61 protein-coding genes and 2 pseudogenes (1 of these 63 cut by a window edge) are annotated in these 56,020 nt (G+C 56.3%); 53 read left to right on the top strand and 10 right to left on the bottom strand.

What is annotated here, in order from left to right:
• The 35 genes from rpoC to F753_RS38060 form a co-directional block, all read left to right on the top strand.
• Positions 1-1,399: the end of a DNA-directed RNA polymerase subunit beta' gene (gene rpoC, locus F753_RS38230; protein WP_014821635.1), read on the top strand. The gene continues 2,801 nt to the left of window position 1, outside the view; 1,399 of the gene's 4,200 nt are visible here — the last part of the coding sequence; its start codon lies beyond the left edge, outside the window; the stop codon is at positions 1,397-1,399.
• A gap of 140 nt (positions 1,400-1,539) precedes the next feature.
• Positions 1,540-1,911 (top strand): 30S ribosomal protein S12, encoded by a 372-nt coding sequence (rpsL, locus tag F753_RS38225; protein WP_003280832.1) that lies wholly within the window; start codon positions 1,540-1,542, stop codon positions 1,909-1,911.
• Positions 1,912-2,009: 98 nt separating this feature from the next.
• Entirely contained in the window at positions 2,010-2,480 is a 471-nt protein-coding gene (gene rpsG / locus F753_RS38220; RefSeq protein ID WP_003280834.1) for a 30S ribosomal protein S7, read from the top strand.
• Positions 2,481-2,510: 30 nt separating this feature from the next.
• A complete protein-coding gene (fusA, locus tag F753_RS38215) occupies positions 2,511-4,631 on the top strand; it encodes an elongation factor G (protein WP_014821634.1) in 2,121 nt (706 codons plus the stop codon).
• Between the two features lie 30 nt (positions 4,632-4,661).
• Positions 4,662-5,855, top strand: coding sequence for an elongation factor Tu (gene tuf, locus F753_RS38210; protein ID WP_014821633.1), 1,194 nt, complete (start codon positions 4,662-4,664; stop codon positions 5,853-5,855).
• Positions 5,856-6,005: 150 nt separating this feature from the next.
• Positions 6,006-6,317: a 30S ribosomal protein S10 gene (rpsJ, locus tag F753_RS38205; protein ID WP_003186070.1), complete on the top strand. Its 312-nt coding sequence runs from the start codon at positions 6,006-6,008 to the stop codon at positions 6,315-6,317.
• An 82-nt stretch (positions 6,318-6,399) separates the two neighbouring features.
• Positions 6,400-7,035: a 50S ribosomal protein L3 gene (gene rplC / locus F753_RS38200; RefSeq protein WP_023445633.1), complete on the top strand. Its 636-nt coding sequence runs from the start codon at positions 6,400-6,402 to the stop codon at positions 7,033-7,035.
• Positions 7,036-7,047: 12 nt separating this feature from the next.
• Entirely contained in the window at positions 7,048-7,650 is a 603-nt protein-coding gene (gene rplD, locus F753_RS38195) for a 50S ribosomal protein L4 (RefSeq protein WP_014821631.1), read from the top strand.
• Positions 7,647-7,946, top strand: a complete 300-nt coding sequence (gene rplW, locus F753_RS38190) for a 50S ribosomal protein L23 (protein ID WP_003281842.1) — start codon at positions 7,647-7,649, stop codon at positions 7,944-7,946. The genes rplD and rplW overlap by 4 nt, the downstream gene beginning before the upstream one ends.
• A gap of 14 nt (positions 7,947-7,960) precedes the next feature.
• Entirely contained in the window at positions 7,961-8,782 is an 822-nt protein-coding gene (gene rplB / locus F753_RS38185; RefSeq protein ID WP_003281841.1) for a 50S ribosomal protein L2, read from the top strand.
• A 16-nt stretch (positions 8,783-8,798) separates the two neighbouring features.
• Entirely contained in the window at positions 8,799-9,074 is a 276-nt protein-coding gene (rpsS, locus tag F753_RS38180; RefSeq protein WP_014821630.1) for a 30S ribosomal protein S19, read from the top strand.
• Positions 9,075-9,087: 13 nt separating this feature from the next.
• Complete coding sequence (rplV, locus tag F753_RS38175) at positions 9,088-9,420, top strand: 50S ribosomal protein L22 (protein ID WP_003103908.1); 333 nt, start codon at positions 9,088-9,090, stop codon at positions 9,418-9,420.
• Between the two features lie 13 nt (positions 9,421-9,433).
• Positions 9,434-10,120 (top strand): 30S ribosomal protein S3, encoded by a 687-nt coding sequence (rpsC, locus tag F753_RS38170; protein ID WP_003289210.1) that lies wholly within the window; start codon positions 9,434-9,436, stop codon positions 10,118-10,120.
• Between the two features lie 12 nt (positions 10,121-10,132).
• Positions 10,133-10,546, top strand: a complete 414-nt coding sequence (rplP, locus tag F753_RS38165; protein ID WP_003281836.1) for a 50S ribosomal protein L16 — start codon at positions 10,133-10,135, stop codon at positions 10,544-10,546.
• A complete protein-coding gene (rpmC, locus tag F753_RS38160; RefSeq protein ID WP_003281834.1) occupies positions 10,546-10,737 on the top strand; it encodes a 50S ribosomal protein L29 in 192 nt (63 codons plus the stop codon). Before rplP ends, rpmC begins: the two co-directional genes overlap by 1 nt.
• Before the next feature lie 2 nt (positions 10,738-10,739).
• Entirely contained in the window at positions 10,740-11,006 is a 267-nt protein-coding gene (rpsQ, locus tag F753_RS38155; RefSeq protein WP_003293030.1) for a 30S ribosomal protein S17, read from the top strand.
• Positions 11,007-11,029: 23 nt separating this feature from the next.
• Positions 11,030-11,398 carry a 50S ribosomal protein L14 gene (gene rplN / locus F753_RS38150; RefSeq protein WP_003281831.1) on the top strand — a complete coding sequence of 123 codons (369 nt, stop codon included), beginning with the start codon at positions 11,030-11,032 and terminating at the stop codon, positions 11,396-11,398.
• An 11-nt stretch (positions 11,399-11,409) separates the two neighbouring features.
• A complete protein-coding gene (rplX, locus tag F753_RS38145; RefSeq protein ID WP_003304067.1) occupies positions 11,410-11,724 on the top strand; it encodes a 50S ribosomal protein L24 in 315 nt (104 codons plus the stop codon).
• Positions 11,725-11,743: 19 nt separating this feature from the next.
• Complete coding sequence (rplE, locus tag F753_RS38140; RefSeq protein WP_003304066.1) at positions 11,744-12,283, top strand: 50S ribosomal protein L5; 540 nt, start codon at positions 11,744-11,746, stop codon at positions 12,281-12,283.
• 13 nt (positions 12,284-12,296) lie between these two features.
• Positions 12,297-12,602, top strand: coding sequence for a 30S ribosomal protein S14 (rpsN, locus tag F753_RS38135; protein WP_014821629.1), 306 nt, complete (start codon positions 12,297-12,299; stop codon positions 12,600-12,602).
• 184 nt (positions 12,603-12,786) lie between these two features.
• Entirely contained in the window at positions 12,787-13,179 is a 393-nt protein-coding gene (gene rpsH, locus F753_RS38130) for a 30S ribosomal protein S8 (RefSeq protein WP_003293036.1), read from the top strand.
• Positions 13,180-13,191: 12 nt separating this feature from the next.
• A complete protein-coding gene (gene rplF, locus F753_RS38125) occupies positions 13,192-13,725 on the top strand; it encodes a 50S ribosomal protein L6 (protein ID WP_014821628.1) in 534 nt (177 codons plus the stop codon).
• A gap of 10 nt (positions 13,726-13,735) precedes the next feature.
• Complete coding sequence (rplR, locus tag F753_RS38120; RefSeq protein ID WP_003304061.1) at positions 13,736-14,086, top strand: 50S ribosomal protein L18; 351 nt, start codon at positions 13,736-13,738, stop codon at positions 14,084-14,086.
• A 3-nt stretch (positions 14,087-14,089) separates the two neighbouring features.
• Positions 14,090-14,590 (top strand): 30S ribosomal protein S5, encoded by a 501-nt coding sequence (rpsE, locus tag F753_RS38115; protein ID WP_003304059.1) that lies wholly within the window; start codon positions 14,090-14,092, stop codon positions 14,588-14,590.
• Positions 14,591-14,592: 2 nt separating this feature from the next.
• Complete coding sequence (gene rpmD / locus F753_RS38110) at positions 14,593-14,772, top strand: 50S ribosomal protein L30 (protein ID WP_003281818.1); 180 nt, start codon at positions 14,593-14,595, stop codon at positions 14,770-14,772.
• A gap of 3 nt (positions 14,773-14,775) precedes the next feature.
• Positions 14,776-15,210, top strand: a complete 435-nt coding sequence (rplO, locus tag F753_RS38105; protein WP_014821627.1) for a 50S ribosomal protein L15 — start codon at positions 14,776-14,778, stop codon at positions 15,208-15,210.
• A complete protein-coding gene (gene secY / locus F753_RS38100) occupies positions 15,211-16,539 on the top strand; it encodes a preprotein translocase subunit SecY (RefSeq protein ID WP_003304058.1) in 1,329 nt (442 codons plus the stop codon).
• 29 nt (positions 16,540-16,568) lie between these two features.
• Complete coding sequence (gene rpmJ / locus F753_RS38095; protein WP_003281814.1) at positions 16,569-16,685, top strand: 50S ribosomal protein L36; 117 nt, start codon at positions 16,569-16,571, stop codon at positions 16,683-16,685.
• 129 nt (positions 16,686-16,814) lie between these two features.
• Positions 16,815-17,171: a 30S ribosomal protein S13 gene (gene rpsM / locus F753_RS38090; RefSeq protein ID WP_003289190.1), complete on the top strand. Its 357-nt coding sequence runs from the start codon at positions 16,815-16,817 to the stop codon at positions 17,169-17,171.
• Between the two features lie 30 nt (positions 17,172-17,201).
• Positions 17,202-17,591 carry a 30S ribosomal protein S11 gene (gene rpsK, locus F753_RS38085; RefSeq protein WP_003281811.1) on the top strand — a complete coding sequence of 130 codons (390 nt, stop codon included), beginning with the start codon at positions 17,202-17,204 and terminating at the stop codon, positions 17,589-17,591.
• Positions 17,592-17,608: 17 nt separating this feature from the next.
• Positions 17,609-18,229 (top strand): 30S ribosomal protein S4, encoded by a 621-nt coding sequence (rpsD, locus tag F753_RS38080; protein WP_003293044.1) that lies wholly within the window; start codon positions 17,609-17,611, stop codon positions 18,227-18,229.
• 22 nt (positions 18,230-18,251) lie between these two features.
• Entirely contained in the window at positions 18,252-19,253 is a 1,002-nt protein-coding gene (locus F753_RS38075) for a DNA-directed RNA polymerase subunit alpha (protein ID WP_023445631.1), read from the top strand.
• A 45-nt stretch (positions 19,254-19,298) separates the two neighbouring features.
• The gene (rplQ, locus tag F753_RS38070) at positions 19,299-19,685 is read left to right on the top strand and encodes a 50S ribosomal protein L17 (RefSeq protein WP_003304056.1); all 387 of its coding nucleotides are present in this window, start codon (positions 19,299-19,301) and stop codon (positions 19,683-19,685) included.
• Positions 19,686-20,165: 480 nt separating this feature from the next.
• Positions 20,166-21,587, top strand: a complete 1,422-nt coding sequence (gene ltrA / locus F753_RS38065; RefSeq protein WP_017517123.1) for a group II intron reverse transcriptase/maturase — start codon at positions 20,166-20,168, stop codon at positions 21,585-21,587.
• 215 nt (positions 21,588-21,802) lie between these two features.
• Entirely contained in the window at positions 21,803-23,263 is a 1,461-nt protein-coding gene (locus tag F753_RS38060) for a catalase (protein WP_023445630.1), read from the top strand.
• 69 nt (positions 23,264-23,332) lie between these two features.
• Here the strand turns inward: F753_RS38060 and F753_RS38055 are convergent, their stop codons facing one another.
• The 3 genes from F753_RS38055 to uvrA form a co-directional block, all read right to left on the bottom strand.
• Positions 23,333-24,205: a hypothetical protein gene (locus F753_RS38055; RefSeq protein WP_280806671.1), complete on the bottom strand. Its 873-nt coding sequence runs from the start codon at positions 24,203-24,205 to the stop codon at positions 23,333-23,335.
• The gene (locus tag F753_RS50190; protein WP_280806670.1) at positions 24,126-24,476 is read right to left on the bottom strand and encodes a M14 family zinc carboxypeptidase; all 351 of its coding nucleotides are present in this window, start codon (positions 24,474-24,476) and stop codon (positions 24,126-24,128) included. The genes F753_RS38055 and F753_RS50190 overlap by 80 nt, the downstream gene beginning before the upstream one ends.
• A gap of 230 nt (positions 24,477-24,706) precedes the next feature.
• Positions 24,707-27,550: an excinuclease ABC subunit UvrA gene (gene uvrA / locus F753_RS38050; protein ID WP_023445627.1), complete on the bottom strand. Its 2,844-nt coding sequence runs from the start codon at positions 27,548-27,550 to the stop codon at positions 24,707-24,709.
• Positions 27,551-27,681: 131 nt separating this feature from the next.
• Here uvrA and F753_RS38045 point away from each other — a divergent pair, with 131 nt between their 5' ends.
• The 7 genes from F753_RS38045 (at position 27,682) to F753_RS38015 (ending at position 35,335) form a co-directional block, all read left to right on the top strand.
• The gene (locus tag F753_RS38045; RefSeq protein ID WP_023445626.1) at positions 27,682-29,049 is read left to right on the top strand and encodes an MFS transporter; all 1,368 of its coding nucleotides are present in this window, start codon (positions 27,682-27,684) and stop codon (positions 29,047-29,049) included.
• 157 nt (positions 29,050-29,206) lie between these two features.
• The gene (locus F753_RS38040) at positions 29,207-29,701 is read left to right on the top strand and encodes a single-stranded DNA-binding protein (RefSeq protein WP_023445625.1); all 495 of its coding nucleotides are present in this window, start codon (positions 29,207-29,209) and stop codon (positions 29,699-29,701) included.
• 142 nt (positions 29,702-29,843) lie between these two features.
• Positions 29,844-31,058: a tyrosine-type recombinase/integrase gene (locus F753_RS38035; protein WP_014821621.1), complete on the top strand. Its 1,215-nt coding sequence runs from the start codon at positions 29,844-29,846 to the stop codon at positions 31,056-31,058.
• Positions 31,051-32,601, top strand: coding sequence for a site-specific integrase (locus tag F753_RS38030; RefSeq protein WP_014821620.1), 1,551 nt, complete (start codon positions 31,051-31,053; stop codon positions 32,599-32,601). The genes F753_RS38035 and F753_RS38030 overlap by 8 nt, the downstream gene beginning before the upstream one ends.
• Positions 32,594-34,588: an integrase gene (locus tag F753_RS38025; RefSeq protein WP_014821619.1), complete on the top strand. Its 1,995-nt coding sequence runs from the start codon at positions 32,594-32,596 to the stop codon at positions 34,586-34,588. The genes F753_RS38030 and F753_RS38025 overlap by 8 nt, the downstream gene beginning before the upstream one ends.
• Positions 34,589-34,590: 2 nt before the next feature.
• Complete coding sequence (locus F753_RS38020) at positions 34,591-35,004, top strand: hypothetical protein (RefSeq protein ID WP_031297795.1); 414 nt, start codon at positions 34,591-34,593, stop codon at positions 35,002-35,004.
• 112 nt (positions 35,005-35,116) lie between these two features.
• Positions 35,117-35,335, top strand: a complete 219-nt coding sequence (locus tag F753_RS38015; RefSeq protein ID WP_014821617.1) for a BPSL0761 family protein — start codon at positions 35,117-35,119, stop codon at positions 35,333-35,335.
• Here F753_RS38015 and F753_RS38010 read toward each other — a convergent pair.
• Entirely contained in the window at positions 35,332-35,559 is a 228-nt protein-coding gene (locus F753_RS38010) for a helix-turn-helix domain-containing protein (RefSeq protein WP_014821616.1), read from the bottom strand. The two genes, F753_RS38015 and F753_RS38010, sit on opposite strands and share 4 nt — an antisense overlap.
• 104 nt (positions 35,560-35,663) lie before the next feature.
• On the opposite strand from F753_RS38010, the gene F753_RS38005 reads away from it, so the two are divergent.
• Positions 35,664-36,071, top strand: coding sequence for a hypothetical protein (locus F753_RS38005; protein WP_023445624.1), 408 nt, complete (start codon positions 35,664-35,666; stop codon positions 36,069-36,071).
• A gap of 15 nt (positions 36,072-36,086) precedes the next feature.
• Here the strand turns inward: F753_RS38005 and F753_RS38000 are convergent.
• Positions 36,087-37,237, bottom strand: a protein-coding gene (locus F753_RS38000; protein WP_085989417.1) for an IS3 family transposase whose coding sequence is annotated in 2 segments (ribosomal slippage) — positions 36,087-36,994 and positions 36,994-37,237 — 1,152 coding nt in all. Because the reading frame shifts where the segments join, the coding sequence is not laid out codon by codon here.
• Between the two features lie 322 nt (positions 37,238-37,559).
• Between F753_RS38000 and F753_RS37990 the strand changes: the two are divergent.
• The 4 genes and pseudogenes from F753_RS37990 to F753_RS49135 all read left to right on the top strand — a co-directional run bounded on the left by F753_RS37990 (position 37,560) and on the right by F753_RS49135 (position 41,910).
• A pseudogene (locus F753_RS37990) lies at positions 37,560-38,989 on the top strand (IS1182 family transposase).
• Positions 38,990-39,677: 688 nt separating this feature from the next.
• On the top strand, positions 39,678-40,157 hold the full coding sequence (locus tag F753_RS37985) for a YqhA family protein (RefSeq protein ID WP_015278137.1): 480 nt from the start codon (positions 39,678-39,680) through the stop codon (positions 40,155-40,157).
• 100 nt (positions 40,158-40,257) lie between these two features.
• The gene (locus F753_RS37980; protein ID WP_015278138.1) at positions 40,258-40,905 is read left to right on the top strand and encodes a GNAT family N-acetyltransferase; all 648 of its coding nucleotides are present in this window, start codon (positions 40,258-40,260) and stop codon (positions 40,903-40,905) included.
• Positions 40,906-41,349: 444 nt separating this feature from the next.
• Positions 41,350-41,910: a hypothetical protein gene (locus tag F753_RS49135; protein ID WP_003245852.1), complete on the top strand. Its 561-nt coding sequence runs from the start codon at positions 41,350-41,352 to the stop codon at positions 41,908-41,910.
• Between the two features lie 355 nt (positions 41,911-42,265).
• Here F753_RS49135 and istB read toward each other — a convergent pair whose 3' ends face one another.
• Together istB and istA are read right to left on the bottom strand one after the other, a co-directional pair.
• Entirely contained in the window at positions 42,266-43,069 is an 804-nt protein-coding gene (istB, locus tag F753_RS37975; RefSeq protein ID WP_013983804.1) for an IS21-like element ISPst3 family helper ATPase IstB, read from the bottom strand.
• The gene (gene istA, locus F753_RS37970) at positions 43,062-44,561 is read right to left on the bottom strand and encodes an IS21-like element ISPst3 family transposase (RefSeq protein WP_023444720.1); all 1,500 of its coding nucleotides are present in this window, start codon (positions 44,559-44,561) and stop codon (positions 43,062-43,064) included. Before istA ends, istB begins: the two co-directional genes overlap by 8 nt.
• A gap of 260 nt (positions 44,562-44,821) precedes the next feature.
• Between istA and F753_RS37965 the strand changes: the two genes are divergently transcribed.
• The 3 genes from F753_RS37965 to F753_RS37955 all read left to right on the top strand — a co-directional run bounded on the left by F753_RS37965 (position 44,822) and on the right by F753_RS37955 (position 48,564).
• Positions 44,822-45,865, top strand: coding sequence for a hypothetical protein (locus tag F753_RS37965; protein WP_084799384.1), 1,044 nt, complete (start codon positions 44,822-44,824; stop codon positions 45,863-45,865).
• 892 nt (positions 45,866-46,757) lie between these two features.
• The gene (locus tag F753_RS37960; RefSeq protein ID WP_023445622.1) at positions 46,758-47,642 is read left to right on the top strand and encodes a sugar nucleotide-binding protein; all 885 of its coding nucleotides are present in this window, start codon (positions 46,758-46,760) and stop codon (positions 47,640-47,642) included.
• Positions 47,635-48,564 (top strand): NAD-dependent epimerase/dehydratase family protein, encoded by a 930-nt coding sequence (locus F753_RS37955; RefSeq protein ID WP_023445621.1) that lies wholly within the window; start codon positions 47,635-47,637, stop codon positions 48,562-48,564. The genes F753_RS37960 and F753_RS37955 overlap by 8 nt, the downstream gene beginning before the upstream one ends.
• A 74-nt stretch (positions 48,565-48,638) precedes the next feature.
• Here F753_RS37955 and F753_RS0125000 read toward each other — a convergent pair.
• The 3 genes and pseudogenes from F753_RS0125000 to F753_RS37945 form a co-directional block, all read right to left on the bottom strand.
• Positions 48,639-48,968: pseudogene (locus tag F753_RS0125000) on the bottom strand (OmpW/AlkL family protein); the annotation flags it as partial.
• Between the two features lie 206 nt (positions 48,969-49,174).
• On the bottom strand, positions 49,175-50,023 hold the full coding sequence (locus F753_RS37950; RefSeq protein WP_023445619.1) for a chlorite dismutase family protein: 849 nt from the start codon (positions 50,021-50,023) through the stop codon (positions 49,175-49,177).
• Positions 50,024-50,260: 237 nt separating this feature from the next.
• The gene (locus F753_RS37945) at positions 50,261-50,587 is read right to left on the bottom strand and encodes a c-type cytochrome (protein ID WP_023445618.1); all 327 of its coding nucleotides are present in this window, start codon (positions 50,585-50,587) and stop codon (positions 50,261-50,263) included.
• Between the two features lie 265 nt (positions 50,588-50,852).
• Here F753_RS37945 and F753_RS37940 point away from each other — a divergent pair, with 265 nt between their 5' ends.
• The 3 genes from F753_RS37940 (at position 50,853) to clrB (ending at position 56,008) form a co-directional block, all read left to right on the top strand.
• A complete protein-coding gene (locus F753_RS37940) occupies positions 50,853-51,833 on the top strand; it encodes an IS5-like element ISPa16 family transposase (RefSeq protein WP_023445617.1) in 981 nt (326 codons plus the stop codon).
• Between the two features lie 407 nt (positions 51,834-52,240).
• Positions 52,241-55,015, top strand: coding sequence for a chlorate reductase subunit alpha (gene clrA / locus F753_RS37935; RefSeq protein WP_209320149.1), 2,775 nt, complete (start codon positions 52,241-52,243; stop codon positions 55,013-55,015).
• Between the two features lie 12 nt (positions 55,016-55,027).
• Positions 55,028-56,008: a chlorate reductase subunit beta gene (clrB, locus tag F753_RS37930; RefSeq protein ID WP_031297398.1), complete on the top strand. Its 981-nt coding sequence runs from the start codon at positions 55,028-55,030 to the stop codon at positions 56,006-56,008.
• Positions 56,009-56,020 lie beyond the last annotated feature (12 nt).

Genomic DNA, 56,020 nt, shown 5'->3' with positions numbered 1-56,020 from the left:
GTTCCACATTGGTGGTGCGGCCAGCCGTACTTCTGCTGTCGACAACGTCATGGTTAAGAACGGCGGCACCATTCGTCTGCATAACCTGAAACACGTAGAACGTGCCGATGGTGCGCTGGTGGCGGTATCCCGCTCCGGTGAGCTGGCGGTGGCCGACGACTTCGGTCGTGAGCGCGAGCGCTACAAGCTGCCGTACGGCGCGGTGATTTCCGTCAAGGAAGGCGACAAGGTCGATGCGGGTGCTGTGGTCGCCAAGTGGGACCCGCACACTCACCCGATCGTCACCGAGATGAAGGGTGTCGTGACCTTCGTCGGCATGGAAGAGAACATCACCATCAAGCGCCAGACCGACGAGTTGACCGGTCTGACCAACATCGAAGTGATGGATCCGAAGGACCGTCCGGCATCGGGCAAAGATATTCGCCCAGCGATCAAGATGGTCGACGCCAATGGCAAGGAGCTGCTGCTGCCGGGTACCGACGTGCCTGCTCAGTACTTCCTGCCGGCTAACGCCCTGGTGGGTGTGGCTGACGGTGCCGAGATCAACGTGGGCGACGTCATCGCACGTATCCCGCAGGAAACCTCGAAGACCCGCGATATCACCGGTGGTCTGCCGCGCGTTGCTGACCTGTTCGAAGCACGTCGTCCGAAGGAGCCGTCCATCCTGGCGGAAATCAGCGGTACGATTTCCTTCGGCAAGGAAACCAAGGGCAAGCGCCGCCTGGTGATCACGCCTACAGACGGTAGCGATCCGTACGAGGAACTGATTCCGAAGTGGCGTCACCTGAACGTCTTCGAAGGCGAGCAGGTGAACAAGGGCGAGGTCATCTCTGATGGCCCGAGCAACCCGCATGACATCCTTCGTCTCTTGGGTGTCAGTGCGCTGGCCAAGTACATCGTCAATGAAATTCAGGACGTGTACCGTCTGCAAGGCGTGAAGATCAACGATAAGCACATCGAGACCATCCTGCGGCAAATGCTGCGCAAGGTTGAGATCAGTGAGTCGGGTGATTCCAGCTTCATCAAGGGTGACCAGATGGAGCTGACCCAGGTATTGGAAGAAAACGAGCGTTTGAGCGACGACGACAAGTTCGTCTCCAAGTACGTCCGCGTTCTGCTGGGTATCACCAAGGCGTCGTTGTCGACCGAGTCGTTCATTTCTGCGGCGTCGTTCCAGGAAACAACGCGTGTTCTGACCGAGGCTGCCGTTACTGGCAAGCGCGATTATCTGCGCGGTCTCAAGGAAAACGTAGTCGTGGGTCGCCTGATTCCAGCTGGTACGGGCCTGCAGTATCACAGCGAGCGTAAGCGCAAGCGTGAAGCCGACAAGCCCGTTCGCGTGAGCGCCGATGAGGTCGAAGCAGCTCTGACTGAGGCGTTGAACTCCAGCGGTAACTAAAGTGCTTGGCCTCGGTTACAAGCCGGGGCCTGCCTTGACGGTGGGCGAGAAGCTCTTTAGACTCTCGTACCCCTAATTTGGCGGGGCTTCGTGCCCTGCCATTTTTCGTTTGTGTCGAAAGACAACAGTGGAGCTAGTAGATGGCAACTATCAACCAGCTGGTACGTCAGCCGCGTAAGCGGGTCGTCGAGAAAAGCGACGTCCCTGCGCTGCAAAACTGCCCGCAACGTCGTGGCGTGTGCACTCGTGTGTACACCACCACGCCGAAGAAACCGAACTCTGCACTTCGTAAGGTTTGCCGTGTTCGTCTGACCAATGGCTATGAAGTCGCCTCGTACATCGGCGGTGAAGGTCACAACCTGCAAGAGCACAGCGTAGTGCTGATCCGTGGCGGTCGTGTAAAAGACCTTCCGGGTGTGCGTTACCACACCGTGCGCGGCTCGCTGGATACTTCCGGCGTGAAAGACCGTAAGCAGGGTCGTTCCAAGTACGGCGCCAAGCGTCCGAAGTAAGCAGCATTTCTATTTATTTGAGTCGATAAGAGTAAGGTCGGGCGTAGCCTGTGCGTTACCGTTCCGAGCTAACCTGAAGACCGTTTGAGGGCTTATCAATGCCAAGACGTCGTGTAGCAGCCAAGCGCGAGATCCTTGACGATCCGAAATACGGAAGTCTGATCCTGGCCAAGTTCATGAACCACGTGATGGAAAGCGGCAAGAAAGCCGTTGCCGAGCGTATTGTTTATGGTGCCTTGGACAAGGTGAAGGAGCGCAAGAACAGCGATCCCCTGGAAATCTTCGAAAAAGCACTCGATGCCATCGCTCCGCTGGTCGAAGTCAAATCCCGCCGTGTTGGCGGTGCTACCTACCAGGTTCCGGTCGAAGTTCGTCCTTCCCGTCGCAATGCCCTGGCCATGCGCTGGCTGGTAGACGCTGCGCGCAAGCGTGGCGAGAAATCCATGGCGCTGCGCCTTGCTGGCGAGCTTATGGATGCTTTTGAAGGTAAAGGCGCTGCAGTCAAGAAGCGTGAAGACGTGCACCGTATGGCTGAAGCCAACAAGGCCTTCTCGCACTACCGCTTCTAAATCAAGCGCAACTTTTACGAGGACCTTATTGTGGCCCGTACTACCCCTATCAACCGCTACCGTAACATCGGTATCTGTGCCCACGTCGACGCGGGCAAGACCACCACGACGGAGCGGATTCTGTTCTACACTGGCCTCAGCCATAAGATGGGTGAAGTGCACGACGGTGCAGCGACTACCGACTGGATGGTTCAGGAGCAGGAGCGTGGTATTACCATTACCTCTGCTGCTGTAACGACCTTCTGGCAGGGTTCGCGCGGTCAGTACGACAACTATCGCGTCAACGTCATCGATACTCCCGGTCACGTTGACTTCACCATTGAAGTGGAGCGCTCGCTCCGCGTTCTCGATGGTGCTGTGGTTGTATTCTGCGGTACTTCCGGCGTTGAGCCGCAGTCCGAGACTGTATGGCGTCAGGCCAACAAGTACGGTGTTCCGCGTATCGTCTACGTGAACAAGATGGACCGCCAGGGAGCCAACTTCCTGCGCGTAGTTGGTCAGATCAAGCAGCGACTGGGTCACACCCCGGTGCCGGTCCAGCTTGCTATCGGCTCCGAAGAGAACTTCGAAGGTCAGATCGATCTGATCAAGATGAAGGCCATCTACTGGAACGATGAAGACAAGGGCACCAGCTATCGCGAGGAAGAGATTCCGGCAGAGCTGATGGATCTGGCTGAAGAGTATCGCTCCAACATGATCGAGGCTGCGGCCGAGGCCAACGAAGAGCTGATGAACAAGTATCTCGAGGGTGGTGAGCTCACCGTTGACGAGATCAAGGCTGGTCTGCGTCAGCGCACGATTGCCTGTGAAATCGTTCCGGCTGTCTGTGGCTCGTCCTTCAAGAACAAGGGCGTGCCTCTGGTTCTCGATGCCGTTATCGACTTCCTGCCTGCGCCGACTGAAATTCCCGCAATCCAGGGCGTAAATCCGGATAACGAAGAGCTGACCGATGAGCGTTACGCCAACGATGAAGAGCCTTTCTCCGCTCTGGCGTTCAAGATCGCTACCGACCCCTTCGTCGGTACCTTGACCTTCGCTCGCGTCTACTCCGGCGTTCTCTCTTCCGGTGACTCGGTGATGAACTCGGTCAAGGGCAAGAAGGAGCGCGTGGGTCGGATGGTGCAGATGCACGCCAACCAGCGTGAAGAGATCAAGGAGTGTCGCGCGGGTGATATCGCTGCTCTGATCGGCATGAAGGATGTCACCACTGGTGACACGCTCTGCTCGATCGACAAGCCGATCATTCTCGAGCGCATGGACTTCCCTGAGCCGGTAATTTCGGTAGCCGTTGAGCCGAAGACTAAGGCTGACCAGGAGAAGATGGGTATCGCGCTGGGCAAGCTGGCTCAGGAAGATCCATCGTTCCGTGTTCAGACCGACGAAGAAACCGGTCAGACCATCATCTCGGGTATGGGTGAGCTTCACCTCGACATCCTTGTCGATCGTATGCGTCGCGAGTTCAACGTCGAAGCCAACATCGGCAAGCCGCAGGTGTCTTACCGCGAAACTATCACCAAGGACAATGTCGAGATCGAAGGTAAGTTCGTTCGTCAGTCCGGTGGTCGCGGCCAGTTCGGTCATTGCTGGATCCGTTTCTCCACTCCGGACGTGGATGAAAAGGGCAATATCACTGAAGGCTTGGTGTTCACCAACGAAGTGGTAGGTGGTGTAGTTCCGAAGGAATACATCCCGGCGATCCAGAAGGGAATCGAAGAGCAGATGAAGAACGGCGTTGTCGCCGGCTATCCGCTGATCGGCCTGAAGGCTACCGTGTTCGATGGTTCCTACCATGACGTCGACTCTAACGAGATGGCGTTCAAGGTTGCAGCTTCCATGGCGACCAAGCAGCTGGCCGGTAAGGGCGGCGGTAAAGTGCTTGAGCCGATCATGAAGGTTGAAGTGGTGACCCCTGAAGACTACATGGGCGATGTAATGGGTGACCTGAACCGTCGTCGTGGTCTGATCCAGGGTATGGAAGACTCGGTCTCCGGCAAGGTTATCCGTGCCGAGGTTCCGCTTGGGGAAATGTTCGGTTATGCAACCGACGTTCGTTCCATGTCTCAGGGTCGCGCGAGCTACTCCATGGAATTCTCCAAATACGCTGAGGCGCCGGCGAATATCGTCGAGACGCTCGTCAAAAAACAAGGTTGATTCAGCCCTTTAAGTAAGAGGTTTACTGTCGTGGCTAAGGAAAAGTTCGAACGTAACAAACCGCACGTCAACGTCGGCACCATTGGTCACGTCGACCATGGCAAGACCACTCTGACTGCTGCTCTGACTCGCGTGTGCTCCGAAGTTTTCGGCTCCGCTCGTGTCGACTTCGACAAGATCGATAGCGCGCCCGAAGAGAAGGCTCGCGGTATCACCATCAACACCGCTCACGTAGAGTACGACTCCAATGTCCGTCACTACGCGCATGTTGACTGCCCGGGTCACGCTGACTATGTGAAGAACATGATCACCGGTGCTGCCCAGATGGATGGTGCGATCCTGGTTTGCTCCGCTGCTGACGGCCCCATGCCGCAGACTCGCGAGCACATCCTACTGTCTCGTCAGGTGGGTGTTCCGTACATCGTCGTGTTCCTGAACAAGGCCGACATGGTCGACGATGCCGAGCTGCTCGAGCTGGTCGAAATGGAAGTTCGTGATCTGCTGTCGACCTATGATTTCCCGGGTGACGACACGCCGATCATCATCGGTTCCGCGCTGATGGCGCTGAATGGCGAAGATGACAACGAGCTGGGCACTACTGCGGTCAAGAAGCTGGTCGAGACTCTGGATACCTACATCCCTGAGCCGGTTCGCGCCATCGACAAGCCGTTCCTGATGCCGATCGAAGACGTGTTCTCCATTTCCGGTCGCGGTACCGTTGTGACTGGTCGTGTTGAGCGCGGCATCGTCAAGGTTCAGGAAGAGATCGAGATCGTTGGTCTGCGTGATACCACCAAGACCACCTGTACCGGTGTCGAAATGTTCCGCAAGCTGCTCGACGAAGGTCGTGCCGGTGAGAACTGCGGCGTTCTGCTGCGTGGTACCAAGCGTGATGACGTCGAGCGTGGCCAGGTTCTGGCCAAGCCGGGCACCATCAAGCCGCACACCAAGTTCGAAGCCGAAGTGTACGTTCTGTCCAAGGAAGAGGGTGGTCGTCACACCCCGTTCTTCAAGGGCTATCGTCCGCAGTTCTACTTCCGTACCACCGACGTGACCGGTTCGTGCGAACTGCCGGAAGGCGTTGAGATGGTAATGCCGGGCGACAACGTAAAAATGGTTGTCACCCTGATCAAGCCGATCGCCATGGAAGACGGCCTGCGCTTCGCAATTCGCGAGGGTGGTCGTACCGTTGGTGCTGGCGTGGTTGCCAAGATCGTCGAGTAATAATTGACGATGATGAAAAAGGCCCCCTCGGGGGCCTTTTTCTATTATTGATCATTTATTGACACCCTATGGGCGCATCCGTACAATTGCGCCTCCTTTTACCGGGGGTATTGCGCCTGGTAGGGTGGCTACTTGGAGTCTGAGGTCAAAATGCAAAACCAACAAATCCGTATTCGGTTGAAGGCTTTTGACCATCGCCTGATCGATCAATCAACCCAGGAAATCGTGGAAACCGCGAAACGTACTGGTGCTCAGGTGCGTGGTCCGATTCCGCTGCCAACCCGCAAAGAGCGGTTCACTGTGCTGGTCTCTCCGCACGTCAATAAAGACGCGCGCGATCAGTATGAAATTCGAACCCACAAGCGTGTGCTGGACATTGTTCAGCCGACCGACAAAACCGTCGATGCGCTGATGAAGCTCGATCTTGCGGCTGGTGTGGAAGTGCAGATCAGCCTCGGCTAAAACCTGAGAGTTTTAGTCGTGTAACGCTCTGAAATGGGCGGCCATAGCGGGTGAAAGCCCCGTACACTCAAGAGGTTTCAAAATGACTATTGGTGTAGTCGGTCGCAAATGCGGTATGACCCGCGTTTTCACCGAGGATGGTGTCTCTATTCCGGTTACGGTCATCGAGATCGAGCCGAATCGCGTCACTCAGTTCAAGAATGAAGAGAGCGATGGCTATCGTGCAGTGCAGGTCACTGTCGGCGAGCGTCGCGCGTCCCGTGTTACCAAGGCTCAGGCCGGTCACTTCGCTAAAGCGAATGTTGCTGCTGGTCGTGGCGTCTGGGAATTCCGTCTCGATAGCGAGGAGTTCCAGGCTGGTGACCAGATCAACGCTGAGATTTTCCAGGCTGGGCAGATGGTGGATGTCACCGGTCAGTCCAAGGGTAAAGGCTTCGCCGGTACCATCAAGCGTTGGAACTTCCGTGGTCAGGACAATACCCACGGTAACTCCGTATCCCACCGCGTCCCGGGCTCTATCGGTCAGTGCCAGACCCCAGGTCGTGTATTCAAGGGCAAGAAGATGTCCGGGCACATGGGCGCCGAGCGCGTAACCGTGCAGTCTCTGGAAATCGTGCGTGTCGATGCTGAGCGGAATCTGCTTTTGGTGAAGGGCGCAGTGCCCGGTGCCACTGGTGGTGACGTGCTCGTGCGTCCGGCCGCCAAGGCTCGCGGTTAAGGGGGAGTTCACATGCAATTGAATGTAAATGGCGCACAGGCCATCGAAGTCTCCGATCGCACCTTTGGTGGTGAGTTCAACGAGACGCTGGTGCACCAGGCAGTCGTCGCCTACATGGCCGGCGGTCGTCAGGGTAGCAAGCAGCAGAAAACCCGCTCCGATGTGTCCGGTGGTGGCAAGCGTCCGTGGCGCCAGAAGGGCACAGGTCGTGCTCGTGCTGGTACCAGTCGTGGCCCGATCTGGCGTGGCGGTGGCGTAACATTCGCCGCGCGTCCTCAGAACCATGATCAGAAGCTGAACAAGAAGATGTATCGCGCTGCGCTGCGTTCCATTCTTGCTGAGCTGGTCCGCTCCGAGCGTCTGGTTGTCGTAGAAGATTTCGCCGTCGACGCGCCGAAAACCAAGGTGCTTGCTAGCAAGCTCAATGGTATGGGCCTGAGCGATGTGCTGATCGTTTCCGATGCTGTCGATCAGAACCTGTACCTGGCTGCGCGCAACCTGCCGCATGTCGATGTGCGTGATGTCCAGGGTTCCGATCCGGTCAGCCTGATCGCCTATGACAAGGTGTTGATCACCGTGTCGGCTGTGAAGAAATTCGAGGAGCTGCTGGGATGAACCAGGAACGCGTATTCAAAGTCCTGCTTGGTCCGCACGTCTCTGAGAAGGCTACCGTGCTGGCTGACAGCAAGAAGCAATTCGTTTTCAAGGTTGCGACCGACGCAACCAAGCTGGAAATCAAGAAGGCTGTTGAGAGCCTGTTCGACGTGAAGGTCGCCGCCGTCAACACCCTGAACGTTCAGGGCAAGACCAAGCGTACCGCTCGCGGTCTGGGCAAGCGCAACGACTGGAAGAAGGCATATATCGCGCTTCAGCCGGGCCAGGATCTCGATTTCTCCGGCAGTGCTGAGTAAGGAAGGGGTGCATCATGGCAATCGTTAAATGCAAACCGACTTCCGCGGGCCGCCGTTTTGTGGTCAAGGTGGTCAATCAGGAGCTGCACAAAGGCGCTCCTTACGCACCGCTGCTCGAGAAGAAGTCGAAGACTGGCGGCCGTAACAACAACGGTCGTATCACCACTCGCCACATTGGTGGTGGTCACAAGCAGCATTACCGTCTGGTTGATTTTCGTCGCAACAAGGATGGTATTCCTGCCATCGTCGAGCGTATCGAATATGACCCGAACCGTACTGCGCACATTGCGCTGCTGAAGTATGCCGATGGTGAGCGTCGCTACATCATCGCGCCGAAGGGTGTAAGCGCTGGCGATCAACTGGTCTCGGGCATCAATGCTCCGATCAAGGCTGGCAACAGCCTGCCGCTGCGCAACATCCCGCTGGGTTCTACCGTTCACGGTGTCGAGCTCAAGCCGGGTAAGGGTGCTCAGATCGCTCGCTCCGCTGGCGCTTCTGCTCAGCTGGTTGCTCGCGAGGGTTCCTACGTGACGCTGCGTCTGCGCTCCGGCGAGATGCGCAAGGTGCTGGCCGAGTGCCGTGCGACCCTGGGCGAGGTCTCGAACTCCGAGCACAGCCTGCGTTCGCTGGGCAAGGCAGGGGCTAAGCGCTGGAAGGGCATTCGTCCTACCGTTCGTGGTGTCGCGATGAACCCGGTCGATCACCCGCACGGTGGTGGTGAAGGTCGTACCTCCGGTGGTCGTCATCCGGTGTCGCCATGGGGCTTCCCGACTAAGGGCGCGAAGACCCGCACTAACAAGCGCACCGATAACATGATTGTCCGTCGTCGCAAGTAACTAGAGGGATACGACAGTGCCGCGTTCTCTGAAAAAAGGTCCTTTTATCGATCTTCACCTACTGAAGAAGGTCGAAGCGGCGGTGGAAAAGAGCGATCGTAAGCCAGTTAAAACCTGGTCGCGTCGTTCGATGATCCTGCCGCAAATGGTCGGTCTGACCATCGCTGTACATAACGGTCGTCAACATGTACCGGTCCTCGTGTCCGAAGACATGGTCGGCCACAAACTCGGCGAGTTCGCTGCAACCCGTACATATCGCGGGCATGTGGCGGACAAGAAAGGCAAGCGCTAAGGGGTAAGGAAAGATGGAAGTAGCCGCTAAGTTGTCGGGCGCTCGCATCTCCGCCCAGAAAGCCCGCCTGGTCGCCGACCAGATCCGCGGGAAGAAGGTGGGCGAAGCGCTCAACCTCCTGGCTTTCAGTAGCAAGAAAGCCGCCGAGATCATGAAGAAAGTGCTGGAGTCGGCCGTTGCCAACGCCGAGCACAACGAAGGCGCAGATGTGGATGACTTGAAAGTCTCCACGGTCTTCGTCAACGAGGGGCGTTCGCTTAAGCGCATCATGCCGCGTGCCAAAGGCCGCGCTGATCGCATCGTCAAGCGGTCTTGCCATATCACTGTCAAGGTTGCGGACAAGTAACGGAGTCGATCAGATGGGTCAGAAAGTACATCCCACTGGCATTCGCCTGGGAATCGTCAAGGAGCACACCTCCGTCTGGTACGCAGACGGCCGCACGTATGCAGACTATCTGCTTGCAGATCTGAACGTGCGTGAGTACCTCCAAGACAAATTAAAAAGCGCGTCCGTAAGCCGTATCGATATCCATCGCCCGGCTCAAACCGCACGCATCACCATCCACACCGCTCGTCCCGGCATTGTGATCGGCAAGAAGGGTGAGGATGTTGAGAAGCTGCGTCAGGACCTGACCAAGCAAATGGGTGTGCCGGTGCACATCAATATCGAAGAGATCCGCAAGCCGGAGCTCGACGCAATGCTGGTTGCACAGAGCGTAGCTCAGCAGCTGGAGCGTCGCGTGATGTTCCGTCGCGCCATGAAGCGCGCCGTACAGAACGCCATGCGCATTGGTGCCAAAGGCATCAAGATCCAGGTCAGTGGTCGTCTGGGTGGGGCTGAAATTGCCCGTACCGAGTGGTATCGCGAAGGTCGTGTGCCTCTGCACACCCTGCGTGCCGATATCGATTACAACACTTACGAAGCGCACACCACTTACGGTGTGATCGGCGTGAAGGTGTGGATCTTCAAGGGCGAAGTAATTGGTGGTCGCCATGAAGAGCTCAAGCCTCAAGCGCCTGCTCCTCGTAAAAAAGCTGCTAAGTAAGGGGTACGCCAAATGTTGCAACCCAAGCGTACAAAATTCCGCAAGCAGATGACCGGCCACAACCGTGGTCTGGCTCAGCGCGGTAGCAAGGTCAGCTTCGGCGAATTCGCGCTGAAGTCTGTTTCCCGTGGTCGTCTGACCGCGCGTCAGATCGAGGCTGCACGTCGTGCGCTCACCCGTCACGTAAAGCGTGGCGGAAAGATCTGGATCCGCGTGTTCCCCGACAAGCCTGTAACCAAGAAGCCTCTGGAAGTCCGGATGGGTAAAGGTAAGGGTAGCGTCGAGTACTGGGTAGCCCAGATTCAGCCGGGCAAGGTGCTCTACGAGATCGAGGGTGTTTCCGAAGAGCTGGCGCGTGAGGCTTTCGCCCTGGCCGCTGCAAAGCTGCCGCTCGCCACCTCCTTTGTTAAGCGGACGGTGATGTGATGAAAGCGAATGAACTTCGTGAAAAATCCGTTGAGCAGCTGAACGAGCAACTGCTCGAGCTGCTGCGGGACCAGTTCAATCTGCGTATGCAGAAAGCGACTGGCCAGTTGGGGCAGTCTCACCTGCTCTCGCAAGTCAAGCGCGACATCGCTCGTGTCAAGACTGTGCTCAACCAGCAGGCAGGTAAGTGATCATGGCTGAAGCTCAGAAAACCGTCCGCACGCTGACCGGCCGCGTCGTCAGCGACAAGATGGACAAGACCATCACCGTTCTGATCGAGCGTCGCGTCAAGCACCCGATCTACGGTAAATACGTGAAGCGTTCGACCAAACTGCACGCCCACGACGAAACCAACCAGTGCCGTATCGGCGACAAGGTCACCATCCGCGAGACTCGTCCGCTGGCAAAGACCAAGTCCTGGATGCTGGTTGATGTCGTTGAACGCGCCGTCGAAGTCTAAGGGCTAGGGGTCGGAGAAATTATATGATTCAGACTCAATCCATGCTCGATGTGGCTGATAACAGTGGCGCTCGTCGCGTCATGTGTATCAAGGTGCTCGGCGGTTCTCACCGTCGTTACGCCGGCATCGGCGACATTATCAAAGTAACCGTCAAGGAAGCGATTCCTCGTGGCAAGGTCAAGAAAGGCCAGGTGATGACCGCTGTTGTGGTTCGCACTCGTCACGGTGTTCGTCGTCCCGATGGCTCCATCATTCGCTTCGATGGCAATGCTGCTGTTCTGCTGAACAACAAGCAGGAGCCTATCGGCACCCGTATCTTTGGGCCGGTGACGCGTGAACTTCGTACCGAGAAGTTCATGAAGATCGTCTCGCTCGCCCCTGAAGTGCTGTAAGGAGTAGCCGCATGCAAAAGATTCGTCGCAACGACGAGATCATCGTCATCGCCGGCAAAGACAAGGGCAAGCGCGGTAAGGTGCTGAAGGTCCTCGCGGACGACCGTCTGGTCGTTGGCGGGATCAATCTCGTAAAGCGCCATACCAAGCCTAACCCGATGTCCGGCGTTCAGGGCGGTATCGTCGAGAAGGAGGCGCCTTTGCACGTCTCTAACGTCGCCATTTTCAACGGTGAGACCAACAAGGCAGACCGCGTTGGCTTCAAGGTTGAAGAAGGCAAGAAAATTCGTGTCTTCAAGTCGACCCAGAAGCCGGTTGACGCTTGAGACTGCTAGGTAGATAACCATGGCACGACTAAAAGAAGTTTATCGGAAGGAAATCGCGCCCAAGCTGAAGGAAGAACTGAAGCTTGGCAACGTGATGGAAGTTCCGCGTATCACCAAGATCACCCTCAACATGGGTATCGGCGAAGCGATCGGTGACAAGAAGATCATCGACAATGCTGTTGCTGACCTGGAAAAGATCACCGGCCAGAAGGTTGTAGTGACTCACGCTCGCAAGTCCATCGCAGGCTTCAAAGTCCGCGAAGGCTGGCCGATCGGCGTCAAGGTCACGCTGCGCAGTGATCGTATGTATGAATTCCTGGATCGCCTGCTTTCGATCTCCCTGCCGCGCGTGCGTGACTTCCGCGGCCTGAATGCCAAGTCCTTCGATGGCCGCGGCAACTACAGTATGGGCGTCAAAGAGCAGATCATCTTCCCGGAAATCGATTACGACAAGATCGATGCCCTGCGTGGTCTGGACATCACTCTGACCACTACTGCTCGGACGGATGAAGAAGGTCGCGCTCTGCTGCGCGCTTTCAACTTCCCGTTCCGTAACTGATTGGAGTAGGCACATGGCTAAGCAAAGCATGAAGAACCGTGAGCTGAAGCGTCAGCAAACGGTCGCCAAGTTCGCCCAGAAGCGTGCTGCACTGAAAGCAATCATCGCAAGCCCGGAGTCCTCTCCGGAAGCGCGCTGGGAAGCTCAGGTCGCACTGCAGAAGCAGCCTCGTGACGCAAGCGCTTCGCGCCTGCGCAACCGCTGCCGTCTGACTGGTCGTCCGCACGGCGTTTACCGCAAGTTCGGCCTCGCGCGCAACATGCTGCGTCAGGCGGCAATGCGTGGTGACGTGCCGGGTCTGGTTAAGGCCAGCTGGTAATAGAAGCATCCAGGGCCCTGCGGGTCCTGTTTGTTTTTCGTTCAAGCCCCTCATGGGGCTTGATTCGTTTCTGGCAACTCTCTAGAATGCCCGGCTCGCCTGAGCCTTGCATTTTTGTGGGGTTTGCCTGTTGGCGACACGAGCCGTCCAAGGCTTATTTTTTTGTATTAGGAGCTAAGAGCCCATGAGTATGCAGGACCCGTTAGCGGACATGCTAACTCGTATCCGTAATGCCCAGATGGCCGAAAAGTCCGTCGTAAGCATGCCGTCTTCCACTCTGAAGGTGGCTGTTGCCAACGTTCTTCAAGGTGAAGGCTATATCGCGGGATACCAGGTCAGTGGCGACGCCAAGCCGCAACTGTCCATCGAGCTGAAGTATTTCGAAGGCCGTCCGGTCATCGAGGAGCTCAAGCGCGTAAGTCGTCCTGGCCTGCGCCAGTACAAATCCGTTGACCAGTTGCCGAAAGTACGTGGCGGTTTGGGTGTGTCGATTGTCTCCACCAACAAGGGTGTGATGACTGATCGGGCTGCTCGGGCTGCTGGTGTTGGCGGCGAAGTGCTCTGCACTGTGTTCTAAGGGGGGATAAGCATGTCTCGCGTTGCTAAGAACCCCGTCAAGCTGCCTGCTGGCGTCGAAATCAAGATGTCTGGTCAGCAGCTTTCGGTGAAGGGCGCAAAAGGCGCTCTCGAACTGAATGTTCATCCGTCCGTGGAGGTCATCCAGGAGTCTGGTGAGCTGCGTTTTGCTGGCCGTAATGGTGATCAGCAAACTCGCGCCATGGCCGGCACTACCCGTGCGCTGGTCAACAACATGGTGATCGGCGTCAGCCAAGGCTTCGAGCGCAAGCTTCAGCTGGTTGGTGTTGGTTACAAGGCGCAAGCCAAAGGTCAAGTGCTGTCCCTGGCTCTCGGTTTCTCGCATCCGGTGGATTACGAACTGCCGCAAGGCGTTACCGCTGAGACCCCCAGCCAGACCGATATCCTGATCAAGGGTGTCGACAAGCAACTGGTCGGTCAGGTGGCTGCTGAAATCCGCGACTTCCGTCGCCCTGAGCCCTACAAGGGCAAAGGCGTGCGGTACTCGGATGAAGTAGTCCGTCGCAAAGAAGCTAAGAAGAAGTAGGGCATAGCAAATGAGCGTAAAGAAAGAAACTCGTCTGCGTCGCGCTCGCAAGGCACGCCTGAAGATGCGCGAGCTGGAAACCGTACGCCTCTGCGTGTACCGCTCTTCCCAGCACATCTACGCCCAGGTCCTTTCGGCCGACGGCGGCAAGGTCCTGGCCAGCGCCTCGACTCTGGACAAAGAACTGCGTGACGCCGCCACCGGCAACGTCGACGCTGCCAAGAAAGTCGGTCAGCTGGTCGCTGAGCGCGCGAAAGCCGCAGGTGTCACTCAGGTGGCGTTCGACCGTTCTGGCTTCAAGTACCACGGTCGTGTCAAGGCACTGGCTGAAGCTGCTCGTGAAGGCGGGCTGGAGTTCTAAGTTATGGCAAATAACGAGCAAAAGCGCGACGAAGGCTACATCGAGAAGCTGGTTCAAGTTAACCGCGTCGCAAAAACTGTAAAAGGTGGTCGTATCTTCACCTTCACCGCGCTGACTGTGGTCGGTGATGGCAAGGGTCGTGTCGGCTTCGGTCGTGGCAAGTCCCGTGAAGTACCGGCTGCTATTCAAAAGGCTATGGAGGCGGCTCGCCGCAACATGATCCAGGTCGACCTGAATGGCACTACTCTGCAGTACGCCACCAAGGCCGCGCATGGCGCGTCCAAGGTCTACATGCAGCCTGCCTCCGAGGGTACCGGCGTGATTGCCGGTGGTGCCATGCGCGCCATTCTGGAAGTTGCTGGCGTTCAGAACGTACTGGCCAAGTGCTACGGCTCTACCAACCCGGTCAACGTGGTTCACGCCACCTTTAAGGGTCTGAAGGCGATGCAGTCGCCTGAGTCGATTGCTGCCAAGCGTGGCAAGAGCGTCGAGGAGATTTCCTGATCATGGCTAACACCGTCAAGGTCACGCTGATCAAGAGTGTCAGCGGTCGTATCCCCAATCACAAGCTGTGCGTCAAGGGTCTTGGCCTGCGTCGCATTGGTCACACCGTCGAGGTTCAGGATACTCCTGAAAATCGCGGCATGATCAACAAGGCTTATTACATGCTCCGTGTGGAGGGCTAAGCCATGCAACTGAACGATCTGCGTTCTGCGCCGGGTGCCCGTCGCGAAAAGCTGCGTCCCGGTCGTGGTATCGGTAGTGGCCTGGGCAAGACCTGTGGCCGTGGTCACAAGGGTCAGACCTCTCGTTCCGGCGGCAAGATCGCTCCCGGTTTCGAGGGTGGTCAGCAGCCTCTGCATCGTCGTCTGCCGAAGTTCGGTTTCGTTTCGCTGAAAGCCATGGACCGCGCTGAGGTTCGTACCTCTGAGTTGGCCAAGGTGGAAGGTGATGTCGTTACCGTGCAAAGCCTGAAAGACGCCAACGTAATCAACCAGAACGTACAGCGCGTGAAGATCATGCTGTCGGGCGAGGTTGGTCGTGCGGTTACTCTCAAGGGTATCGCAGCCACCAAAGGTGCGCGTGCGGCTATCGAAGCAGCTGGCGGCAAGTTCGAGGAATAAATGGCTAAGCAAGGTGCTCTCTCCGCGCTGAGTAATGGTGGTCTGTCCGAACTCTGGGCTCGTCTGCGCTTTCTGTTCATGGCGATCATCGTCTATCGGATTGGCGCACACATCCCTGTTCCCGGGATAAATCCCGATCGGCTGGCCGAGCTGTTCCGTCAGAACGAGGGGACCATCCTTAGCTTGTTCAACATGTTTTCCGGTGGTGCGCTGGAGCGCATGAGTATTTTTGCTTTGGGGATCATGCCGTACATTTCGGCATCGATCATCATGCAGCTCATGACCGCTGTCAGCCCACAGCTGGAGCAGTTGAAGAAAGAAGGTGAGGCCGGTCGTCGCAAGATCAGTCAGTACACGCGTTACGGTACGCTCGTGCTGGCCATCGTTCAGGCGATCGGTATGTCGGTCGGGTTGGCGGGGCAAGGTGTCGCGTTCAGCAACGATTTCGGCTTCTACTTCGTGGCCATCACGACGTTCGTGTCTGGTGCGATGTTCATGATGTGGCTGGGTGAGCAGATCACCGAGCGTGGCGTTGGCAACGGTATCTCGATGTTGATCTTCGCAGGTATCGTCGCCGGCTTGCCGGGTGCGCTCGGTCAGTCGTTCGAATCTGCTCGCCAGGGCGATATCAATATCATCGCGCTGCTTGCTGTTGGCCTGCTCGCTGTAGCGATCATCGGTTTCGTGGTGTTTATCGAGCGTGGTCAGCGCCGTATCGCGGTTCACTACGCGAAGCGTCAGCAGGGCCGTAAGGTCTTTGCCGCGCAGACCAGTCACTTGCCGTTGAAGGTGAATATGGCGGGGGTCATCCCGGCTATCTTTGCCAGCAGCATTCTGCTGTTCCCGGCTTCGCTGGGGCAGTGGTTCGGTCAGTCAGAGAGCATGGGCTGGTTGGCTGACATTTCGCAGGCGATCGCGCCCGGGCAGCCGTTGAACATTCTGCTGTTCAGTGCCGGGATCATCTTCTTCTGCTTCTTCTATACGGCATTGATGTTCAATCCGAAAGACGTAGCAGAGAACCTGAAGAAGTCTGGCGCGTTTATTCCCGGGATTCGTCCTGGTGAGCAGTCGGCTCGCTACATTGATGGCGTGTTGACTCGTTTGACCATGTTCGGCGCCCTGTACATGACGGCTGTCTGCCTGCTGCCACAGTTTCTTGTGGTTGCAGCCAACGTGCCGTTCTACCTTGGTGGGACCTCGTTGCTGATCGTGGTCGTGGTTGTAATGGACTTCATGTCCCAAGTGCAGTCACACCTCATGTCGCACCAGTACGATTCCCTCATGAAGAAAGCCAACCTGAAGGGCTACGGCAGTGGAATGCTCCGCTGAGGTGGCTCGTAAGGTTCTAGGAGTTGGTGATGAAAGTTCGTGCATCGGTTAAAAAGCTGTGCCGTAACTGCAAGATCATCCGTCGCGACGGTGTCGTGCGCGTGATCTGTAGCGCAGAACCGCGTCACAAGCAGCGCCAAGGCTGATTGTGTAAGGCGTTATAACCCGGCAGCTAGTGCGCTGCCGGGTTGAATATTTGTTATTACAGCGTTAATATCTCGCGCCCTTTTCTTGGCTTCCGGGGCGTAGGTAGCTGTCAATTGGAGTTTCACTGAATGGCCCGTATTGCAGGCGTCAACATTCCGGATAACAAGCACACTGTTATCTCGCTGACCTACATCTACGGTGTTGGTCGCACCCGTGCACAGGAAATCTGTGCTGCTACCGGTGTGAATCCGGCAGCGAAGATCAAGGATCTTTCCGACGAGCAGGTCGAACTGCTGCGTGGCGAAGTCGGCAAGTTCATCGTTGAAGGCGACCTGCGTCGCGAAGTCAACATGAAAATCAAGCGCTTGATGGACCTGGGTTGCTATCGCGGCCTGCGTCATCGTCGTGGTCTGCCGGTTCGCGGTCAGCGTACCAAGACCAACGCACGTACCCGTAAGGGCCCGCGCAAGCCGATCCGCAAGTAATCGCGTTAGCGAATCGACAGGAATTTAGTCATGGCAAAACCTGCTGCTCGTCCTCGTAAAAAAGTCAAAAAGACAGTGGTTGATGGCATCGCCCACATCCACGCGTCTTTCAACAACACCATCGTGACCATCACCGATCGTCAGGGCAATGCGTTGTCCTGGGCTACTTCGGGTGGTTCCGGTTTCCGCGGCTCGCGTAAGAGCACTCCGTTCGCTGCCCAGATCGCTGCAGAGCGCGCTGGTCAGGCTGCGCTGGAGTACGGCCTGAAGAACCTCGACGTCAACGTCAAGGGCCCAGGTCCGGGTCGGGAGTCCGCCGTGCGTGCTTTGAACGCATGTGGTTATAAAATCGCCAGCATCACCGACGTGACGCCTATCCCGCATAACGGGTGCCGTCCGCCGAAGAAGCGCCGCGTGTAATCAGGAGACAGTGAAGAATGGCTCGTTATATTGGTCCCAAGTGCAAACTGTCTCGTCGTGAAGGCACCGATCTCTTCCTGAAGAGTGGTGCGCGCGCGCTCGAATCCAAGTGCAATATCGAAACCCCGCCGGGTGTTCACGGTCAGCGTCGCGGACGTCTGTCCGATTACGGCACCCAGCTGCGTGAAAAGCAGAAGGTACGCCGCATCTACGGTGTGCTGGAGCGTCAGTTCAGTGGTTATTACAAGGAAGCAGCCAGCCGTAAGGGCGCTACCGGTGAGAATCTGCTGCAGCTGCTCGAGTGCCGTCTGGACAACGTCGTGTACCGCATGGGCTTCGGCTCTACTCGTGCCGAATCGCGTCAGCTGGTCTCGCACAAGTCAATCAGTGTCAACGGTCAGACCGTGAACATTCCGTCTTACCAGGTCAAGGCCGGTGACGTAGTGGCTGTTCGTGAGAAGTGCCGTAACCAGCTGCGTATCGCCCAGGCCCTCGAACTGTGCGCTCAGCGCGGTCGCGTTGAATGGGTCGAAGTAGATGCCGACAAGAAATCCGGTGTTTTCAAGAATGTTCCGGCTCGCAGCGATCTGTCCGCCGACATCAACGAAAACCTGATTGTCGAGCTCTACTCCAAGTAAGGGCTAGAAAATAGGTGTATCCATGCAGAGTTCGGTAAATGAGTTCCTGCCCCCCCGCCATATCGATGTGCAGGTGGTCAGTCCGACCCGTGCCAAGATCACTCTCGAGCCCCTCGAGCGTGGTTTTGGCCACACCCTTGGCAACGCGCTGCGTCGTATTCTGTTGTCCTCCATGCCCGGCTGCGCTGTGGTCGAGGCGGAGATCGACGGTGTGCTCCACGAGTACAGCGCCATCGAGGGCGTGCAGGAAGATGTCATCGAAATCCTGCTCAACCTCAAAGGTATCGCCATCAAGCTGCACGGCCGTGATGAAGTGACCTTGAGCCTGGTGAAGAAGGGCGCGGGCGCTGTTACCGCTGCCGATATCCAGCTGGATCACGATGTCGAAATCGTCAATGGCGATCACCTGATCGCCAATCTGGCGGCCAACGGCTCGCTCAACATGAAGCTCAAGGTCGCTCGCGGCCGCGGTTACGAGCCTGCTGATGCGCGTCAGAGCGATGAAGACGAAAGCCGTAGCATCGGTCGTCTGCAGCTCGACGCCACTTTCAGCCCGGTTCGTCGCGTGGCTTACGTGGTCGAAAATGCTCGTGTCGAGCAGCGCACCAACCTGGACAAACTGGTCATTGACCTGGAAACCAACGGCACCCTGGATCCCGAAGAGGCGATCCGTCGTGCAGCGACCATCCTGCAGCAACAGCTGGCTGCGTTCGTCGACCTCAAGGGCGACAGCGAGCCGGTTGTAATCGAGCAGGAAGACGAGATCGATCCGATCCTGTTGCGTCCGGTTGATGACCTGGAGCTGACCGTACGTTCGGCCAACTGCCTGAAGGCGGAAAACATCTACTACATTGGTGATCTGATTCAGCGCACCGAAGTAGAGCTGTTGAAGACGCCGAATCTGGGCAAGAAGTCCCTGACTGAGATCAAGGACGTTCTGGCTTCGCGTGGTTTGTCCCTCGGTATGCGTCTGGATAACTGGCCGCCGGCAAGTCTCAAGAAGGACGATAAGGCCACTGCCTGATCGCCCCCAGTAACCGAACTGAACGTTTGGTAAGGAATTTCAATCATGCGTCATCGTAAAAGTGGCCGTCACCTGAGCCGCACCAGCGCCCACCGCAAGGCCATGTTTCAAAACATGGCGGTGTCGCTGTTCGAGCACGAACTGATCAAGACCACCCTGCCCAAGGCCAAGGAGCTGCGTCGCGTTGCCGAGCCGCTGATCACCCTGGCTAAGGAAGATAGCGTCGCTAACCGTCGTCTGGCTTTCGACCGTACTCGTTCGAAGGCTGCCGTAGGCAAGCTGTTCAACGATCTGGGCAAGCGTTACGCCACCCGTCAGGGCGGCTATCTGCGTATCCTCAAGTGCGGCTTCCGCGCTGGTGACAACGCACCTATGGCTTACGTCGAGCTGGTTGACCGTCCGGTCACTGGTGAAGTGGAAGCCGCCGAGTAAGATCGGTAGCGGCAATTAAAAACCGAGCCTTTTGGCTCGGTTTTTTTATGGTGCGCCAGGCATGGCGCGTAGCGCCGTGACTGGCGCTGTCGGGTTCACTGTGGTGGTGAGCCTGGCGACTTGGAGGTGAAAGTCCTCTACACACCCGGCAAGGGGAAGTGTTAGCTGAAGGCAAGGGTGTCGCGGGCGACTGCGAATCTGAAGGAAGCCCGAGGCAAAATGCTGGCCTGACGAACAGGAAGCGGATGAGGCGGCGCAGCGGGGTGAGGTGGCCATAATCGCCAAAGCCCGATACTTGCACGGAACGCTGCGACGTAGATCCGACAGGCATAAGCAGGAAGGTCGCGCGAATTACCCTGGGAGATCTGTACGCTTGCCATTGTGCTACCGATTGTCGAGAGGCGACGGGATGGGCGTGCAGAAGTCAGCCGAGGCCGTAGTAAGTGGCGGTCAACCACGCCATCAAGGGCCGAACAGGTCATGCCGCCAGTAGGCGTCAGCGTCTCGTCGATAACCGAAATGCAGAAATTTCTCCAAGAGAAGACTGTCACCCCGAGTCCCGGCCAGAGGCCGAGGATGACGCCTGACAGCGCAGAGGTATCGGCGGCGTCGGTGACGTGGATGAACGCGGAGCCGGACACGCTGATGGAGCGGGTGCTTGCACCGGCGAATCTCAAGCGTGCGTATCAGCGCGTGGTCAGCAACAAGGGGGCGCCGGGTGCCGATGGCATGACGGTCGCCGACTTGGCAGGCTACGTGAAACAGTATTGGCCCATCCTGAAGGTCAGGCTGCTGGCAGGTGAATACCATCCCCAGGCAGTGCGGGCGGTCGAAATTCCCAAACCGCAGGGCGGTATGCGGCAACTGGGCATTCCCAGTGTCGTGGATCGCCTGATCCAGCAAGCCCTGCTGCAACAGCTCACGCCGATCTTCGATCCGCTGTTCTCGGACTATAGCTACGGCTTCCGTCCGGGCAGAAGCGCTCACCAGGCTGTCGAGATGGCCCGCACCCATGTGGCGGCGGGTCATAGGTGTTGCGTGGAACTCGATCTGGAGAAGTTCTTTGATCGGGTCAACCACGACATCCTGATGTTCTGTGTTGAGCGCCATGTCGAAGACAAACAGGTGCTCAGACTCATCCGCCGTTACCTCGAAGCGGGCGTCATGTCGGACGGGGTTGTCAGCCATCGGCAGGAGGGGGCGCCGCAAGGCGGCCCGCTTTCGCCGCTGCTGTCGAACATCCTGCTCGATGAACTCGACCGTGAGTTGGAGCGGCGAGGCCATCGCTTCGTGCGCTATGCCGATGACGCGAACATTTATGTCCGTAGTCCGCGTGCTGGCGAACGAGTGCTGGCCAGTGTCGAGCGGTTCCTGAATCACCGTCTGAAACTGAGACTGAATCGGGACAAGAGTCGCGTGGCTGGGTCGTGGAAATGCGACTACCTGGGGTATGGGATGAGTTGGCACTCGCTGCCTAGACTGCGAGTGGCAACCATGAGCCTGCGCCGTGTGCGCGACCGTCTCAGGGAACTGCTGCGAGGGGTGCGGGGCCACAAGATGGCGAATGTCATCGAGCGGGTAAACCCGGTGCTGCGAGGCTGGGCAGGCTACTTCAAGCTCAGCCAGAGCAAGCGTCCACTGGAAGAGCTGGATGGCTGGGTCAGGCACAAACTTCGCTGTGTCATCTGGCGGCAATGGAAGCAGCCCTCTACGAGGGCGCGCAACCTGATGCGCCTGGGATTGAGCGAGGAGCGTGCCTGCAAGTCGGCCTTCAATGGCCGAGGCCCGTGGTGGAACTCAGGAGCGCCGCATATGAATCAGGCGCTGCCGAAGAAGCTATGGGACAGACTTGGACTGGTCTCGATACTGGATACGATCAATCGGCTTAACCGCATGGCCTGAACCGCCGTGTACGGAACCGTACGCACGGTGGTGTGGGAGGACGGCGGCCGTGAGGCCGCCTCCTACCCGATCCCAAAGGATTCTGAGAGACTGGCTCTATAAGGGGCGTTGATCTTCATCATTAGTCGGCGTTGCGCTTGCTTCCTATGATGGCATTCAACCAGCAGGTACTTACCAAGACCCTGGAAGCTATTGAATACCAAGGAGCTGCAACCATGACTGACAAGCAGAAGCTCACAACCGTTGCCGGTGCGCCGGTATCCGAAAACCAGAACTCCATGACTGCGGGCCGCCGTGGTCCCATGCTGCTTCAGGACGTATGGTTTCTAGAGAAGCTCGCTCATTTCGACCGGGAGGTGATTCCGGAGCGGCGCATGCATGCGAAGGGCTCGGGGGCGTTCGGAGAATTCGTCGTCACCCATGACATCACCCGCTACACCAAAGCCAAGCTGTTTTCCGAGATCGGCAAGCGCACTCCGCTGTTCGCGCGCTTTTCGACCGTCGCAGGCGAGCGTGGTGCCGCCGATGCCGAGCGTGACATTCGTGGTTACGCACTGAAGTTCTACACCGAGCAAGGCAACTGGGACATGGTGGGCAATAACACCCCGGTGTTCTTTTTCCGCGATCCGCTGAAGTTTCCGGACCTCAACCACGCAGTAAAACGCGATCCGCGCACCAACATGCGCAGCGCGAACAACAACTGGGACTTCTGGACCGGGCTGCCTGAAGCCTTGCACCAGATCACCTATGTCATGGGCGATCGGGGCATTCCGGCGTCGTACCGCCATATGCACGGTTTCGGTTCGCACACCTACAGCTTCATCAGTCCGAACAACGAGCGTTTCTGGGTGAAGTTTCACTTTCGGACCCAGCAGGGCATCAAGAATCTCACCGACGCCGAGGCGGCAGCCATCGTTGCCAATGACCGGGAGAGTTCGCAGCGCGATCTGTTCGAGGCCATCGAGCGTGGCGAATATCCACGTTGGACGATGTATGTGCAGGTAATGGCGGAAGCCGACGCCGCCAAGGTGCCGTACCATCCGTTCGACCTCACCAAGGTCTGGCCGCATGCCGACTACCCGCTGATCGAGGTCGGCTATTACGAGCTCAACCGCAATCCCGACAACTACTTCCAGGATGTCGAGCAGGCGGCATTCACACCGGCGAATGTCGTTCCGGGCATCAGCTTCTCTCCAGACCGTATGTTGCAGGGCCGTCTTTTCTCCTACGGGGATGCGCAACGCTACCGGCTGGGGGTGAATCACCATCAGATTCGGGTCAACGCTCCGCGTTGCCCGGTCCACAGCTACCATCGCGATGGTGCCATGCGCGTAGATGGCAATCAGGGTGGTCGTCTGCATTACGAGCCGAATACGTATGGCGAGTGGCAGGAACAGCCTGACTTCAGCGAGCCACCGCTGGCTCTCGAGGGGGCGGCGGATCGTTACGACTACCGTGCCGACGACGCCGATTACTTCACTCAGCCGGGCAACCTGTTCCGCTTGATGAAGGCCGATGAACAGCAGCGGTTGTTCGAAAATACCGCACGGTCGATGCAGGGAGTGGCGCGTCATATCAAGATTCGCCACATCAGTCACTGCCTGAGGGCTGATCCGGCCTATGGAGCAGGTATTGCCGCCGCCCTGGATATTCCGCTGTCGGAAGTGCCGGCATAAGCGATTCGCGGTATCCGCAGGATCGAGAAGCCCGCAGCGAGTGCTGCGGGCTTTCTTGTTTCTTCAGCGCTATTCGTGGGGATTGTTGAGCGGCTTATCGCTCTCCCGTCCGGGTGGCAAAAGGCGATCGGCCTCTGCCGGATCGATCGCCGTCAGGCTGCCGTCGGCAGTTGCGACAAGCACGGCCTCAAGCATTTCACGCACATTGTTGCGGAGCATGCCGACAGACTTCTGGCCGCGACTGTTCAATCCGCCGATTTCCATGAGCACGCTGCCGCCCAATGGGCCTGTTTCGCCGGCGGCCAGTCGCTCGGTCCCCAGCAGGCCGTAGGCGTTTCGGGCAATGCCTGGATCGCCGCCGCCGCGGCGGACATCGCCGTTGGGGTGCTCATAGTAGTAGTTGGTGATTTCCATGAAGCCAAGCTGCGTGAAGCGCTGCTTCATCACGATTGCCAGCTGCTTCGACAGTGCTACCGCTTCCGGGGCGCCATCCGGGTGAGTTGGCCAGGTGATAGAACCGGTCACCTGGCGTCCCGGGCGGTTCACTTCAGGATCCACATCCTTGATTACCACGGCAGGGTTCTGATTGTGCACATCTACCAGCCAGATGGGACGGTAACGGTCATAGATGCGGCGTACCGCAACCGCTTCGGGCACCGGGTTCTGCCCCGGGTTGAAGTGCTGCTCACTGGCTAGGCCTGGATTGCAGCGTATCTGCGTGCTATTGCTCCAGTCTGTCCAGTGGTAGCGGTTGATGTCGTAGCTAAATTGGCGTTGGCCGTCGGCATTGAAAGCGGTCACGTTGGCGCCGAGGTGCTGATCCAACTTGGCAGGATTCAGGGTGCCATCGGCGCGCAGGCAGTCAGCGCTGGTTTGCGGGGCGCTGAAATCCATGTTGCCGCGACTGAAACGCTCGGCGCCGTCCGGGTTGACCCTCGGCACGATCAGCCACCTGCAGATTATCCAACACCTGACGGGACAAGGCCCCGCCCGAGGCAAGGCGTTTTATCAGATTGACCGCCGCTTCGGTGCCGTGAGGTTCGTTGCCGTGCTGTTGGGTTGTGATCATTACGGCTGGTTTGTCTGAATTACTCAGCCTGGCCAGCCAGATCGGCCGGCCTTCGTTGCTGCTGCCGGCCTGTTCTAGTCGCAGGGCATCCGGGAAACGTCGTGAAAGTGCGTTGAGCTGATCGTACAGCTGGTTGTTGCTCATGAACGCCTCCAGCGAGACGTTCTGCTCATTGGTGATCCAAGGGCCGTTGGGTTGGGCGGCAGCGGCGAGACCGGGGAGCAGGCCGGCGCCAAGCAGGCAGGCAGCAAGCGCAATTCGCATCAGGATTTCTCCTTATCGGGCTGAGAGTGTCCCGCCCAACTGCCCGGCGGGATCCGTAGTGGACCCCGCTGCGCTTGCGCTTGTTGCCGAAACGGCTGCCGACGCGATGATCAACCCGCCGAGCCGTCGCGCTCAAGTAACGGTTTGAGGAAATGACCGGTATGAGACTGGGCCATACCTGCCACCTCTTCCGGCGTACCGCAGGCGATGATCTGGCCACCCTTCGAGCCACCTTCCGGGCCGAGATCCACCAGCCAGTCGGCCGTCTTGATGACGTCAAGGTTGTGCTCGATCACTACGACCGTATTGCCGTGGTCGCGCAAACGGTGCAGTACGTCGAGCAGCTGCTGGATATCGGCGAAATGCAGGCCGGTGGTGGGTTCGTCGAGGATGTACAGGGTCTTGCCGGTGTCACGCTTGGACAGCTCACGGGACAGCTTGACGCGCTGCGCCTCGCCGCCAGACAGCGTCGTCGCACTCTGCCCCAGCTTGATATACGACAGCCCCACATCCATCAGCGTCTGCAGTTTTCGCGCGACGGCCGGTACCGGGTCGAAGAATTCACGGGCTTCCTCGATGGTCATGTCGAGCACTTCGGTAATGCTCTTGCCCTTGTACTTCACCTCCAGCGTTTCGCGGTTGTAGCGCTTGCCCTTGCACACGTCGCAGGGCACGTAGATGTCGGGCAGGAAGTGCATTTCCACCTTGATCACGCCGTCGCCCTGGCAGGCTTCACAGCGTCCGCCCTTGACGTTGAAAGAGAAGCGGCCCGGGCCGTAGCCGCGTGAGCGCGCTTCCGGCACGCTGGCAAACAGCTCGCGAATCGGCGTGAACAGCCCCGTGTAGGTCGCCGGGTTGGAGCGCGGGGTGCGGCCGATCGGGCTCTGATCGATGTCCACTACCTTGTCCAGATGCTGCAGCCCGTCGAAGCTGTCGTGCGGGGCTACTTCCAGCGTGGTCGCGCCATTGAGTGCAGTCGCCGTGATCGGGAACAGCGTGTTGTTGATCAGCGTTGATTTGCCCGAGCCCGACACACCGGTGATGCAGGTGAGCAGGCCGACCGGAATCTCCAGGTCGACGTTGCGCAGGTTGTTGCCACGCGCGCCCTTGAGCTTGAGCAGCATCTTCGGATCACGGCGGGTGCGCTCAGGCCGATAGTTGATCTTCACCCGGCCAGAGAGGTACTTGCCGGTCAGCGAATCCGGGTGCGCCATCACCTCGTCAGGTGTGCCTTCAGCGACGATGCGGCCGCCATGTATGCCGGCACCTGGACCGATGTCTACGACGTAGTCGGCGAGACGGATCGCATCCTCGTCATGCTCCACGACGATCACCGTATTGCCGATGTCGCGCAGGTGGCGAAGGGTGCCCAGCAAGCGTTCGTTGTCGCGCTGATGCAGGCCGATCGAAGGTTCGTCGAGGATGTACATCACCCCAACCAGGCCGGCGCCGATCTGACTGGCCAGGCGAATACGCTGGGCTTCGCCGCCGGACAGGGTGTCGGCGCTGCGATCCAGGGTCAGATAATCCAGGCCGACGTTGACCAGGAACTGCAGGCGTTCGCGGATCTCCTTGAGAATCTTGTCGGCGATCTCGCCGCGTCGTCCGCTGAGCGAGAGGACGCCGAAGTAGTCGGTGGCGTCGCCGATGGGCATGGCCGTGACCGCAGGCAGGGTCTTGTCGCCAACCCACACGTGGCGTGCTTCGCGGCGCAGACGCGTGCCGCGACAGTCCGGGCAGGGCTGGGTGCTGAGGTATTTGGCGAGCTCTTCGCGAACCGAATTGGATTCGGTTTCGCGGTAGCGGCGTTCCAGGTTGGGAACGATGCCTTCGAACGGGTGCGAACGCTTGACGATATCGCCGCGGTCGTTGAGGTAGCGGAACTCGACATTCTCACGGCCGCTGCCGCGCAGGATGGACTTCTGATGATCGGCGGCCAGTGAGTCGAAAGGCTCATCGAGGCTGAAGCCATAATGCGAGGCCAGTGAGCCGAGCATCTGGAAATAGTAAACGTTGCGCCGGTCCCAGCCGCGTATGGCGCCTTCGGCCAAGGTCAACTCCCCATTGACCAGGCGCTTGGCGTCGAAGAACTGCTTCACGCCCAGGCCGTCACAGGTGGGGCAGGCGCCGGCTGGGTTGTTGAAGGAGAACAGCTTGGGTTCAAGCTCGCTGATCGAGTGGCCGCAGATCGGGCAGGCGAAGCGTGCGGAGAAGATCATTTCCTCGCTGTCGTCGTCCTCTTCCATGGAGGCGACCAGGGCGATGCCATCGGCCAGCTTGAGCGCCGTTTCGAAGGATTCGGCCAGGCGCTGCTGCAGGTCGCCGCGAACCTTGAAGCGATCCACCACCACGTCGATCGAGTGCTTCTTCTGCTTGTCCAGCTTGGGTAGCTCGTCGAGTTCGTACAGCCGCCCGTTGACGCGGGCGCGCACGAAACCCTGAGCACGCAGTTCGTCGAACACGGCCAGGTGCTCCCCCTTGCGTTCGCGGATGACCGGGGCCAGCAGCATCAGCTTGCGGCCTTCGGGCAGTGCCAGCACCTGGTCGACCATCTGACTGACCGTCTGCGCTTCCAACGGGGCATCGTGATCTGGACAGCGCGGCGTGCCGACCCGCGCATAGAGCAGACGCAGGTAGTCGTAGATCTCGGTGATGGTGCCCACGGTGGAGCGCGGGTTGTGCGAGGTCGATTTCTGCTCGATGGAGATCGCCGGGGAGAGCCCTTCGATGGTGTCGACGTCGGGCTTTTCCATCATCGAGAGGAACTGGCGCGCATACGCCGAAAGCGATTCGACGTAACGGCGCTGGCCTTCTGCGTAGAGAGTGTCGAATGCCAACGATGATTTGCCAGAACCGGACAAGCCGGTGATGACGATCAGCTTGTCGCGCGGCAGGGTGAGGTCGATGTTCTTCAGGTTGTGGGTGCGGGCCCCACGAATCAGAATCTTGTCCAAAACAGCCTCGCGTGGCGGGCGGAAACCCGAAAGTATACGGCCGGGGTGATAGTCGCGGCAAAACCGCGCGCCTGTGCCGAACAGGGTAGGGCTGCTAGAATCGCCGCCGGTTCATACAAGCGAGACCCTCCATGCAGGACCCCTACAGCGAGCGCATGAGCGCCAGCGAAAAACGCGCAGCTTCCGGGCTGGCCCTGGTTTTCGCTTTTCGCATGCTCGGCATGTTCATGGTTTTGCCCGTGCTGGCAACCTACGGCATGGACCTGGAAGGCGCTACGCCGACCCTGATCGGTCTTGCGATAGGTGCCTATGGTTTGACCCAGGCGCTGCTGCAAATTCCCTTCGGTATCCTTTCCGATCGTATTGGTCGCCTGCCGATCATCTATTTCGGCCTGCTGATCTTTGCTGCCGGAGCCGCACTGGCGGCGATGTCGGACAGTATCTGGGGCGTTATCGCCGGGCGCATCCTGCAAGGGGCGGGCGCGATTTCCGCTGCAGTGATGGCGCTGCTTTCGGACCTGACCCGCGAACAGCACCGGACCAAGGCGATGGCGCTGATCGGCGTGAGCATCGGTTTGTCCTTCGCTGTCGCGATGATCGTCGGGCCGTTGCTGACCCGTGCCTTCGGTCTCTCCGGGCTGTTCTGGGTAACCGCCGGCATGGCGTTGCTTGGCGGAGTCATCGTCGCGTTGCTGCCCAAGGCCCAGGCGCATGTGCGCCATCGCGAATCGGGCGTCGCCAAGCAGGCACTCGGCCTGACGCTGCGCCATCCTGATCTGCTGCGTCTGGATTTCAGTATTCTGGCGCTGCACTCGATCCTGATGGCCAGCTTCGTCGCGCTGCCGCTGGCATTGGTCGAGCAGGGCGCATTGCCCAAGGAGGAGCATTGGTGGGTCTACCTTACGGCACTGCTGGTCGGCTTCTTCGGCATGATTCCCTTCATTATTTATGGCGAGAAGAAGCGCCAGATGCGCCGCGTGCTGTTGGGCGCGGTCTCCGCGCTGCTGCTCTGCGAGCTGTTCTTCTGGTGGTTCGGAAATGGCTTGTGGATGCTGGTCGTCGGCATGGTGGGCTTCTTCATCGCGTTCAATCTGCTGGAAGCGTCGCTGCCTTCGTTGATCAGCAAAGTCGCGCCGGCCGGCGGCAAGGGCACCGCGATGGGCGTCTACTCCACCAGTCAGTTTCTCGGTGCCGGTCTCGGTGGCGTGCTGGGCGGCATGCTCTATCAGCAGGGTGGCCTGGCGCTGGTGTTCGCCGGTTGCGCTGCACTTTGCGCGTTGTGGTTCGTGGTGGCCTTCAGCATGCGCGAACCTCCTTATGTCACCAGCCTGCGCTTGCCGCTGTCGGCCGGAGCGCTGGCCAACGCAGGACTTGGGCGTGACCTGCTACAAGTCGCCGGTGTTAGCGACGTGCTCATCGTTGCCGACGAGGCAGCGGCCTATATCAAGGTCGATACGCAGCAACTGGATCGTGAAGCTCTTGATCGCCTGGTTGCCTGAGGCGCCTGTTCGCGGCTGCATAGTGCCGCGCAACATGAAAGTGCGTCGGTTGGCCGTCAGGGGTGGCTGAGGTAAGATTCGCGGTCATCGGCTTTGCTGGCGGTACAACCGCCATCGGTGAATCCATCCAATTCAACGTTCCAATGAGGAGTTACCCATGGCGAGAGGGGTGAATAAAGTCATCTTGATCGGCAATGTCGGCGGCGACCCGGAAACCCGCTACATGCCCAATGGCAATGCGGTGACCAACATCACGCTGGCAACCACCGATAGCTGGAAGGACAAGCAGACCGGTCAGCTTCAGGAGCGTACCGAGTGGCATCGCGTGGTGTTGTTCGGCAAGGTTGCCGAGATCGCCGGCGAATACCTGCGCAAGGGTTCGCAATGCTACATCGAGGGACGCCTGCAGACCCGCGAGTGGGAGAAGGACGGCGTCAAGCGCTACACAACCGAAATCGTCGTCGACATGAACGGCACCATGCAGCTGCTCGGTGGCCGTGGCGGCAGTTCCGACGATGCGCCGCGTCAGGCTCGCCCGCAGCAGCGTGAGCCGCAGCAGGCGCCGCGTCCGCAGGCCCAGCCGCAGCAGCCCGCTGCGCGGCAGCAGCCGGCACCGGACTACGACAGCTTCGACGACGACATCCCCTTCTAGAGGCCACCTTAGATAATTCTGTAAGGTTTAGGACTGAAGCCCCTGCTATGCGGGGGTTTTGTCTTTTTAGGGCTGTCAAATTTACCTTGATAGAATTCTGCTGTTGCCACACCATCCTAAAACGTAAAGTTTTGGATGTTATATGAAGAATTCGATTCGAAGCTTCAAAAGCCCAGATGGCGAGCGGTTCTCCGTTCTGGTGGATGAGCAGGGGATGCCGCTTTACTACCCCACTCTATTCGCGACGTGGACGTTGCGAGCACGCTCGGTTGCGGCCAACACGATCACCAATGCGTTGAATGCCCTTAAAGCGCTCTTTGCTTGGGAAGCGCACCTTGGCTTCGATCTCGAAAGCGCTTTCGGACAGGGAACATTTCTGGATGAGAACCAGGTCAGAGATCTGACGGACTTTCTTCAACGCTCGCTCATAAATAAGAAAAGTAACGATCTCGTCTCGTTTAATAGAAGGCCGAAAGTAGTCAGCCCAAGTGTCCACTATTACCGTCTGAGTGTGGCGGCTAACTATGTAGAGTTTCTGGCGCGTCAGGTTTCCCCATCTAGCGCTGATGTTCGTCAAATTGAAAGAATGGCTAATATGATCAAGGCGAATCGCCCGGCTCGGTCGAGCAAGTCGGTTCCTGATAGGGATGAAATTCACCTCAGCGTTGCAGTGATAGAAACATTAGAAGAAGCCTTGAAGCCAGGATCGCCAAATAATCCTGCCAAAGAGTATGGGGTGCAGCTTCGTAATGCTTTGATGTTCTTGATTCTTCGGCTAACAGGAATACGGAGAGGTGAGCTACTAAACCTGCGTATAGAGGATATCGACTTTGGGATTAATACATTGACTATTTCGAGGCGTCCAGATGCTAAGGGAGATACTCGAAAATTTCAGCCAGTTGTTAAGACCCGTCCGCGAGCTATACGTATCGAGCCTGCCTTAGTTGCTCGGATCCAAGAATATGTGCTCAACCAGCGCAGCAAATTACCTCGCGCGAAGAAACATGGTTATCTGTTTGTGACACATAAATCGGGTCCTTCCGAGGGTGCTCCCTTGTCCATCACGGCGTTTCAAAAATGGATGAGAGAAATCTCAAGTCTTGTTGGTGACGCCGGCTTCCACGCTCATGCATTGCGCCATAACTGGAACTATGAATTTTCCCGTAGGGCAGATGCGCGAAAAATGGGTCATGAGGAGGAGGCTAAAATTCGCTCATACTTCATGGGGTGGAGTCCGACATCGGGCACTGCTAACACTTACAACCGTCGTCACATAAAAGAAAAGGCTCAAGAGATAAGCCTTGAACTTCAAAGAGGCTATATGAATAAGCCTAATAGGGCAGTCCGTGATGAGTAGTCTTCCAGAGCAGTTGGAGCAACATGATCTGCTTAGCTTGCCGAAGGTGATGTCAGGCCATGCGTTTTATTCAAGCGATGGGTACTTGGTTGACTTGCTGGGCGAACGATGGACGCTGAGTAAGGATATTCATATTTCAGTTGCGGCACTGTCCGAGATTTTTCCCGGCGACGACCAAGACCTTCGGAAAGTTTTAGAGTTTTACGCAAAGCTTCGTTCTGCATCTCATACAAAAAACATAGCGGAGCGACTTTTCCATTATGTGCGAAATTTGCAAGGCAATGAACTATTTTCTCCGGAGTCGATAATCTCATACAGGTCTAGCTTGGAGAGGTCGCGGGAGTGGTATGTTGGATTAGTTCGGGTGCTTATTAAGCAATGGGATCGCTTAGGGTATCCGGGTATTCCGAGTGAAACCTTGGCGCTCTTGGATGAGCTTGTGCTCAAGGGGAATGAAAGAGGGTGGGCCGTGCAGTCGATGTGCCCAGATGATGGCCCTCTGACCGATATTGAGATGCAAGGATTATTAGAGGCGACTATAAATGCGTTTGTCGCGGCGAGGTTGAGGCTAGAGAACACTTGCTTGGTTATGTTGCTGGCCATGACCGGGCGCCGTCCTGTCCAGATTGCGGCATTGAAGATCAAAGATCTAATTTCTGATAGCTCTGGCAAGTACTGGATTAATTTTCCGAGAGCTAAGCAGAGGGGGATGCCCTGGCGATCAAGTTTTAACAAGTTCGCGATTATTGAAGACCTATGGCTGTTGTTACAGCAGCAAGTTGCTCATGTGAGGAGATTATTTGCCGAGGCTCTGGGAGTGGATATATTGCCCTCAGACTTTGACGGTAACCTGCCTCTGTTCCCCAATATGAGGAAATTACAGCCAGGCGCCGATGTTCACGAGCTTCTCAGTTCGGATAAGCTTCACATTCGATCACAGAATATATACGGCAGAATTAAAAGGGTTGCTGAACTTGTCGGTGTTGTTAGCGAGCGGACTGGACATCCAATGCAGCTCAACCCGAATCGGTTTCGCTATACACTTGGCACCAACATAGCCCGAGAGGGGGGTGGTGTTTTTGTCATAGCAGAAGCTTTGGATCATTCAAATACTCAGAATGCTGGCGTATATGTAAAAAACATTCCTGACATTGTAAAGCGCATCGATAAAGCTGTTGCGTTGCAGTTAGCCCCCATCGCCCAGGCATTCCAAGGCGTCTTGATCAGCTCCGAGCGCGAAGCACGGCGAGGTAATGACCCTTCCAGCCGTATCTCCAATGGGCGAGCGAACGTTGGTAGTTGTGGTAGCTACGGCTTCTGTAGTGCTCATGCCCCCATTGCTTGCTACACCTGCGCGCATTTCCAACCTTGGATTGACGGCGCGCACGAGGAGGTTCTAGACCGCTTGATCGAAGACCGTGATCGTGTGGCAGAGCAAACTGAGGATCTCAAGATTGCGGCGGCCAATGATCGCTTGATTTTGGCTGTAGGTGATGTAATCCAGCGCTGTAAGATTGCAAAAGAAGAGATGGCTAATGGCTGAGGTATTATTGTTTGTCCCGAGGGATGAGCGGGACGCGAATAAGAATCTAGCTGACTTCGTTGAAATGTGCCGCGACAGACTGACTGTATTTGGAGCCGATCTGGACTGGCATGCCAATGCTTGGCCTAATGTTGGGAATTTTACTGTGATGGGGGCGCCTTCTAGAGGGTATACCGAGCATCAGATACTTAATGCTCATATCCTTCCGTTTGCGAAAGCCTATGTACGTTATCAGCAGGGTTTGAAACCGTCCAAGCTTAAGAGCGAATTCAAAGCGCTTCGTTGCATAGAGCCGGCATTAGTGGCTGTTAAAGGTGTTGCAGATATTACGCTTGTTGATACCATTGTAATGGATGTCGCCGCAGACTTCGCGAGGAAGTATAAAATGTCCGCGTATCAGGCAGGTGCGGCTTTGGCGAAACTGGTCAATTTCCTTAACCAGAGTCAGATTGTTCCCCGTCGCATCGAGTGGCGCAACCCTATCTCTAAACCCAAAGAGATAAATAGTATCGATGCTGAAACTCGACAAAAACGTTCTGACAAGCTGCCTGTAGATCACCATCTTGAATCCATGGCTGAGATGTTTGTCAGTGATCCACAACATCCTCGTGATCGGTTTACGACTTCACTATTCGCACTACTTATGTGCGCGCCATCCCGCATTAGTGAGGTGCAAAACCTACCACTTGATGTCTTTCATCGTGAGAAAGACAGCGATGGTGTGGATCGGCTTGGACTTCGTTTTTTCGCCGGAAAAGGGGGAGGGTGGGATATCAAGTATATTCCTTCTTTCTTCGAAGACACCGCGTTGGAGGCTGTGCGACGCCTCACCGAGCTCTCCGAGGAGGGGCGCAAGCTTGCAAAGTGGTACGAGGACCATCCGGAACGGTTCTATCGTCATGATGAGTGCCCGAACGTATCCGATACTGCGCCGTTGACTGATGAGCAGGTGTGCCTGGCGTTGGGACTGCAGTGGGCTGGTAATAGAGGGCTTATCGATGCCTACTTTAAAAAATATCCTCGTTATGCGGATCGCAAAAAAACTAATCAGCCGCTGACACTTGCGTTCCTAAATGAATACTGTCGTTCCAATCTGCCTTCCGGCTTTCCATGGTTCAAGAAAGAGTTGGGAATAAAGTTCTCGGAGATGCTTTGCTGTTACCGAGCACATGAGTTTAGGTCGGATCTTGGTACCAGTCGGATCAAACTATGGACTCCAGGAAAGAGCCTTTTCACGACGGACCTCAATCATATCAACGGGCAAGAGCGGAGTATTTGGAAGAGGCATGGTTACAGGAATCATGACGGATCTGAGATTTCGTTTACGTCACACCAGATACGGCATCTCCTAAATACCGCTGCTCAGCGAGGAAATCTGGGGCAATTGGACATCGCCAAATGGTCGGGGCGGGCAAATATCCATCAGAACGCAGTGTACAACCACATGACGGAAGACGAGTACGTCAAGCTCACTGAACATGCGTTGCCAGAAGGAGTCCTTCAAAAAATTGAGGCAAAAGCCCCTGTAACGCTTGCTGACCTTGATGCAGCGGGGGATGCCATTGCCCACGTAACCGAATACGGCTTCTGTCTCCACGATTACTCGATGTTGCCTTGCCAGAAGCACCGTGACTGTTTGAACTGCACCGAACACGCATGCGTTAAAGGCGATGCAGAGAAGCTAAAGCGCCTGAAGGTGCAGCGTAGCCTGACTCAAGTCCAACTTGATAGAGCGAAAGCTGCTGACGAGGCGGGATCTTATGGAGCTGATCGCTGGAGCCAGCATCAGATCAAGACGCTCGAACGCCTTGACCAGCTCATTCAGATTCTGGAGTCACCTGATGTGAATGATGGGAGTGTGATCATGCTTGGGAGCGACCAAGAGTTCAGCCCGCTGAAGCGTGAGATCGCAGCTCGCCAAAGTACGCCGCGATTGACTGCAGAGCCTGAATTACCACTGCTCGACATCACAATGGGAGCGTTGTGATTGTGGCCAGGCATCTGACAGAGCGAGACATCAAGATTCTGATTGATCTGATCGACGCGTGGTCTGGAAAGCTGACTTGGGAGTCGTTGTGCGATAAGGGGGGCGATCTGCTGGGGTTTCGTCCGACGCGGCAAACGCTGAATTCCCATACTCCAATCAAATCGGCTTTCAACGATAAGAAAACTCAGCAAAAAACAGGTCTGGCCTCACGCAAAAGACCTCAGAGCTTGGCAATTGCTGAGCAGCGCATTCACAAGCTTGAGGGCGAGAACGCCCGTCTGATCGCTGAAAATGAACGGCTGATCGAGCGGTTCGTCAGGTGGCAATACAACGCCCAGAAGCGTGGAATTTCGAAAGCAGTGTTGGATGAGAGTCTGCCGGTTATAGACAGGGACTCGTCAGAGAGAGATCGATAGTGGTTACAGACAGATATGTGGATGGGAATAATCACCTGGCGTCTCCGGCTTGAGCTTCAGCTAAAAGTGATGATGGTTGAGGGTGTAGTGCCGAAATTTAAGGGGTTGATCCATGACGATGCCAAGCGAACGCACGCGTTCAATCATTCAGACGCGCGAATTTTTGGTTAATTTGTCCCATGATAAGACACTGTCAGATGCTGTGCGCACGGAAGCACATCGCCTGTTGCGCCATTACCCGAGCGCCGATGAGGTGTTGCTGGCCGGGAAGGTGGAAGAGCAGCGCGCAGATGGTCTGCCATGGCTCTTCCTGAGTTCCAAGGTCGACTAACCCTGTAACTCCGACGGAGGAGGCAGAAGGGAAGCTGGATCGCAGCGTAATAGGCTGGCGATGCGGTACAACTTCTCGACGGTGATGCTCACCTCACCACGCTCTATGCGGCCAATGTAGCTGCGGTCGATGCTGCAGGCCAGCGCGAGTGCATCCTGAGAGAGTCGACAGGCTTTCCTCTGCGTCCGAATGCGTTCCCCCAGCGCTTTCGCCAACTGATCCATGACCGCCTCAAATCCAACTGAGGCGGCACTATCCTGCGTTTGCGGACGTATAGGCCACGGACTATAATCCGCATTTCTCCTGCGTTAACTCATTTGGTGGCTCAATGAAATCGGCCTCGTTAATCTTCGACAGGCGTCTGTATGAGCTGCTTTGGATGAGTGGACGCACCCGGTTCACGACTCGTGAGCTGTGCGATTCATATGCGGCGAGCCTGGACGGATTACAGTTCAGCCTCGTCGATGTGCGTCGCTATGTAACTAAGCAGATTCGTCGAATGTTGCGGCTGGGCTTGGCAGTCTCAAATGATGATCGTGGTGTAAGAGGGCTGGTGTACCACTTGCAACCAGTCCCAAATCTCCTTCAGTTGGAGCTGATCGACAATGGGTTCGAGACCAGCCTCCCGGGTGCCGAGTTGGCAGAGCACAAATCTGCATCGGAAGAGCCGAAGCCGTTGGCTCTCAAATCTTCAGCCGATACGGATCAGCAGTTGGAAGCGCTTTATAAGGAGTGAATCGCCCCAGGTTTTCTAGACACTCTCCAGCCTCTGGATATAGCGCTTTTCAAACTCTACCGGCGACAGCTGGTTGTTGAAACCGTGCCGGCGTTTTGGGTTGTAGAACATCTCGATGTAATCGAAAACATCAGCGCGAGCATCCTGCCTGGTGCTGTAGATCTTTCGCTTGATCCGCTCCCGCTTCAGCAGCTGGAAAAAGCTTTCCGCTACCGCATTGTCATGGCAGTTGCCCCGTCGACTCATGCTGCCAAGCAAGTTGTTGGCTTTCAGGAAGCTCTGCCAGTCGCCGCTACTGAACTGACTCCCCTGATCTGAGTGAATCATCACCTCCTGCTTTGGCTTGCGTCGCCAAACCGCCATCAGCAAGGCATCAATAGCCAAGTCGCTGGTCATCTGCGGTTTCATTGACCAACCGATTACCTGCCGCGAAAACAGGTCTAGCACCACCGCCAAATACAACCAGCCCTCATAGGTGCGGATGTAGGTTATGTCCGTGACCCAGACCTTGTTGGGCTCGGTGACATTGAATCGACGCTCAAGATGATTCGGCGAGGCCGCTGGAGGCTTGCCACCGTAGCGTCCCGGACGTCGCCGATACCCCGTCTGCGAGCGCAGTCCTTCCGAACGCATGAGTCGAGCAACGCGATGCCTACCGCACTGTTCTCCAAGTTCACGCAGGTCGTCATGAATTTTGCGGTAGCCGTACACACCGCCGCTCTCTAGCCATGAGTGCTTGATCAAACCAAGCAAACGTTGATCATCCTTGGCCCGCGCCGACTTCGGTTCAGCCAGCCAGGCGTAGTAACCGCTGGGATGTACTTTCAGAGTCAGGCACAGACGGCGAACCGAATAGTCTGCCGATAGCTGATTGATGAAGGCGTACTTCAGCCGCACTCCTTGGCAAAGTACGCGGCGGCCTTTTTTAGGATGTCTCGCTCTTCGGTCACGCGCTTGAGTTCAGCACGCAGACGACGTAGCTCAGCTTGCTGATCGTCCTCTTGCGCTCGCTGCTCTTGGGGCTTGCTGTAGCGCTTCACCCAGGCATACAGGCTGTGTGTCGACATGCCCAGACGAGCAGCTACCTCAGCCACCGGCAGACCTCGCTCGGTCACCTGTTTGACTGCTTCGATTTTGAATTCTTCGGGATAACGCGGGTTGCTCATGGCACCTCCTAATGGGCCGTATTATGAGGCCTGGAGGTGTCTACGAAACTAGGGGCGATTCAAAGTTGTGCAAACTGCAACTCCGACATGGCAGCGGTTAGCTGTCAGAGGGGCCCGGCGTTGCGGAGGCAACTCTAGAGGTGCATTTGTGGCTTCTCAATCGAGGAAAGGTCGCAAGGTGTTTCAAGCGGATTGACTGATACTGTGAGTAGACCTTCTTTTCGTAGACGGCTTCGGGCGGCTGCTTTTGGCCCAGAGTGTGTAAAAACGTCTGATCGAACCCTTGCTATGCTTTCGGGCGATTCCATCGCAAGGGTCACCCATGAAGCGCTTCATTCAAGGTGAGCATCGAGGCCAAAGTACGTTGCTCCCCGAAAGCGTTGACGACTACGTCAGCGATACCAATCCGGTGCGAGTGGTTGATGTCTTCGTTGATGAACTTGACCTAGTTTCGTTGGGTTTTGAAAGCGCAACTCCAGCGGATACAGGCCGGCCTGCTTACCATCCTGCGATCCTGCTGAAGATCTACATCTACGGCTATCTCAACCGTATTCAATCGAGTCGGCGCCTTGAGCGAGAGACTCAGCGCAACGTCGAACTGATGTGGCTGACTGGGCGGTTGATGCCGGATTTCAAGACCATCGCCAACTTCCGGAAAGATAACAGCAAGGCCATCCGAGGCGTCTGCCGGCAGTTCGTTGTGCTGTGTCAGCAGCTGGGGCTGTTCGGAGAAAATCTGGTTGCCATCGACGGCAGCAAATTCAAGGCGGTCAACAATCGCGACCGCAATTTCACCAGCGCCAAACTGAAGCGGCGAATGGAAGAAATTGAATCGAGCATCAACCGTTACCTCACGGCGCTCGACGCCGCTGACCAGGAAGAGCCTAAATCCCCTCAGCCAAAAGTAGTGCGCCTGGAAGAGCGAATCGCCAAGCTGAAGGCCCAGATGAAGGAGCTTCAGGCGATTGAAATCCAGCTCAACGAATCGCCGGACAAACAGGTCTCACTGACCGACCCGGATGCCCGCTCGATGATGACTCGCGGCACTGGAATCGTTGGCTACAACGTGCAGACCGCAGTCGACACCCAGCACCATTTGATCGTTGCTCACGAGGTCACCAACGTCGGTTCAGACCGCGATCAGCTCAGCGCAATGGCCAAACAGGCACAGGAGGCAATGGCATCAGAAACGCTGTCGGTTGTAGCTGATCGAGGTTACTTCAAGAGCGAGGAGATCCTGGCTTGCCACGACGCCAATATCATCACCTATGTACCCAAACCGATGACCTCGGCAGCCAAAGCCGACGGGCGCTTCAACAATGATGCCTTTATCTATGACGCGGCGAAAAACGAATATACCTGCCCGGCTGGAGAGGCGCTGATCTGGCGTTTTTCCAGTATTGAAAAAGGCATGAGCTGCACCGGTACTGGAGTTCGAAATGCCAAGGCTGCACTTTGAAATTGCAGTGCACACCGAGCAAGCAACGACGGGTTCGGCGCTGGGAACATGAAGCGGTGTTGGAGGAAATGCAGAACCGGTTGAGTAACGCACCGGAGATGATGCGAGTTCGAAAACGAACTGTTGAGCACCCCTTCGGGACGCTCAAACAATGGATGGGCGCAACCCATTTCCTGACACGCCGGCTGCCGGGTGTTAGTGCGGAGATGAGCTTGAATGTGCTCGCCTATAACCTGAAGCGAGTCATGAACATCCTTGGCACCAGCAACCTGATGAAGGCGATGTCGGTCTAAAAACCGCTACAGGATCGCCCTGGATTTCCTCAGGTTGGGTCTGGAGACTTCTAGCCGCTACTGATCCGCTACTGATCCGCTTCTGTGACGTTAATCAGCGTCCTCGCTCAACCGACAGGGGTCGTTGCTCATAGACCACTGGCTAGCAGCGTTTTTACACACTCTGGGCCAGAAGCGGCCACTAATTTCTTGGCAATCAACAGCAGAAAAAGCATTATGGAAACAACTGCTCACGCGCAGTCCCATCTTCGGCGGCATGGATGCCTTGCTTATCTCACACAAGCATTCATTCCTGCTAGCTTTGGCGACATGCTGTGAAGCGCGGGCTTATGCCGCATTCGGCTATAACTGGCTTATACCGCGTTCGATATAACGTCGCAGCAGAAGGGAGTGAAAGATGCATAAAACACTGATCCGCAAGAGAAAAGTCAACATTGTTAGCGAAATGTTAGGCTGCGTATTAGTCGAGCGTTCGGTCTAATCACTGTTAGTGGCTTTTCTCCAGGTCATGTCAGGGTCACGAACGTTTGAAGTAATCCAGCAGTAATCCGACAGCTCCAGTGTTCGGCTAACGCCGTAGAAAGCACAATCTAGAGGTTGATTAACGAGATAGTAGATGGTCCGGTGAAACCGACTAAGAGAAAATTGTGAGTCTGTAACTGACGTTGTGACGCGGCCCGGAGAAATTATGATCGAGAGAGTTTTCAGAAGTAGTCGGTTTATGGTGTGGGTGGCAGTCGTTATCTGTGCGGTGTCATCTTTGCTCTTGTATGGTGCCTCGGTTAACATAATCTGGAATACCGCACTGGATGTAGTACGTGATATACCTGTCTCTGCTGACGACGGCAAGAGCCTCGCGGTTCGCCTCCTGAAGCTGTTGGATCTCCTGCTGATCGCTATTACTTTTCAGATCATGGCGGTTAACCTGTATCGTCTGTTCATCCGTCCGGTGTCTGATGATGACAGAGAATCCCAAAACCCTCTGGACATTAAGAGCTTCCATGATTTGAAGATAACAGTAAGCCAAGTGGCTGTTGTGCTACTGGTGGTTCTGTTCCTTGAGCAGGCGGTAGAGATTGGCGCTACGATCGCTACGTTATACTTTGGTGCTGCCATCGGTATCATTATTTTGGCCTCGGTATTCGCGTGGAAGAATATGAAAGACTGATGCACAGCACGCGGTTAGACGTCACCTGCTGGTTGCCTGAACTAGAGAGGCAACCACTCCGCAGAGAATGTAGGCGGCCAACGCTTCATGGGAGCCTGCTTTGGGCAAGAGCCAACGTCACGGGCGTCTGCCACTAACCAATCCAAGCATAGCGACACCATTTCGGTTGCGGCTTCGCCTTCACTACAAAGCTGCGCGTGTTGGCGGCGTTATGCGCATCCATAGAGAGGGTACTCTTATTATTGAAATCAGGAAGGCAGAAAAAGCGGACGTTCCTGCGATACTCGACCTTGTTCGAGGAAAAGCGGAATTCGATGGGTGTTTGAATTCGCTTCAATCTACGGAAGCTGACATTGAGGAAGCTTTCTTCTCCGAACAACCCAAGGCGTTTGCGCTCTTGGCCATGAAGTCAGGCGAGGCCGTGGGTATCGCGACGTACTACAGTATCTATTCCACGTTCATTGCCAAGCCTGGCATCTGGCTAGACGATCTGTTTGTCTATCCGCAGTTCCGGGGAAGCGGTGTGGGCGAAGCTCTACTCTCAGAGCTGTGTATCCTCGCTCAGAATACTGGCTGCGGGCGTATTGACTGGATCGTGGCTACCGACAATGATCGAGGAAGGAGCTTCTACGAGCGCTCGGGCGCTCGGATATTCGAAGAGGTACGGCGTGCCCGGTTAGATGAATGTGCGATCAACGCACTTGCAGAGAAAGCGCATAACAAAGCAATGCACCCGACAAGCGGGTGATTGCGGCGTTAGGCAAACACATGAAGATTTCAGCTGCAGCAAATACTCTCATTCCTGCCTTGCTAGTGCTAGAGCGAAACGGATATAAAATCACATCCTCAGAAGATGGCGAAACCTGGCCCTGCCTTTCGTAACCGCCGCTGTTTTTCCGGGCGGCGGTGACGGCCAGGCGGGGCGGCTTCGGTGGTTTTTTGTCCGTGGCGGCTTCACGTTTCGCGGTGTAAAGTGGCGCTGGGGTTGGTCGCTGTTTCGCCTGTGCGCCCATTCTCCGGCCTAACCCTACATTCGAGAGGGACTGGCCGATAAGCGTTCTTTTACGGCCTGCGGTTTCTTGAACTTTCGGGGCTCCGTTCACGTTTCGTGGCGGCCAGCCCCTCAATTTGAACGTTAGGCACAGTCAAACACGCAACAATCCAATTCTTTCAACCCAGAGGTCTCCCAACTATGAAAGTCAAACTTGTAGCATTAACAGCATTAGTCGCACTTACCTCAAATATTGCGAACGCAAACGAGCCCATCGTTGTAAATCAGGCAGTAACAGAGAAGGAAGCATTAACAGCTCAGCAAGCATGGTGTGCTGCTCTTCTTGATATCAACGCCGCATACGAAAAGGATGGAAAAGTAGCAGCGAGAGCATTGGCCGAGAAAGTCATAGATTCCGCTTACGCCTACCAAATGGGCGCAGTACTCTTTAAGCCTACGCTCACGGTGAACCCTCAAACATTTCGCCCCACACGTGCCGGTGCGCTATCTTATTTCGTTGGCGGTGACCCATCCTTCCCTGCCGACACAGGTTTTGCTCTAAAAGGCTGGAAAAAATGTGAGCCTGTCACTTCTGCTATTTTTCTTGATGGCAATAGCGCAATTACTATGGGGAAAGTTCACTTCACAGATAAAAATGGGAAAGTGACTACCGTTGACAAAACGTGGGGTTACGTTAAAGACGATGCGGGAAATTTGCGCATTAACCTTCACCATTCATCATTGGAGTACCAACCTAAGTAAATCCGCTATAAACCCATAGGCAGTGGAGTTGTTGCCTAACAAGTCATTCCAGCGGACTGCCTACGGCAGCCGCTGAATTCCAACGTTAGGTTATCCGAGCAAAAGTGACCCGCCCCTCATTCCTCAGTCACTGTGAATGTCCGCTTCTGGCCGGTTAGCGATGTTGGCGCTGATGGAAAATTGACCCACCCTGCCGATTGAAATTTGACCCAGGGCGGATTGCTGATTTTGTTACCAGCAACTGTGGATAAGTCTACCAGCGCAGCTGCTTTTGAACCCACTCCCTCGCTGTCCCAGTTCAGCTGTTGAAGACCTGCCACATGCAGCCATGCAGCAGGCCGTCGTCACCATGAAATCAGAACGACTCATCGTCCTCCGGTTCCTGGCCGCCCTTACGCTTTCGCTCCCGTGATTTGATCTTGGCCTGGGCCGCCAAGCTACTGTGTTGCAGGCGATAGGACTCGTTACCGGTTTCGACGATGTGGCAGTGGTGGGTCAGCCGATCCAGCAGGGCGGTGGTCATCTTGGCGTCGCCGAACACGCTCGACCATTCGGCGAAGCTCAGGTTGGTGGTGATCACCACGCTGGTGTGTTCGTACAGCTTGGACAGCAGGTGAAACAGCAACGCACCGCCAGCCTGGCTGAACGGCAGATAACCCAGTTCGTCGAGGATGACCAGATCCATGCGCAGCAGTGCCTGGGCGATCCGCCCGGCTTTGCCGTCGTGTTTTTCGCGCTCCAGCAGATTGACCAGATCGACCGTGGAGTAGAAGCGCACGCGCTTGCCATGCCGGGTGATGCCGGACACGGCCAGCGCGGTGGCTAGGTGGGTTTTACCGGTGCCTGGCCCACCGATCAGCACCACGTTCTGCGCGGTGTCGGTAAAGGCCAGGCTGGCCAGCTCGCTGATCAGGCGTGCGTCGGCGCTAGAGGCGTTGAAATCGAAGCTGGCCAGATCGCGGTGCATCGGCAGCTTGGCCATGTTCATCTGGTGGCTCACCGAGCGCATGGCGCGATCTGTGTGCTCTTGTTCCAGCAGGTGTTCGAGCAGCCACTTGGACGAGGCTGTGTTCGACTCACCCTGTGCAGTTAACTCCGCCCAGGCCGTGGCCATGCCGTGCAGGCGCAGCTCCTTGAGTTCCGCCATCAAATCACGCATGACCGACCTCCTCGGCCTGGCCACGCAGGCGGTCGTAGCGCGCCGTGTTAGCGACGGGGGCTTCCTTGAGCGACAAGTGGGTTTCGACGCTGGGTGGTGGTTCGGTCGCGGCCAGGCGCGCCACGACATTGAGGATGTGTTCGGCGCTCAGGCTGCCGCTCTCCAGTACCAGCTCAACGGCTACCAGCACGGCATCGAGCCCGGCGACCGGTACGGCAGCCAGAACTTGCGCCATGATCCGGTCACCGCCGGCATGACGCCCCAGACCGTGCTTAAGCTGACGCAGCGGCGCCGGCAGATCAGCAAAGGGCGCGCCGTTGCGCAGCGCACCGGGCTTGCGTTCGATCAGCGGGAGGTAGTGCTGCCAGTCATAGCTGACCTGGTCGCGATCCAGCAAGCGGACATGGCTGGCGATCAGCGCGTCGTCAGCCACCACCTCGATTCGCGTCGGATACAAACGGCTGCTGACCCACTTACCCGCGTACTCACACGGCACCGAGTAGCGGTTGCGCCCGACGCTGACCAAGCAGGTGCTGGAGACCCGCGCAGGCCGCTCGACGTAACCGTCGAATGGCGCTGGCACAGGCATCAGTTCAGCGCGCTCCAACTCAAGCACTTCGGCCACACTCAGCCCGCTGTATTGAGGGTGCGTCAGCTCGTTCCAAAGCGCGCGGCAGCGCTGGCCCAGCCAGGCATTGAGTTCCTCGAAGGAGTGAAACTGACAGTCCTGGGCGTCTAGCCAGATACGCCTGCGGCTGTCTTGCACGTTCTTTTCAACGATGCCCTTTTCCCAACCAGCGGCGACGTTGCAGAAGTCCGGATCGAACAGGTAATGCGCGCACATCACCGCAAAGCGTGCATTCACCGCCCGGCCTTTGCCCTTATTGACCTTGTCGACGGCGGTCTTCATGTTGTCGTAGATGCCCCGGCGCGGCACGCCGCCCAAGGCGCCGAACGAGCGTGTATGGGCGTCAAATAACATCTCATGGCCCTGGCTCGGATACGCCACAAGCCAGAACGCACGGCTGGCACACAGCTTCAGATGTGCCACCTGCATACGCCGGTAAATGCCGCCGACCAGCAAGCCTTCCTCGCTCCAGTCAAACTGAAACGCCTCGCCAAGAGCAAAGGTCAGCGGCACAAAGGCCTGCGACGCCTTGCCCTGTCCCCCTCGCCAGGCACGGATAAACGCGGTGAGCTGGCTGTAGCCACCGTCATAACCATCGGCTTTGATTTGCGCCAACAGCGCCTTGGCACTGCGCCGCTGTTGCTTGGGGCGCAGCGAATCGGCTTTTAGCGCCTGCTCTAGCGTGACGTGAAAAGGGCTGAGTTTGTTAAAGATCGCGCGGCGTTGGTACACCGGCTGCTTGGCCTCAGGTGCTCTGACCCACTTGCGAATCGTGTTGCGCGCCAGCCCGGTGCGCTTGGCTATCTCATGCAGCGACAGCTTGTCGCGGAAATACATCCGCCGAATTTTGCCCATCATTTCCATACTGATCACCCTGTGTTCTCCTGCTCAAAAATTGAGCAGAAGCAGTTGAACACCTGGGTCAGTTTTCAGTCGGCAGAACAGCCTCTACTGGGTCAGTTTTCGGTCAGCGGCAACAGCTCCAAGCCCAGAAGGTCGATGACAGTATGGGGTTTGGCGCTGATGATAAGCGAGGAGTCCAACTCCGGGCGACATTCGATAGCTTGCGCAATTTGAAAGGCTACGTGAAGCACATTCCCCCCAACTACAAATGGCGGCGAGTGATGCGCTGGGAGTTCTCTGAGGTCAGTCCCAGTCAATCGCTAGTGCCCGCAGTGGTGATAGACCCTGAGCAGCAAGTCGAATTTTATGTGACAGCGTTTTTTGATGATGACACTGAGTTACAATTTACCTTTTCACCTGGCCTGGATTTCATTACCGAAGGTATTGCCTATGAGATCGAGCGGGATATAAGAATACGTGCTGGAGTTGCAGAATCCGAGGCTGATACGCACACACCTGGGTTTCCCTATCTGGCCTTTGGGCCTCTTCTTGAGTTTTTGGCTGGCTGCGAAGTCCCTGCAGATCAGCGTGTAGTCCTTGGTACTCTAGCTCTGCTTGCACCGAGCCCTTCGGTCGCGCTCACATCTCTCAGCCAACTTCAGCGCTATGAAGAAGGCACCTCCGGTGCCGTAATGTTTACAGCTATCGTAAACGACATCTTGGACGGATTTGAGAACTACTCCGGGCTGTTCCGAGACCGCCACATTCCAATGTTTTATAAGATTTTTGAGGGGTCGGAGCTTCTGTCGAAGGGGCTGCAAGTCTATGAAAAACTGCTGCTTAAAGGATTGGATGTGCGTCGACAGCGCCAGTTCTTGGAGTTGGCATTTCTGCGCGAACCTATGACCATTAAAAACTTTAAAAATATTGCAGCGAATCTGCTTGAGCGCGTGGTTTTTCAAGGAAAACCAGGGGGAGAGCTTGAAATACGCTGGGAGGGCGCAGAAGGAAGCGTAGTGGATTTGCCTGCAGATATGCGCGAAGCTTTCGCGGTGCTGCAGTCCTGTATTCATTATGTACAGCAACACCTGAAAGATACGCGCTTTGAGACACAAGAACCCTTGAGGCCTACTCCGTGCCCATTCAGTGGTGCGTGCACCGTAGAAAGCATGGCTGGCAAGCCTGAGGTTTGCAGGTCGACCCCCTGGGAGGTAGAGAACATAGCTCAGGATGGGACGGTTTGCATCTATCAGGCTGGAGTCGATTCGTTTAAATCCATCCTTCCGCCGCAACCGGCCCTGCAAGACGACTCACTGCCGATTTAGGTAGCATCACCTTTCGATAATATACCAATGATAGGTGGCGAAACTTCTGGAAGCCTACCCAGCGACTCTACTTTCTGTTGCCCGTTAGGGCGGCGCACGATTGCTTCACGAGCACTCATAGTTTTCTGGAAACAGGTTTAATTCTATGGCGCAACAGTTTCCAAAGGACGCCATGGCCCACTCGCAACACCCCGCGCCACTATTGTAGTCTTGATGCTCGGTTTCAATTACGTGAATAAATTTGTTGTTAATATAGTCCTAGTTCTTTGAATGAGAATAGAACTGCCTCTCGCTGGCTGCGGTGTCAGCCGGAGTGGCGGCTGCCTGGCCGGCGCTTGAATGGGGTATTGTATCCAAGCTTTTCTTCGTTATTGGTCACCTTATCCACTGACTAGCAGCTGATTGCTGTCAGTTACAAGCGGCAACTATCTGCGTAAATGCGGGCGCGCCTCTATAGGCTGTCGAGAGCGAGGCGGCCATCACGTTGATCGGCGAAGGCCATGACTTCAGGATGCATCGATGCCACCCGGCTCTCTAATTAATGAATTTTCCAGTTTAGAGCACTGGCCTGCGGGCCTCAGATTCACATAGGATGGCTATGTATGCCTACCGCTCTGCCGTAGGAACGGGGTAGCTGGCCGCCTAATCAGCATTCATGAGCAGAGTCGTCGCATTCTGCGATCGAAAAGGCAAAGGGTTATCCGCGGTCGCGGTACCTTCTGCAGTCCCTACGGGAATCATGTCGTTTCGTAAAGTTTTAGGCGCTCTAACGTCTAAAAATTTACAAAATTATTTACGAGAATGCGGTTATGTGCTGCAAGTTGCTGAAAGACAAAGGATTTTATATGTTGCTTGGGTGTCAGGTGCTCATTGCCCTTCTAGAGTTATCTGAATGCGAATGCGCCTGATGCTGTTGGGCGGCGGCAATGCCCTGGGCCAGGCGCTCATCCGCCTCGGCGCCGAGGAAGACATCGGCTTCCTCGCACCGCGACCGCCCGCTCAGGGCTGGGACGCCGCCAGTCTTACCCAGTTGCTCGACGACAACCGTCCGGATGTCGTGGTCAACCTTGCCTACTATTACGACTGGTTCCAGAGCGGACAGCCCAACGAGCCGGCGCTCGCCGCACAGGAACGTGCGGTCGAGCGGCTCGCCGAACTCTGTCAGCACCATGATTTCGTCCTGTTGCAGCCATCGAGCTACCGGGTATTCGACGGTGCCCGAACCACGGCTTATAGCGAAAAGGACGAAGTGGCGCCGCTGGATGCACGAGGCAGGGCGCTTTGGCGCATCGAGCAGAGTGTGCGTTCGCTATGCCCGCGACATGTCCTGCTGCGTTTTGGCTGGTTGCTCGATGACAGTCGGGACGGTGTTCTAGGGCGAGTGCTGCAACGACTCGAGCAGAGCGAGGCGATACTGCTGGCGGATGACCGGCGCGGCAATCCGACACCTGTCGACGATGCCGCGCGTGTGATCCTTGCGGTATTGAAGCAGCTCGACTGCCAGGCTCCGCTGTGGGGTACCTATCACTACGGCGGACATGAGGCCTCCACCCCGTTGCTGGTCGCCCAGGCGTTGCTCGGCGAGGCCGGCAAGTATCGCGACGTCACAACGGCGAATCTGACGGCCGTGGCGCATGCCGCCTGTTCGGATGCCGCAGCCGAAGCGCAGCACGGCGTACTCGCCTGCAAGAAGATTTTCACCACTTTCGGCATCAAGCCTCGCGCCTGGCGCACCGGGTTGCCGAGCCTGTTGGAGCGCTATTACCGTCATGGCTGATGCCCCGATTCTAGTCACCGGCGGTGCCGGGTTCATTGGATCGAACCTGGTCGATGCGTTGCTGGCGCGCGGCTATGCCGTTCGTGTGCTGGACAATCTCTCGACCGGCAAGCGCGAAAACCTGCCGCAAGATGCACGCGTGGAGCTGATCGTCGGCGATGTCGCCGATGCCGATAGCGTGCGTCGTGCGGTGCAGGGATGTCGGGCGGTGGTGCATCTGGCCGCGGTGGCGTCGGTGCAGGCGTCGGTGGATGATCCATTCGGTACGCACCAGAGCAACCTGATTGGCACGCTGAATCTGTGCGAGGCGATGCGCGAGTCGGGTGTGAAGCGTGTGCTGTTTGCCTCGAGCGCAGCGGTCTATGGCAACAACGGCGAAGGCCATGCTATCGATGAGGACACACCGAAGGCGCCCCTGACACCCTACGCCGCGGACAAGCTAGCCAGCGAGCACTACCTGGATTTCTATCGGCGCCAGCATGGTCTGGAGCCGGTGGTGTTCCGTTTCTTCAATATCTTCGGGCCGCGGCAGGATCCATCGTCACCGTATTCCGGGGTGATCAGCATCTTCACCGAGCGGGCGCAGAAGGGTTTGCCGATTGCGGTGTTCGGCGATGGCGAGCAGACGCGCGATTTTCTCTACGTTGCCGATCTGGTCGAGGTGTTGGTGCAGGCGCTGGAGTCGCCCGAGGCGGTGGAGGGCGCGGTGAATGTTGGGCTGAATCAGGCCACTTCGCTGAATCAGCTGCTGGCGGCGATCGGTGACGTGTTGGGCGGGCTTCCCGAGGTGAGCTATCAGGCCGCGCGGCCGGGGGATATTCGTCATTCGCGGGCGAATAATGCCCGGCTAGTGCAGCGCTATCGTCTGCCGGAACCGCCGACCGGCATGCGGGAAGGGTTGGCGAAGCTGTTGGGTTTGTAGGTTGCAAACTCTGAAAACACAAAAGGCGCCCTAGGCGCCTTTTGTCTGTCTGCGATCCGGCTGGGCCGGTTACGTCAGAACTTGTAGCCGAGACCGACCATGTAGACGAAGGGGTCGACGTCTACGTCGACTTTGACTTTGTCGCCAGCCAAGTAAGTGGTGCCGGTCGTGTCGATGTCGATATAGCGAAGCTGAGCGTTCAGCATGATGTTGTCGGTCAGCATATAGTCCATGCCAACTTGAGCGGCCAGGCCCCAAGAGTCCTTCATGTCCAGTCCGCTAAAACCTTTGTCCTCGGCGCTGCTGCTCAGTTCGGTGTCGAAGAACCAAGTGTAGTTGATGCCGGCACCGACATAAGGCTGGAACGCTGAGGTCTTGTCCAGCGGGTAGTAGATAACGCTTAGTGCTTGGTTGGCGCAGCGATTTGAGAATGTTTGTCATTTAATTGGCATGCATAATAGCGAGTCGGTTACTCGGCGATCTGAAACGAGCAAGGTGAGCTTCAGACTCTCAAATGCTCAAATACTGGGGTATGGCGATCCTTGGGTCTGGCCCAAGGATCGCGAGACAAGGCTGTTCCAGGCGCGCATGGGAGGAACAGCCTTGCCGTTTACTCGGCAAGCGCCTTTATCACGTCTTCCGGAGAGTGAATGGTTCCGAGCGTTGTCGGACTGCCCCAACGAACGTGGAATTTATTCTCTTTGACCTGCGCCAGAGACAGCACCACATTATTGAATGCTGTCAGATCATCGGTCTCAAAATAGGTGATGAAATCGGTGTCATCCAAGCCAGTTGAGTGGTACAACTTACGCTTGACGTTCACGAGATAGGCTAAGGTAGGTGTCGTGTGAACTTCCATCTCTTTCAGACGCTCTTCCGGCGACATGTTCCACCATTCCGCGTTTTTCTTGACGGGGATTACGATCACATATCTTGGTGCCGGCCCGCTATAGGTAGCCGAAGTAAGTCCCGCATTCAGCTCTGGAGACTTGTCTTTGCTGATGTAGTTTAAGGGCTTTGTTACACCGACAAGGGTCTCAAAAACATCGGCATTCTTCCCGACCGTTGTCGAGCGGAATTCGCGCATGAAGGTCTGGGCTTTTGCCAAGTCGTAGGCGTGGATGCGGAAGAAAAAGTCGGAATTGGTTTCTAGGCCACGTGTTAGGTAGAGATCAACCAGAACGTTATCCTTATGTTTTTCAATTAGTTTCTTAACTTCTTCCGCGGCGCTCTTGCGTTCCATTGCTGGCACCTTGCTCCAATCAGGGCGCAATTTGAACATTGTAAAAACGCCGAAGACCCCGGGCTGGGTCAGGATGGTTCCCCGCTCGATTTTCATCGGTTGCATGGGTTGCATTGCCTGCTGAGCAACAACAGGTGACGAAGCCATCGCTATGGCTGCCCCGATAGCAGTGGCAGCGAGACTCAATTTGAAACTGCGAATCGACATGTTGGTCATGGATATCCCCTTGTGTGAAATGAATAAATGAAATTCTAGAATCTAAAAAATTGGTGTTTTCATACATAAAACCTCTTGGCTAACTGAATCTATGAATCAATTTCCCGCAGCACACGTGTTGCAGATGGGCCGTCACAAATTGTTCAGCCAGCTCTGTCAAAGCAACAAAAAACTGGGTTGCCACCTTTCTTTTACCTCTTTGCCTGGCGCAAGGTCAACAGACCCTAAAAACCGCTGTTATTGCTCGCTGTAAAAGGCCGCAATATCAGCAATATCCTCATCACTTAAATTGGCGGCCTGCGGGGCCATCATGGCCGTCATGCCACCAGTACGCTCACCTGCCCGATAGGCCTTGAGTGCACTCTCGAGATAGGGCGCCCATTGACCGGCAAGATTGGGATAGATATTTACCGCCGACGTGCCGTTAGCGCCATGGCAGGCGGCACAGACCGCTACTTTCTGCGCTCCGGCTGCGGCATCCCCTGCGGCCATAACCAACCCCGATTGCGCCATCATCCCCAGCAATACCGCGGCAACAGACCCTTTTACCCAGTTATTCGACATTTTGTTTCCCTTTATAGTGACAGTACTTCGACAACCATATCCATGAATTTATTAGGAACGTTGCAGGCCCCTTTTGCAAGCCTTGGTTAGCGCTAAATACGGCTCTGTTGATCTTGGTCAAATGAAGTTGAAAAAGCCGTGATGACGGCGGCTAAGCGATGGAGGACGGCTCTGTTTAGATGTAGGCTGGCCACCATTAGGGATGGTCTGAAAAAGACTTCCCGAATCTGGTGAAATACGCCGATCCCGCCAGCCGAGTTTTTCCATGAAGCAGATGACCTTCGCCGACGCCGAGTACGCCGGCAAGCGCAAGCAGACCCGTAAGGAATTGTTCCTGATCGAGATGGATCAGGTGGTGCCGTGGAAGGGATTGATTGCCCTGATCGAGCCACACTACCCAAAGGGTGAAGGTGGTCGTCCAGCCTATCCGCTGATGGCCATGTTACGTATCCATCTGATGCAGAACTGGTTCGGCTACAGCGACCCGGCCATGGAAGAAGCGCTCTACGAGACGACCATCCTGCGTCAGTTCGCCGGGCTGAGCCTGGAGCGCATTCCCGACGAAACCACCATCCTCAACTTCCGTCGCTTGCTGGAGAAACATGAGCTGGCAGCCGGCATCCTCGGCGTAATCAATGGCTACCTGGGGGATCGCGGCCTGTCGCTGCGCCAGGGCACTATCGTCGATGCCACACTGATCCACGCGCCCAGCTCGACCAAGAACCAGGACAGCAAGCGCGATCCGGAGATGCACCAGACCAAGAAGGGCAACCAGTACTACTTCGGCATGAAGGCCCACATCGGTGTGGATGACGAGTCGGGGCTGGTGCACAGCGTGGTCGGCACGGCGGCAAACGTGGCGGATGTCACCCAGGTCGACAAACTACTGCATGGTGAAGAGAACGTCGTCTGCGCCGATGCCGGCTACACCGGCGTCGAAAAGCGCCCCGAACATGCTGGCCGCGAAGTGATCTGGCAGGTCGCAGCACGCCGCAGCACCTACAAGAAGCTCGATAAACGCAGCGCCCTGTACAAAGCCAAGCGCAAGATCGAGAAGGCCAAGGCACAAGTGCGAGCGAAGGTCGAGCACCCGTTTCGAGTGATCAAGCGCCAGTTCGGTTACGTGAAGGTGCGCTTCCGTGGCCTGGCCAAGAACACCGCTCAGCTGGTGACGCTGTTCGCGCTGTCAAACCTATGGATGGCGCGCCGACATTTGCTGACTACCGCAGGAGAGGTACGCCTGTAATGCGGAAAATGGCTGCTGCGAGGTGCTCGCGGCGGCCAAAAACGGAGAACTGAGCGGGTTACCTGGTCGATTTTGATCGGCGGCCCGCTTTCAAAAGCAGCGAGGGCTGAAGTCGACCGGAAATACAGGGCTACTTCAGACCTTCCTTAGCGGACCAAGAAAAAAATGATACGACGGGGGTGCGTTCCACAGGAACGCGTTCCCGTTGCTATTGTTTATGAATACTGAATCCCTCTTGATACCGGGAGCTGTCTGCAGAGCTATCGACATCTGTATGGCTGGCTCCCACGCCAGGAGTCTTGGCCAAACACACCAACACACCAAATAGACGGTGACGTCACTGTCACCTGCACGCCGTCACCGGATTGTCCCGGCACGTCGGCATCATCGTCGATGAGGAGAAAACCATGGGAATGTGGAAACTGAAGCGCCGGGATTTTCTTAAAGGGCTGAGCGTGACGGGGGCGGGCGTCATGCTGAGTGGTAACGTCTGGGGACTAAACCGCCTTGAACCCGTGGGCGAGACCCTGGCCAGCGAATATCCCTATCGTGACTGGGAAGATTTATATCGCAACGAGTGGACGTGGGACTCCGTCGGCCACGCGGCACACTGTATCAACTGCATGGGTAACTGCGCCTGGAACGTCTACGTTAAAGATGGCATCGTGGTCCGCGAAGAACAGATTGCCAAATACCCACAGGTTCACGAAAACATCCCGGATGCCAACCCTCGAGGCTGCCAAAAAGGTGCGATTCACTCCACCTCCATGTACGAAGCTGACCGCTTACGCTATCCATTGAAACGTGCCGGCGAACGTGGTGAAGGCAAGTGGCAGCGAATTTCCTGGGATCAGGCCACTGAAGAAGTGGCTGACAAAATCATCGATATTTTTGTCAAACACGGCCCTGGCAAGCTGAAAACTCACCAAGGTTCGGGTAACAAGTCTATGGTCCGTTACGCCGGCCCTGCACGCTTTGCTGCGCTGGTCGGTGGTATTCAACTGGACCATGTTGCCGCGGTGGGAGATTTGATTACCGGTGCGCATCTGGCGTACGGTAACCCGATGGAAAGTTTCACCTCCGATGCCTGGTTTGATGCCGACTACATAATGCTCGGCATGATTAACCCGAACGCCACCCGTATCCCGGATGCCCACTATATCTGGGAAGCCAAATACAATGGCGCACGCATCACCAGTACCGCACCGGATTACAACCCCAGTGCTATTCACACCGATCTGTGGATGCCGATCCATCAAGGGAGTGATCCATTCTTGGCCATGTCATTTGTCAACGTGATCATTGCCGAGAAGCTGTTCAAACCTGAGTTTATGAAAGAGCAAACCGACTTGCCGATGCTGGTGCGTACCGACAACGGTAAGCTGCTGCGTGAAGCGGATCTGGTGGAAGGCGGTTCTGATCAGGTGTTCTACCACTGGGATCTGAACAGCCAGCAAGCAGTAAAAGCGAAAGGCACTATGGGCGATGAAGACAAGACCCTTAAGTTGGGTAATGTCGATCCGGCCATTGAGGGCACCTTCGAGGTAGAAGGCATTTCGGTCACCACGGTATTTGAACAGGTTAAAAAAGAAGCCGCCAAGTACACTCCGGAAAAAACCCAGGAAGAGACCAATATTCACCCGGATATTGTGCGCCAGGAAGCCCGTCATCTGGCGGCGGCTAAAAAAGCCATCATCATGCTGGGCTTTATGACTTCAAGTTACTCCAACTGCTTGTACACCTGCTGGGGCTATGCATTAACCCTGGCACTGACTGGACATGGTGGTCGTACCGGTGGTTTGGATACCTCCTGGGTGGTGTCGTGGAATCACCCACGCTTGTCGGAATTGGCGGGCTTTGAAGGCAAGAAGTCAGCGCGCAAGGAAGCCGGTGGTTTGGGTGAGTTTTTGCGTGGCGGCATGATGGAAGGTGCCCGTAACCATTTCGATAACAAAAAACTAAAAGAGCGCGTCGGCTTCGATCTCGATGAGATGGAAGAGATGATGAACGAATCCATCGAAAAAGGCTGGATGCCGTACTACGGCGAAATCAAAGGCATGATTTCCATCGCGGACAACACTTTCCGTCGTAACAAGATGTCGGAAAAGTACCGCGAAGAGCACTTACGCCAGGCTGAAGAGTTGTATGTGAACATTAACGTGCGCATGGACTCCACCGCCGAGTGGGCAGATTACGTGCTGCCGGCGGCCAGCCATTATGAAGCCTGGGATATACGCACCCAGGGCTTTCACCGCTTTGCCAACATTTTCACCCGCCCGGTAGAGCCGGTCGGTGAGTCAAAGCCAGACTGGGAAATCATGGCGCTGCTGACCAAAAAAATTCAGGAAAGAGCCATTGCGCGCGGTATAGGCCCGATTCAGGATGGTGATGTTACCCGTGATCTGCATACCATTCACGACGACTTTACCCGTAATGGCGCGCTCAATACCGATTACGATGTACTGAAACATATCATCGAAGATTCGCCGGAATTCGGTGGTGTCACCATCGAGGAAGCTGCCGAAAAAGGCTTCATTGTGATGAATGAGCATGCGGGCCTGAACCAGCCGTTAAAGCCAGATGAAGGTTATAACCCGTTCACCGCACAAACCGATGGCAAGGAGCCCTACGATACCTTGACCGGTCGTATCACCTTCTATTGTGACCACCCGTGGTTTGAGAAGTTGAAGTCCACAGTGCCCACCGCGCGTTTGCACGCCGGGCCTAAGGCATCCAACTACCCATTGAAGTTCTACTCGCCACACGCACGCTGGGGTATCCACTCCAACTGGCGCAGTAATAAATACCTGCTGCGTTTGCAGCGTGGCGAACCGAATATCTACATCAACCCGAAACTGGCAGCACAAAAAGGTATCAAGGACGGTGACACGGTACGGCTGTTTAACGGCAACGGTGACTTTTTTGCTCAGGCGAAGTTCTATCCGAGCATTCCTGCCGACTCGATCATGATGGAGCACGGCTGGGAGCCGCATCAGTACATCAAGCGCAGAAATATGAACATTTCCCACGCCATATTCTTGCAACCACTGGAGCTGGTGGGTAACTGGGGGCACCTGAGGTACGTTTACGGCAGATGGAACGCCAACCAGCACATTCATGAATCAAGCTACGACATTGAACTGGCGAAGCCGGAAGACATTAACGACCCACGTGCCGTTTAAGAGGAAATTATTATGACTGTTAAGCGCCAGCTCAGCATGGTTTTAGATTTAAACAAATGCATTGGTTGCCAGACCTGTACTGCCGCGTGCAAGTTGATGTGGACCAACCGTAATGGCCGCGAATTCATGTACTGGAATAACGTGGAAACGATGCCGGGTAAAGGCTATCCCCGTGATTATCAGAACATGGGCGGTGGCTTCGACAAAGACGGTGCCTTGCGTTTAGGCAAGCAACCAAGCCAGGAAGACTACGGTATTCCCTGGGAATACAACTACGAAGAAGCACTGATGACAGGTACCGACCCCTGGCTGCGTCCTCACGTCAAACCAACCTGGGGTGCCAACTGGGATGAGGACGAGGGTGAAGGCGACTACCCGAACAGTTACTACTTCTACCTGCCACGCTTGTGTAACCACTGCGCCAACCCGGCCTGTTTGGCGGCCTGCTCGCGCAACGCCATTTACAAGCGCCAGGAAGACGGAATCGTACTGGTGGATCAGGAGCGTTGTCGCGGTTATCGCTATTGCGTCAACGCCTGCCCCTACAAAAAAATCTACTTCAATGAGCAAATCTCAAAGTCCGAGAAGTGCATCTTCTGCTATCCGCGCATTGAAAAGGGGTTGCCCACCGCCTGTGCCCAGCAGTGTGTAGGGCGCATTCGCTGGATAGGCTATCGTGATGATGAAGCAGGTCCCATCCATTTGCTGGTAGAAAAGTACAAGGTTGCCTTGCCGCTGCATGCGGAGTGGGGGACGCAGCCCAACGTGTTCTACGTACCACCGATGTCACCACCCAAGTTCGGCCCCAATGGTGAACAACTCGAGGAGTCGCGGATCCCCTTGTCTTATCTGGAAAGCCTGTTTGGCCCCAGAGTAGGAGAAGTGCTGGATACCCTGGCCGAGGCCCGTCAGGCCAAGGCAGACGGTAAAGACAGTGAGCTGATGGACACCCTGATCGGCTTTAAACACGCTGAAATGTTCAAGCTGAGCTAACGGCGGGAGGAA

It is taken from the genome of Stutzerimonas chloritidismutans AW-1 (assembly GCF_000495915.1).
In the GTDB taxonomy this organism is placed as follows: domain Bacteria; phylum Pseudomonadota; class Gammaproteobacteria; order Pseudomonadales; family Pseudomonadaceae; genus Stutzerimonas; species Stutzerimonas chloritidismutans.
Note: the sequence above shows the minus strand (reverse complement) of the source record. Positions and strands in the feature narration are given on the sequence as shown.

Excerpts from the sequence above, each read along its gene's own strand:
- rpsL (WP_003280832.1), top strand. The coding sequence starts at position 1,540 with ATGGCAACTATCAACCAGCTGGTACGTCAGCCGCGTAAGCGGGTCGTC.
- rpsG (WP_003280834.1), top strand. The coding sequence starts at position 2,010 with ATGCCAAGACGTCGTGTAGCAGCCAAGCGCGAGATCCTTGACGATCCG.
- rpsJ (WP_003186070.1), top strand. The coding sequence starts at position 6,006 with ATGCAAAACCAACAAATCCGTATTCGGTTGAAGGCTTTTGACCATCGC.
- rplC (WP_023445633.1), top strand. The coding sequence starts at position 6,400 with ATGACTATTGGTGTAGTCGGTCGCAAATGCGGTATGACCCGCGTTTTC.
- rplD (WP_014821631.1), top strand. The coding sequence starts at position 7,048 with ATGCAATTGAATGTAAATGGCGCACAGGCCATCGAAGTCTCCGATCGC.
- rplW (WP_003281842.1), top strand. The coding sequence starts at position 7,647 with ATGAACCAGGAACGCGTATTCAAAGTCCTGCTTGGTCCGCACGTCTCT.
- rplB (WP_003281841.1), top strand. The coding sequence starts at position 7,961 with ATGGCAATCGTTAAATGCAAACCGACTTCCGCGGGCCGCCGTTTTGTG.
- rplV (WP_003103908.1), top strand. The coding sequence starts at position 9,088 with ATGGAAGTAGCCGCTAAGTTGTCGGGCGCTCGCATCTCCGCCCAGAAA.
- rpsC (WP_003289210.1), top strand. The coding sequence starts at position 9,434 with ATGGGTCAGAAAGTACATCCCACTGGCATTCGCCTGGGAATCGTCAAG.
- rplP (WP_003281836.1), top strand. The coding sequence starts at position 10,133 with ATGTTGCAACCCAAGCGTACAAAATTCCGCAAGCAGATGACCGGCCAC.
- rpmC (WP_003281834.1), top strand. The coding sequence starts at position 10,546 with ATGAAAGCGAATGAACTTCGTGAAAAATCCGTTGAGCAGCTGAACGAG.
- rpsQ (WP_003293030.1), top strand. The coding sequence starts at position 10,740 with ATGGCTGAAGCTCAGAAAACCGTCCGCACGCTGACCGGCCGCGTCGTC.
- rplN (WP_003281831.1), top strand. The coding sequence starts at position 11,030 with ATGATTCAGACTCAATCCATGCTCGATGTGGCTGATAACAGTGGCGCT.
- rplX (WP_003304067.1), top strand. The coding sequence starts at position 11,410 with ATGCAAAAGATTCGTCGCAACGACGAGATCATCGTCATCGCCGGCAAA.
- rplE (WP_003304066.1), top strand. The coding sequence starts at position 11,744 with ATGGCACGACTAAAAGAAGTTTATCGGAAGGAAATCGCGCCCAAGCTG.
- rpsN (WP_014821629.1), top strand. The coding sequence starts at position 12,297 with ATGGCTAAGCAAAGCATGAAGAACCGTGAGCTGAAGCGTCAGCAAACG.
- rpsH (WP_003293036.1), top strand. The coding sequence starts at position 12,787 with ATGAGTATGCAGGACCCGTTAGCGGACATGCTAACTCGTATCCGTAAT.
- rplF (WP_014821628.1), top strand. The coding sequence starts at position 13,192 with ATGTCTCGCGTTGCTAAGAACCCCGTCAAGCTGCCTGCTGGCGTCGAA.
- rplR (WP_003304061.1), top strand. The coding sequence starts at position 13,736 with ATGAGCGTAAAGAAAGAAACTCGTCTGCGTCGCGCTCGCAAGGCACGC.
- rpsE (WP_003304059.1), top strand. The coding sequence starts at position 14,090 with ATGGCAAATAACGAGCAAAAGCGCGACGAAGGCTACATCGAGAAGCTG.
- rpmD (WP_003281818.1), top strand. The coding sequence starts at position 14,593 with ATGGCTAACACCGTCAAGGTCACGCTGATCAAGAGTGTCAGCGGTCGT.
- rplO (WP_014821627.1), top strand. The coding sequence starts at position 14,776 with ATGCAACTGAACGATCTGCGTTCTGCGCCGGGTGCCCGTCGCGAAAAG.
- secY (WP_003304058.1), top strand. The coding sequence starts at position 15,211 with ATGGCTAAGCAAGGTGCTCTCTCCGCGCTGAGTAATGGTGGTCTGTCC.
- rpmJ (WP_003281814.1), top strand. The coding sequence starts at position 16,569 with ATGAAAGTTCGTGCATCGGTTAAAAAGCTGTGCCGTAACTGCAAGATC.
- rpsM (WP_003289190.1), top strand. The coding sequence starts at position 16,815 with ATGGCCCGTATTGCAGGCGTCAACATTCCGGATAACAAGCACACTGTT.
- rpsK (WP_003281811.1), top strand. The coding sequence starts at position 17,202 with ATGGCAAAACCTGCTGCTCGTCCTCGTAAAAAAGTCAAAAAGACAGTG.
- rpsD (WP_003293044.1), top strand. The coding sequence starts at position 17,609 with ATGGCTCGTTATATTGGTCCCAAGTGCAAACTGTCTCGTCGTGAAGGC.
- F753_RS38075 (WP_023445631.1), top strand. The coding sequence starts at position 18,252 with ATGCAGAGTTCGGTAAATGAGTTCCTGCCCCCCCGCCATATCGATGTG.
- rplQ (WP_003304056.1), top strand. The coding sequence starts at position 19,299 with ATGCGTCATCGTAAAAGTGGCCGTCACCTGAGCCGCACCAGCGCCCAC.
- ltrA (WP_017517123.1), top strand. The coding sequence starts at position 20,166 with ATGCCGCCAGTAGGCGTCAGCGTCTCGTCGATAACCGAAATGCAGAAA.
- F753_RS38060 (WP_023445630.1), top strand. The coding sequence starts at position 21,803 with ATGACTGACAAGCAGAAGCTCACAACCGTTGCCGGTGCGCCGGTATCC.
- F753_RS50190 (WP_280806670.1), bottom strand. The coding sequence starts at position 24,476 with ATGAGCAACAACCAGCTGTACGATCAGCTCAACGCACTTTCACGACGT.
- F753_RS38045 (WP_023445626.1), top strand. The coding sequence starts at position 27,682 with ATGCAGGACCCCTACAGCGAGCGCATGAGCGCCAGCGAAAAACGCGCA.
- F753_RS38040 (WP_023445625.1), top strand. The coding sequence starts at position 29,207 with ATGGCGAGAGGGGTGAATAAAGTCATCTTGATCGGCAATGTCGGCGGC.
- F753_RS38035 (WP_014821621.1), top strand. The coding sequence starts at position 29,844 with ATGAAGAATTCGATTCGAAGCTTCAAAAGCCCAGATGGCGAGCGGTTC.
- F753_RS38030 (WP_014821620.1), top strand. The coding sequence starts at position 31,051 with ATGAGTAGTCTTCCAGAGCAGTTGGAGCAACATGATCTGCTTAGCTTG.
- F753_RS38025 (WP_014821619.1), top strand. The coding sequence starts at position 32,594 with ATGGCTGAGGTATTATTGTTTGTCCCGAGGGATGAGCGGGACGCGAAT.
- F753_RS38015 (WP_014821617.1), top strand. The coding sequence starts at position 35,117 with ATGACGATGCCAAGCGAACGCACGCGTTCAATCATTCAGACGCGCGAA.
- F753_RS38010 (WP_014821616.1), bottom strand. The coding sequence starts at position 35,559 with ATGGATCAGTTGGCGAAAGCGCTGGGGGAACGCATTCGGACGCAGAGG.
- F753_RS38005 (WP_023445624.1), top strand. The coding sequence starts at position 35,664 with ATGAAATCGGCCTCGTTAATCTTCGACAGGCGTCTGTATGAGCTGCTT.
- F753_RS37985 (WP_015278137.1), top strand. The coding sequence starts at position 39,678 with ATGATCGAGAGAGTTTTCAGAAGTAGTCGGTTTATGGTGTGGGTGGCA.
- F753_RS49135 (WP_003245852.1), top strand. The coding sequence starts at position 41,350 with ATGAAAGTCAAACTTGTAGCATTAACAGCATTAGTCGCACTTACCTCA.
- istB (WP_013983804.1), bottom strand. The coding sequence starts at position 43,069 with ATGCGTGATTTGATGGCGGAACTCAAGGAGCTGCGCCTGCACGGCATG.
- istA (WP_023444720.1), bottom strand. The coding sequence starts at position 44,561 with ATGGAAATGATGGGCAAAATTCGGCGGATGTATTTCCGCGACAAGCTG.
- F753_RS37965 (WP_084799384.1), top strand. The coding sequence starts at position 44,822 with ATGCGCTGGGAGTTCTCTGAGGTCAGTCCCAGTCAATCGCTAGTGCCC.
- F753_RS37960 (WP_023445622.1), top strand. The coding sequence starts at position 46,758 with ATGCGAATGCGCCTGATGCTGTTGGGCGGCGGCAATGCCCTGGGCCAG.
- F753_RS37955 (WP_023445621.1), top strand. The coding sequence starts at position 47,635 with ATGGCTGATGCCCCGATTCTAGTCACCGGCGGTGCCGGGTTCATTGGA.
- F753_RS37950 (WP_023445619.1), bottom strand. The coding sequence starts at position 50,023 with ATGACCAACATGTCGATTCGCAGTTTCAAATTGAGTCTCGCTGCCACT.
- F753_RS37945 (WP_023445618.1), bottom strand. The coding sequence starts at position 50,587 with ATGTCGAATAACTGGGTAAAAGGGTCTGTTGCCGCGGTATTGCTGGGG.
- F753_RS37940 (WP_023445617.1), top strand. The coding sequence starts at position 50,853 with ATGAAGCAGATGACCTTCGCCGACGCCGAGTACGCCGGCAAGCGCAAG.
- clrA (WP_209320149.1), top strand. The coding sequence starts at position 52,241 with ATGGGAATGTGGAAACTGAAGCGCCGGGATTTTCTTAAAGGGCTGAGC.
- clrB (WP_031297398.1), top strand. The coding sequence starts at position 55,028 with ATGACTGTTAAGCGCCAGCTCAGCATGGTTTTAGATTTAAACAAATGC.